The organism is Streptomyces sp. NPDC052682 (genome assembly GCF_040678435.1).
Lineage (GTDB): Bacteria > Actinomycetota > Actinomycetes > Streptomycetales > Streptomycetaceae > Streptomyces.
On sequence record NZ_JBFATS010000013.1, the window covers coordinates 1 to 57671 of the forward strand.

At 73.7% G+C, this 57671-nt stretch carries 45 protein-coding genes and 1 riboswitch (1 of these 46 running past the window's edge); of the genes, 15 read left to right on the forward strand and 30 right to left on the reverse strand.

All coding sequences use genetic code 11. From position 1 onward, the window contains the following. Nucleotides 1-151: 151 nt before the first annotated feature. The 4 genes from AB0K80_RS21240 to AB0K80_RS21255 all read right to left on the reverse strand — a co-directional run bounded on the left by AB0K80_RS21240 (nucleotide 152) and on the right by AB0K80_RS21255 (nucleotide 5012). Complete coding sequence (locus tag AB0K80_RS21240; RefSeq protein WP_365671870.1) at nucleotides 152-1597, reverse strand: glycine hydroxymethyltransferase; 1446 nt, start codon at nucleotides 1595-1597, stop codon at nucleotides 152-154. A gap of 214 nt (nucleotides 1598-1811) precedes the next feature. Continuing rightward, nucleotides 1812-2996, reverse strand: coding sequence for a glutathionylspermidine synthase family protein (locus tag AB0K80_RS21245; RefSeq protein ID WP_365671871.1), 1185 nt, complete (start codon nucleotides 2994-2996; stop codon nucleotides 1812-1814). Nucleotides 2997-3010: 14 nt separating this feature from the next. Further along, nucleotides 3011-3376, reverse strand: coding sequence for a hypothetical protein (locus tag AB0K80_RS21250; RefSeq protein ID WP_365671873.1), 366 nt, complete (start codon nucleotides 3374-3376; stop codon nucleotides 3011-3013). A 250-nt stretch (nucleotides 3377-3626) separates the two neighbouring features. Further along, entirely contained in the window at nucleotides 3627-5012 is a 1386-nt protein-coding gene (locus AB0K80_RS21255; RefSeq protein ID WP_365671874.1) for a PLP-dependent aminotransferase family protein, read from the reverse strand. Nucleotides 5013-5059: 47 nt separating this feature from the next. Between AB0K80_RS21255 and AB0K80_RS21260 the strand changes: the two genes are divergently transcribed. Together AB0K80_RS21260 and AB0K80_RS21265 are read left to right on the forward strand one after the other, a co-directional pair. After that, entirely contained in the window at nucleotides 5060-5572 is a 513-nt protein-coding gene (locus tag AB0K80_RS21260; RefSeq protein ID WP_365671876.1) for a carboxymuconolactone decarboxylase family protein, read from the forward strand. A 52-nt stretch (nucleotides 5573-5624) separates the two neighbouring features. Beyond that, a complete protein-coding gene (locus AB0K80_RS21265; RefSeq protein WP_365671878.1) occupies nucleotides 5625-6347 on the forward strand; it encodes an isocitrate lyase/phosphoenolpyruvate mutase family protein in 723 nt (240 codons plus the stop codon). A gap of 3 nt (nucleotides 6348-6350) precedes the next feature. Here the strand turns inward: AB0K80_RS21265 and AB0K80_RS21270 are convergent, their stop codons facing one another. From AB0K80_RS21270 to AB0K80_RS21295, 6 genes are all read right to left on the reverse strand, one after another. Next, complete coding sequence (locus AB0K80_RS21270) at nucleotides 6351-7304, reverse strand: ABC transporter substrate-binding protein (RefSeq protein ID WP_365671880.1); 954 nt, start codon at nucleotides 7302-7304, stop codon at nucleotides 6351-6353. Between the two features lies 1 nt (nucleotide 7305). Next, nucleotides 7306-9255, reverse strand: coding sequence for an ABC transporter permease subunit (locus AB0K80_RS21275; RefSeq protein WP_365671881.1), 1950 nt, complete (start codon nucleotides 9253-9255; stop codon nucleotides 7306-7308). Beyond that, nucleotides 9255-10418, reverse strand: a complete 1164-nt coding sequence (locus AB0K80_RS21280; protein WP_365671882.1) for a glycine betaine/L-proline ABC transporter ATP-binding protein — start codon at nucleotides 10416-10418, stop codon at nucleotides 9255-9257. Before AB0K80_RS21280 ends, AB0K80_RS21275 begins: the two co-directional genes overlap by 1 nt. Continuing rightward, nucleotides 10415-11947 carry a GMC oxidoreductase gene (locus AB0K80_RS21285; protein WP_365671884.1) on the reverse strand — a complete coding sequence of 511 codons (1533 nt, stop codon included), beginning with the start codon at nucleotides 11945-11947 and terminating at the stop codon, nucleotides 10415-10417. Before AB0K80_RS21285 ends, AB0K80_RS21280 begins: the two co-directional genes overlap by 4 nt. Before the next feature lie 114 nt (nucleotides 11948-12061). After that, entirely contained in the window at nucleotides 12062-13582 is a 1521-nt protein-coding gene (locus AB0K80_RS21290; RefSeq protein WP_365671886.1) for an aldehyde dehydrogenase family protein, read from the reverse strand. Between the two features lie 196 nt (nucleotides 13583-13778). Further along, a complete protein-coding gene (locus AB0K80_RS21295; protein ID WP_365671887.1) occupies nucleotides 13779-14711 on the reverse strand; it encodes a LysR family transcriptional regulator in 933 nt (310 codons plus the stop codon). Between the two features lie 92 nt (nucleotides 14712-14803). Between AB0K80_RS21295 and AB0K80_RS21300 the strand changes: the two genes are divergently transcribed. Further along, nucleotides 14804-16243 (forward strand): MFS transporter, encoded by a 1440-nt coding sequence (locus tag AB0K80_RS21300; RefSeq protein WP_365671889.1) that lies wholly within the window; start codon nucleotides 14804-14806, stop codon nucleotides 16241-16243. Here the strand turns inward: AB0K80_RS21300 and AB0K80_RS21305 are convergent. The 4 genes from AB0K80_RS21305 to AB0K80_RS21320 form a co-directional block, all read right to left on the reverse strand. After that, nucleotides 16236-17225 (reverse strand): malate dehydrogenase, encoded by a 990-nt coding sequence (locus AB0K80_RS21305; protein WP_365671891.1) that lies wholly within the window; start codon nucleotides 17223-17225, stop codon nucleotides 16236-16238. The genes AB0K80_RS21300 and AB0K80_RS21305 overlap by 8 nt on opposite strands. 431 nt (nucleotides 17226-17656) lie before the next feature. Further along, a complete protein-coding gene (locus tag AB0K80_RS21310) occupies nucleotides 17657-18883 on the reverse strand; it encodes a DUF2690 domain-containing protein (RefSeq protein ID WP_365671892.1) in 1227 nt (408 codons plus the stop codon). 411 nt (nucleotides 18884-19294) lie between these two features. Beyond that, a complete protein-coding gene (locus AB0K80_RS21315; protein ID WP_365672225.1) occupies nucleotides 19295-19735 on the reverse strand; it encodes a DUF3017 domain-containing protein in 441 nt (146 codons plus the stop codon). A gap of 88 nt (nucleotides 19736-19823) precedes the next feature. Next, nucleotides 19824-20678, reverse strand: coding sequence for a bifunctional methylenetetrahydrofolate dehydrogenase/methenyltetrahydrofolate cyclohydrolase (locus AB0K80_RS21320; protein ID WP_365671894.1), 855 nt, complete (start codon nucleotides 20676-20678; stop codon nucleotides 19824-19826). A gap of 288 nt (nucleotides 20679-20966) precedes the next feature. On the opposite strand from AB0K80_RS21320, the gene AB0K80_RS21325 reads away from it, so the two are divergent. The 3 genes from AB0K80_RS21325 to AB0K80_RS21335 all read left to right on the forward strand — a co-directional run bounded on the left by AB0K80_RS21325 (nucleotide 20967) and on the right by AB0K80_RS21335 (nucleotide 23992). Continuing rightward, a complete protein-coding gene (locus AB0K80_RS21325; protein ID WP_365671895.1) occupies nucleotides 20967-21557 on the forward strand; it encodes a hypothetical protein in 591 nt (196 codons plus the stop codon). A gap of 132 nt (nucleotides 21558-21689) precedes the next feature. After that, nucleotides 21690-22436: an FHA domain-containing protein gene (locus AB0K80_RS21330; protein WP_365671897.1), complete on the forward strand. Its 747-nt coding sequence runs from the start codon at nucleotides 21690-21692 to the stop codon at nucleotides 22434-22436. After that, nucleotides 22433-23992 (forward strand): protein kinase, encoded by a 1560-nt coding sequence (locus AB0K80_RS21335; protein WP_365671899.1) that lies wholly within the window; start codon nucleotides 22433-22435, stop codon nucleotides 23990-23992. Before AB0K80_RS21330 ends, AB0K80_RS21335 begins: the two co-directional genes overlap by 4 nt. Before the next feature lie 48 nt (nucleotides 23993-24040). Here the strand turns inward: AB0K80_RS21335 and purH are convergent, their stop codons facing one another. Then, nucleotides 24041-25603 carry a bifunctional phosphoribosylaminoimidazolecarboxamide formyltransferase/IMP cyclohydrolase gene (gene purH, locus AB0K80_RS21340; RefSeq protein ID WP_365671901.1) on the reverse strand — a complete coding sequence of 521 codons (1563 nt, stop codon included), beginning with the start codon at nucleotides 25601-25603 and terminating at the stop codon, nucleotides 24041-24043. Beyond that, nucleotides 25600-26238, reverse strand: coding sequence for a phosphoribosylglycinamide formyltransferase (gene purN, locus AB0K80_RS21345; protein WP_365671903.1), 639 nt, complete (start codon nucleotides 26236-26238; stop codon nucleotides 25600-25602). The genes purH and purN overlap by 4 nt, the downstream gene beginning before the upstream one ends. Nucleotides 26239-26553: 315 nt before the next feature. On the opposite strand from purN, the gene AB0K80_RS21350 reads away from it, so the two are divergent. Continuing rightward, complete coding sequence (locus AB0K80_RS21350; RefSeq protein ID WP_365671905.1) at nucleotides 26554-27327, forward strand: hypothetical protein; 774 nt, start codon at nucleotides 26554-26556, stop codon at nucleotides 27325-27327. A 25-nt stretch (nucleotides 27328-27352) separates the two neighbouring features. Here AB0K80_RS21350 and AB0K80_RS21355 read toward each other — a convergent pair whose 3' ends face one another. Further along, complete coding sequence (locus AB0K80_RS21355; RefSeq protein ID WP_365671907.1) at nucleotides 27353-29104, reverse strand: DUF6350 family protein; 1752 nt, start codon at nucleotides 29102-29104, stop codon at nucleotides 27353-27355. 96 nt (nucleotides 29105-29200) lie between these two features. On the opposite strand from AB0K80_RS21355, the gene AB0K80_RS21360 reads away from it, so the two are divergent. Then, complete coding sequence (locus tag AB0K80_RS21360; RefSeq protein ID WP_365671909.1) at nucleotides 29201-30271, forward strand: helix-turn-helix domain-containing protein; 1071 nt, start codon at nucleotides 29201-29203, stop codon at nucleotides 30269-30271. 58 nt (nucleotides 30272-30329) lie between these two features. Here AB0K80_RS21360 and sucD read toward each other — a convergent pair whose 3' ends face one another. From sucD to AB0K80_RS21400, 8 genes are all read right to left on the reverse strand, one after another. After that, the gene (gene sucD, locus AB0K80_RS21365) at nucleotides 30330-31214 is read right to left on the reverse strand and encodes a succinate--CoA ligase subunit alpha (RefSeq protein WP_344602678.1); all 885 of its coding nucleotides are present in this window, start codon (nucleotides 31212-31214) and stop codon (nucleotides 30330-30332) included. 21 nt (nucleotides 31215-31235) lie between these two features. Further along, a complete protein-coding gene (sucC, locus tag AB0K80_RS21370; protein ID WP_365671911.1) occupies nucleotides 31236-32417 on the reverse strand; it encodes an ADP-forming succinate--CoA ligase subunit beta in 1182 nt (393 codons plus the stop codon). A gap of 504 nt (nucleotides 32418-32921) precedes the next feature. Further along, nucleotides 32922-35297 carry a hypothetical protein gene (locus AB0K80_RS21375; RefSeq protein WP_365671913.1) on the reverse strand — a complete coding sequence of 792 codons (2376 nt, stop codon included), beginning with the start codon at nucleotides 35295-35297 and terminating at the stop codon, nucleotides 32922-32924. A gap of 298 nt (nucleotides 35298-35595) precedes the next feature. Continuing rightward, nucleotides 35596-36630 carry a hypothetical protein gene (locus tag AB0K80_RS21380; RefSeq protein ID WP_365671915.1) on the reverse strand — a complete coding sequence of 345 codons (1035 nt, stop codon included), beginning with the start codon at nucleotides 36628-36630 and terminating at the stop codon, nucleotides 35596-35598. A gap of 193 nt (nucleotides 36631-36823) precedes the next feature. Further along, entirely contained in the window at nucleotides 36824-38029 is a 1206-nt protein-coding gene (locus tag AB0K80_RS21385; protein WP_365671916.1) for a VWA domain-containing protein, read from the reverse strand. Then, on the reverse strand, nucleotides 38026-38178 hold the full coding sequence (locus AB0K80_RS21390) for a hypothetical protein (protein WP_365671918.1): 153 nt from the start codon (nucleotides 38176-38178) through the stop codon (nucleotides 38026-38028). Before AB0K80_RS21390 ends, AB0K80_RS21385 begins: the two co-directional genes overlap by 4 nt. Next, entirely contained in the window at nucleotides 38178-40757 is a 2580-nt protein-coding gene (locus AB0K80_RS21395) for a DUF5682 family protein (protein ID WP_365671920.1), read from the reverse strand. The genes AB0K80_RS21390 and AB0K80_RS21395 overlap by 1 nt, the downstream gene beginning before the upstream one ends. Nucleotides 40758-40824: 67 nt before the next feature. After that, nucleotides 40825-41982: an AAA family ATPase gene (locus AB0K80_RS21400; RefSeq protein ID WP_365671923.1), complete on the reverse strand. Its 1158-nt coding sequence runs from the start codon at nucleotides 41980-41982 to the stop codon at nucleotides 40825-40827. Nucleotides 41983-42115: 133 nt separating this feature from the next. Between AB0K80_RS21400 and AB0K80_RS21405 the strand changes: the two genes are divergently transcribed. Together AB0K80_RS21405 and AB0K80_RS21410 are read left to right on the forward strand one after the other, a co-directional pair. After that, nucleotides 42116-43471 (forward strand): SWIM zinc finger family protein, encoded by a 1356-nt coding sequence (locus tag AB0K80_RS21405; RefSeq protein WP_365671925.1) that lies wholly within the window; start codon nucleotides 42116-42118, stop codon nucleotides 43469-43471. A 221-nt stretch (nucleotides 43472-43692) separates the two neighbouring features. After that, a complete protein-coding gene (locus tag AB0K80_RS21410; protein WP_365671927.1) occupies nucleotides 43693-45342 on the forward strand; it encodes a DUF5691 domain-containing protein in 1650 nt (549 codons plus the stop codon). 257 nt (nucleotides 45343-45599) lie between these two features. Here AB0K80_RS21410 and AB0K80_RS21415 read toward each other — a convergent pair whose 3' ends face one another. After that, complete coding sequence (locus AB0K80_RS21415) at nucleotides 45600-46016, reverse strand: cobalamin B12-binding domain-containing protein (RefSeq protein ID WP_365671929.1); 417 nt, start codon at nucleotides 46014-46016, stop codon at nucleotides 45600-45602. Between the two features lie 635 nt (nucleotides 46017-46651). Here AB0K80_RS21415 and AB0K80_RS21420 point away from each other — a divergent pair. Both AB0K80_RS21420 and AB0K80_RS21425 read left to right on the forward strand, forming a co-directional pair. Continuing rightward, entirely contained in the window at nucleotides 46652-47512 is an 861-nt protein-coding gene (locus tag AB0K80_RS21420) for an alpha/beta fold hydrolase (RefSeq protein ID WP_365671931.1), read from the forward strand. A 270-nt stretch (nucleotides 47513-47782) separates the two neighbouring features. Continuing rightward, nucleotides 47783-49330, forward strand: coding sequence for a M23 family metallopeptidase (locus AB0K80_RS21425; protein ID WP_365671933.1), 1548 nt, complete (start codon nucleotides 47783-47785; stop codon nucleotides 49328-49330). 51 nt (nucleotides 49331-49381) lie between these two features. Here the strand turns inward: AB0K80_RS21425 and pcrA are convergent, their stop codons facing one another. Then, nucleotides 49382-51856: a DNA helicase PcrA gene (gene pcrA / locus AB0K80_RS21430; RefSeq protein ID WP_365671935.1), complete on the reverse strand. Its 2475-nt coding sequence runs from the start codon at nucleotides 51854-51856 to the stop codon at nucleotides 49382-49384. A gap of 235 nt (nucleotides 51857-52091) precedes the next feature. Beyond that, nucleotides 52092-52243: riboswitch (cyclic di-AMP (ydaO/yuaA leader) on the forward strand. 8 nt (nucleotides 52244-52251) lie between these two features. On the opposite strand from pcrA, the gene AB0K80_RS21435 reads away from it, so the two are divergent. Further along, a complete protein-coding gene (locus AB0K80_RS21435) occupies nucleotides 52252-53409 on the forward strand; it encodes an NlpC/P60 family protein (RefSeq protein ID WP_365671937.1) in 1158 nt (385 codons plus the stop codon). Between the two features lie 19 nt (nucleotides 53410-53428). Here the strand turns inward: AB0K80_RS21435 and AB0K80_RS21440 are convergent, their stop codons facing one another. After that, entirely contained in the window at nucleotides 53429-53782 is a 354-nt protein-coding gene (locus AB0K80_RS21440; RefSeq protein WP_365671938.1) for a hypothetical protein, read from the reverse strand. A gap of 453 nt (nucleotides 53783-54235) precedes the next feature. On the opposite strand from AB0K80_RS21440, the gene AB0K80_RS21445 reads away from it, so the two are divergent. Further along, entirely contained in the window at nucleotides 54236-55303 is a 1068-nt protein-coding gene (locus AB0K80_RS21445) for an NlpC/P60 family protein (RefSeq protein WP_365671940.1), read from the forward strand. Between the two features lie 19 nt (nucleotides 55304-55322). Here the strand turns inward: AB0K80_RS21445 and AB0K80_RS21450 are convergent, their stop codons facing one another. Together AB0K80_RS21450 and AB0K80_RS21455 are read right to left on the reverse strand one after the other, a co-directional pair. Next, nucleotides 55323-56063: a response regulator transcription factor gene (locus tag AB0K80_RS21450; RefSeq protein ID WP_365671943.1), complete on the reverse strand. Its 741-nt coding sequence runs from the start codon at nucleotides 56061-56063 to the stop codon at nucleotides 55323-55325. Further along, on the reverse strand, nucleotides 56060-57352 hold the full coding sequence (locus AB0K80_RS21455) for a PspC domain-containing protein (protein ID WP_365671944.1): 1293 nt from the start codon (nucleotides 57350-57352) through the stop codon (nucleotides 56060-56062). The genes AB0K80_RS21450 and AB0K80_RS21455 overlap by 4 nt, the downstream gene beginning before the upstream one ends. Before the next feature lie 179 nt (nucleotides 57353-57531). On the opposite strand from AB0K80_RS21455, the gene AB0K80_RS21460 reads away from it, so the two are divergent. Further along, nucleotides 57532-57671, forward strand: the start of a protein-coding gene (locus AB0K80_RS21460) for a PspC domain-containing protein (protein WP_365671946.1). 1348 nt of this gene lie beyond the right edge of the window; the window shows 140 of its 1488 coding nt (coding positions 1-140); it begins with the start codon at nucleotides 57532-57534; its stop codon lies beyond the right edge, outside the window.

Consider the following 57671-nt stretch of genomic DNA (forward strand, 5'->3'; position numbering starts at 1 on the left):
TTTTTTTTTTTTTTTGTGGGTTTTCTTGCTCTTCGGGGGTGGGCGGGGTCCTGTGTCTTGTGCGGGGGCGGGCGCCGGGGCCGGCGGCCCGGCCCGCCGCGGCAGGAGCTCATCGACGGGTAGCTCTGCTGCCGGGGCCGTCGCCGGGTCGTCAGCCGAGGTCGATCTCCGGGTACAGCGGGAAGCCCGCCACCAGGTCCGTCGCCCGCTGGGCGATCTCCTGCGCCACCTTCTCGTCCAAGACGTGGGCCGCCTTGGACGGCGCGCCCGACTTGGTGGTGCCGGGCTCGGTGGTGGTCAGGACGCGGTCGATGAGGGCCGCGATCTCGTCCATCTCGGCGGTGCCCAGGCCCCGGGTGGTCAGGGCGGGGGTGCCGATGCGGATGCCGGAGGTGTACCAGGCGCCGTTGGGGTCGGCCGGGATCGCGTTGCGGTTGGTGACGATGCCGGACTCGAGCAGGGCGGCCTCGGCCTGACGGCCGGTGAGGCCGTAGGAGGTGGCGACATCGATCAGGTTGAGGTGGTTGTCGGTGCCGCCGGTGACGAGGGTGGCGCCGCGGCGCATCAGGCCCTCGGCCAGGGCGCGGGAGTTGTCGACGATGCGCTGGGCGTAGTCCTGGAAGGAGGGCTGCCGGGCCTCGGCGAGGGCGACGGCCTTGGCGGCCATGACGTGCGGGAGCGGGCCGCCGAGGACCATCGGGCAGCCGCGGTCGACCTGGTCCTTGAGGGAGTCGTCGCACAGCACCATGCCGCCGCGCGGGCCGCGCAGCGACTTGTGGGTGGTCGTGGTGACGATCTGGGCGTGCGGGACCGGGTCGAAGTCGCCGGTGAGGACCTTGCCGGCGACCAGGCCGGCGAAGTGGGCCATGTCGACCATGAGCGTGGCGCCGACCTCGTCGGCGATCTCGCGCATGATGCGGAAGTTCACCAGACGGGGGTAGGCGGAGTAGCCCGCCACGATGATCAGCGGCTTGAACTCACGGGCCTGGGCGCGCAGGGCGTCGTAGTCGATCAGGCCGGTGGCCGGGTCGGTGCCGTAGGAGCGCTGATCGAACATCTTGCCGGAGATGTTCGGGCGGAAGCCGTGGGTGAGGTGGCCGCCCGCGTCCAGGGACATGCCGAGCATGCGCTGGTTGCCGAAGGCCTGGCGCAGCTCGGCCCAGTCGGCCTCGGTCAGGTCGTTGATCTGGCGGACGCCGGTCTTCTCCAGGAAGGGGGCCTCGACCCGGTCGGCGAGGACGGCCCAGAAGGCGACCAGGTTGGCGTCGATGCCGGAGTGCGGCTGGACGTAGGCGTGGCGGGCGCCGAACAGTTCGCGGGCGTGCTCGGCGGCGAGGGACTCGACGGTGTCGACGTTGCGGCAGCCGGCGTAGAAGCGGCGGCCGACGGTGCCCTCGGCGTACTTGTCGCTGAACCAGTTGCCCATCGCCAGGAGGGTGGCCGGGGAGGCGTAGTTCTCGGAGGCGATCAGCTTGAGCATCTCGCGCTGGTCGGAGACCTCCTGGCCGATGGCCTCGGCCACCCGGGGCTCGACGGCGCGGATCACGTCGAGGGCGGCGCGGTAGGCGGTGGTGGCGGGAGAGAGCTCTGCTGACATGGGGACCTCCGGACGTTGCGTTCAGCGTTCACGGTACGGCCCAGGCGCACGGCACAGTGCCGGCCCCGGCGTAGCGGGTCCGGGGGCCGCTTCCCGATGGTCGGTCCCATCCCAGCGCGCCAGTCACGGCCCGTGGATCAGCCTACCGGGTGGCACGCAGTGCCGTGGGCCGGTGTCCGGCATACGGGCCACGGGCTCCTCGTGGCCGGTCCCCTCACAGGATGACGTGCGGCAGGAAACGGGCGTACTCGTCCGTCACCAGGCCCGAGGACTCGCGGATGCCCAGGCCCGCCGACTCGTTCTCCACCACCCACGCGCCGAGGACCACGCGGTTGCCGTCGAAGTCGGGCAGGGGGGCCAGTTCCTGGTAGCAGCAGGGCTCGTCGCGGACGACGGGATCGGTGCCCGGCTCGTGGACGGTCACGCCCGCGCCCTCGCGGCCCAGCAGGGGCTTGGCGACCCAGCCCGTCGTCCGGGACAGCTCGCGGGGGCCGTCGAGGTAGGCGGGCAGCAGGTTCGGGTGGCCCGGGTAGAGCTCCCAGAGGATCGCCAGCAGGGCCTTGTTGCTCAGCAGCATCTTCCAGGCGGGCTCGATCCACAGGGTGGTGCCGGTGCCGCCGCCGTTGTCGAGGGTGTCGAGGACGTGGCCGGCGAAACGGTCGGTGGTCAGCCACTCCCAGGGGTAGAGCTTGAAGACGCTGCGGATGAAGCGCAGCCGGGTGTCGACGAAGCGGCCGGAGAGGCGGTCCCAGCCGATCTCCTCCATGGAGATCCACTCGGTGGGCAGGCCGGCCTGCTCGGCGGTCTCCTTGAGGTAGGCGACCGTCATCAGGTCCTCGCCGAGTTCGTCGGCCTCCGAGTACGCGAAGTACAGGGGGCTGCCGGGCGGGAGGAGGGCGGACTGCTTCTTCCAGGCGTCGATGAGGCGTTCGTGCAGGGAGTTCCACTGGTCGGCGCCGGGGAAGCGCTCCTCCATCCAGAACCACTGCGGGGAGGCCGCCTCGACGAGGGAGGTGGGGGTGTCGGCGTTGTACTCCAGCAGCTTGGCCGGGCCGGTGCCGTCGTAGCGCAGGTCGAAGCGGCCGTAGACGGAGGGGAGTTCGGCGCGGCGGTGCCAGGCCTCGGCGACCGCCCGGGCCACCCGGGCGTCGGTGATGCCGAGGTCGGCGAAGCGGTCGTGGGTGACGATGTGCTCGGCGGCGGCCAGGCACATGCGGTGCAGTTCCTCGACGGCCTCCTCCAGCGCCTCCACCTCGGGCAGGCTGAAGACGTAGTAGGCGCTCTCGTCCCAGTAGGGGCGCAGCGAGCCGTCGGGGTAGCGGGTGAGGGGGTAGACGAGGCCCTGTTCCTCGACGGTCCGCTGCCAGCCGGGGCGGGGGTCGATGGTGCGGCGTTCCATCCGGCTGCGCCCGCTCAGCCGCCGGAGGAGCCGGAGCCGTCGCAGCCGAAGCCGCCGCGGTCGACGGCCTCGCTGCGGCTGAAGGTGCCGTCGTCGGCGTAGCCGCCGTCGATGTCGGCGTCGTAGTACCAGGCCGCGTCCACGCCGCGGCCCGTGCCGGTCTTCTTGCGGCCCTTGCCGTAGGAGGAGCCGCCGGAGGAGCCGGACTTGCAGTTCCGGTCGGCGACGATCTTGTAGCCGTTGAGGTAGTCGTAGCTGTCCCGGTCCACGCAGCGGCGGTCCGGCTCGGAGCCGCAGGAGGTCAGGGCCGCCGCGAGGACTCCCATGCTGCCCAGCACCACCGTGCTCGAGCGCAGCCGCCGGGGCCGTGTTTCCGCCATGTCCGTGTCTCCCCCTTGTGTGGTGTGGCGAGCGGCCAGCCTAGAGATCGGTGAGAGTCTGCCCGCAGGTGCCCCCTGTCCGCATCCCCTCCCCTGCCGTCGGTTTGTGCTCTTTGGAAGGGTATGCGCCCTTGGTGCGGCGGTCTGTTGCGGCTCCGCGACGGTGTTCCAGGCGAGGGCCGCGCGGACGGCGGCGGCGACGGGGCCGGCGGGAGGGGTGGGCCGTCTTCCGGCGGTGGCCGCCTGGTGGTCACGGCAGTGCCTTGCACAGCGCCTCCAGTGTTCCCGCCCAGGCGTGGTCCGGTGGGGTGCCGTAGCCGACGACCAGGGCGTCCTCGGCGGGTGCCGTGGCACGGGGGTGGCGGTAGCGGGACAGGCCGTGGACGGCCAGGCCCTGCCAGGCGGCCGCCTGCACCACGGACTGTTCGCTGCCGGGCGGCAGGTGCAGCACGGCGTGCAGGCCGGCCGCGATGCCGCCGACCTGTACGTCCGGTGCCCGGGTCGCCAGGGCGGCGACGAGGGCGTCGCGGCGGCGCCGGTAGCGCAGCCGGGCGGCGCGGACGTGGCGGTCGTAGGCGCCGGAGGTGAGGAACTCGGCGAGGGTCAGCTGGTCGAGGACGCCCGGTGAGTAGCCGCCGCCGAGCCGGGTGACCTCCGGCACGAGCGACGGCGGCAGGACCATCCAGCCCAGGCGCAGGCCCGGGGCGAGGGACTTGCTGGCCGTGCCCAGGTACACCACGTGGTCCGGGTCGAGGTCCTGCAGGGCGCCCACGGGCTGGCGGTCGTAGCGGAACTCCCCGTCGTAGTCGTCCTCCAGGATCAGCCCGCCGGTGCGGCGCGCCCAGTCGACGGCGGCGGCGCGGCGCTCGGGGCGCAGGGCGCCGCCTCTCGGGAACTGGTGCGCCGGGTTGAGCAGGACGGCCGGTACGTCGCCCAGGTCGCCGGTGCGCGGCCCGAGTGCGTCGTTCGGCAGCGGCTCGGTGCGCAGGCCGGTGCGGTGCAGCAGGTCCCAGTGCACGTCCAGGCCGTACGGTTCGACGGCCAGGGTGCGGGCGCCGCGGGCGCGCAGTGTCTCGCCGAGCAGCTTCAGGCCGTGCGCGAAGCCGGAGCAGACGACGATGTGGCCGGGGTCGGCACGCACCCCCCGCACCCGGGCGAGGTAGCCCGCGAGCGCGGTGCGCAGTTCCGGGCGGCCGCGGGGATCGCCGTAGCCGAGGGCGTCGTTCGGGGCGGCGGCCAGGGCGCGGCGGGCGGCCCTGAGCCATGCGGCGCGCGGGAAGGAGGCGAGGTCGGGGGTGCCGGGGACGAGGCTGTAGGGGAGCCGGCCCGGCGTGCGGCGCGGACCGGCGGGCCGGGCGGGCGGCCGGGGCGCGGCACGGTCGGCGACCCGGGTGCCCGAGCCCTGGCGGGCCGTCAGCCAGCCCTCCGCGACCAGGTCGGCGTAGGCGTCGGCGACCGTGTTGCGGGCGATGCCGAGGTCGGCGGCGAGCGCGCGGGAGGACGGCAGCCGCGTGCCGGGGGCCAGCCGGCCGGAGCGGACCGCCTCGCGCAGGGCGTCGGTCAGGCCGCGGCGCAGGCCGGGACCGCTCGGTTCGAGGTGCAGGTCGACGCCGTGAGTGGCCCACGCTTCCGCCATGGAAATGGACCATACTCCTGGGCTGCTTGGCTCCTAGGGTCGAGGGCATGACCATCGACACGGAACAGACCGGACAGGCCACGGCATACGCCCCCGAACCGGCCCCGCGCCTTGAGTGGGCCAAGCTCGTCCCCGACGTCTACAAGGCGATGATCCGGCTCGACTCGGCGGCCCGGCAGGGCCTCGACCCGGTGCTGTACGAGCTGGTGAAGATCCGCGCCTCCCAGCTCAACCGCTGCGCCTTCTGCCTCGACATGCACACCAAGGACGCCCTCGCGGCGGGCGAGAGCGTGGAGCGGATCGTGCAGCTCAGCGCCTGGGAGGAGTCACGGCACTTCTACACCGGGAAGGAGCTCGCGGCGCTGGAGCTGACGGAGGCCGTGACCGTGCTGACGGACGGTTTCGTGCCGGACGAGGTGTACGAGCGGGCCGCCCGGCACTTCGACGACACCGAGCTGGCCCACCTGATCTCCGCGATCACGGTGATCAACGCCTGGAACCGGTTCGGGGTGACCTGCCGTATGACGCCCGGGCACTACCAGCCGGGACAGTACGCGTGAGGCGCGGACGGCGCAGGGACGGCCGCCGCATCCCACCCGGAGGTGACACCCTGTGAACAAGGCCGAAGCCTTCCGCAGTCTCCACCACGATCGCCCGCCCGGTGACCCGCTGGTCCTGCCGGGCCCCTGGGACGCGGCCAGTGCCAGAGTGTTCCAGGAGTCCGGGTTCCCGGCGCTGGCGACGCCCAGCGCGGGGGTCGCCGCCTCCCTCGGGTACGAGGACGGGCACACCCCGGCCGACGAGATGTTCGCGGCGGTCGCCCGGATCGTGCGGGCCGTGGAGGTGCCGGTGTCGGCGGACGTGGAGAGCGGGTACGGGCTGGCTCCCAAGGAACTGGTGGAGCGGCTGCTGGAGGCGGGCGCCGTGGGCTGCAACCTGGAGGACTCCGCCGGCGGGGTGCTCAAGGACCCGCGGGCGCACGCCGACTGGCTCGCCGAGGTGAAGGCCGAGGCCGGCGACCAGCTCTTCGTCAACGCGCGCGTCGACACGTTCGTGCGCGGGGTCGCCGACCCGGAGCGCGCCGTCGAGCGGGCCGCGCTGTACGTGGCGGCGGGCGCCGACTGCGTCTACCCGATCGGCGCCCCGCCGGACGTCCTGCCCGTGCTGCGCGCCGGGATCCAGGGGCCGCTCAACGCGTTGGCCCGGCTGGACGGCGAAGGCCCCTCGCCCGCCGGGCTGGGCGAGCGGGGGGCCACCCGGATCACGTTCGGACCGGGGCTGCAGCGCCGGGCGGCCGCGGCGCTGCGGGAGATCGCGGCAGGCCTGCCGAAGTAGGGCTCAGGACAGCCACTTCTTCCACGTGGAGGCGTGGCTGTCCACCCACTTCTTCGCCGCCTGCTCCGGTGTCAGCTTCTGGTCGGCGATCATCAGGGAGACCTCGTTCTGGTCCTCGGTCGTCCACCGGAACTTCTTCAGGAAGGCCGCCGCCTTGCCGCCCTTCTTCGCGAAGTCCGCGTTGAGGTACTTCTGCAGCGGGGTGTGCGGATAGGCGCAGGCGACCTTCTCCGGGTCCGCGTCGCACCCCTCCTTGTAGGGCGGCAGCTTGACCTCGGTCATGGGGACCTTCTTGAACAGCCACTGCGGCTCGTACCAGTAGGTCAGGAAGGGCTTCTTCTCCTTCGCGAACTGCCTGATCTGGGTGATCTGCGCGGCCTCCGACCCGGCGAAGACGACCTGGTAGTCCAGCTTGAGGTTCTTCACCAGCGCCTTGTCGTTGGTGACGTAGGACGGGGAGCCGTCCATCAGCTGGCCCTTGTCGCCGCTCTCGGCGGTGCGGAACAGGTGCGCGTACTTGTCGAGGTTCTTCCAGTTCGTGATGTCCGGGTACTTCTTGGCGAGGTACGTCGGCACGAACCAGCCGATGTGCCCGGTGACGCCCAGGCCGCCGCCGCGGGCGATGGTCTTCTTGTCCTGGACGTACCGCTTCTCCTGGTCGGGGTGGCCCCAGTCCTCCAGGATCGCGTCGACCCGTCCCTGGCTGAGCGCGTCCCAGGCGGGCACCTCGTCGACCTGGACGGTGTCGACGCGGTAGCCGAGCTCGTGCTCCAGCACGTACTCGGCGACGGCCACGTTGGCCTGGGCGCCCACCCAGGACTGCACGGACAGGGTCACGGTCTTCGCGCCCTGCGCGTTGGCGAACGGCGATGCCTGCTTGGTCATGTCGGCGGCACCGCAGCCGCTCAGCAGCAGAAGGGACAGGCCGCCCGCGACGGCGGTCGTACGGCGTCGCATGTCACGCTCCCTTCTTCGCACGGCGTTCGGTCGGCTGGGTCACCCGGTCGAGCATCAGGCCCAGGCAGACGATCGCCGCGCCGGCCACCAGACCGGTCGCCAGGTCGCCCTGGGCGAGGCCGAAGACGACGTCGTAGCCGAGCGCGCCCCCGCCGACCAGGCCGCCGATGATGACGACGGCGAGGACGAGGACCACGCCCTGGTTGACGGCGAGCAGCAGGGCGGGGCGGGCCAGCGGCAGCTGGACCTGGCGCAGCTGCTGCCAGGGGGTGGCGCCCAGCGAGCGGGAGGACTCCAGGGCGGCCGGGTCGACCTGGCGCAGGCCCTGCGCGGTGATGCGGACGACGGCCGGCAGGGCGTACACGATCGCGGCCGCGACGGCCGGGGCGCGGCCGACGCCGAACAGGGCGACGACCGGGATCAGGTACACGAACTGCGGCATCGTCTGGAACACGTCCAGCACGGGCCGCAGCAGACGCTCGAAGCGGTCGCTGCGGGCCGCGGCCACGCCGGTGGCGAAGCCGACGACCAGGGTGACGGCGACGGCGGCGAGCACCTGCGAGAGGGTGTCGAGGGACGGCTTCCACACGCCGAGCACGCCGATCGCGGCCATGGCGAGGACAGCGGTGAGCGCGGTGCGCCAGGTGCCGATCAGCCAGGCCAGGGCGGCGACGATCAGCAGCACCGACCACCAGGGCAGCCACTGCAGGCCGCCGCGGACCGGGTCCAGGACCCAGGTGGTGAAGCGGCCCGCCCAGTCGGCCGTACCGCCGACCACGGGGACGCCCGAGTACAGGTGGGCGGTCATCCAGTCGACGGCCCGGTTGACCGGCTCGGCGATGCCGACCGTCCAGGTGTCGGGCCAGTCGAGGCGGCCCGTCAGGCGCCCCGCGACCGCCACGGCGACGACGGCGGCCAGGGCCGCCAGCCAGCGCAGGCCGCTGCGGGGCTCGGGGTCCGCGCCGAGCCGTTCCCCCGCCGCGCCCGTCACCCGGTCCAGGACGACGGCGAGCAGCACGATCGGGATACCGGCGGCGAGCGCGGCGCCCACGTCGACCGAGGCGAGGGCCTGGTAGACGCGGTCACCGAGGCCGCCCGCGCCGATGACCGACGCGATGACCGCCATCGACAGCGCCATCATGATCGTCTGGTTGACGCCGAGCAGGAGCTCCTTGCGGGCCAGCGGGATCCGGGCGGTCAGCAGCCGCTGGCGGGCGGTGGCGCCCAGCGACTCGACCGCCTCCAGCACCTCCTTGTCGGCACCGCGCAGGCCGAGCGCGGTGAGCCGGGCCATCGGCGGGGCGGCGTAGATGACGGTGGCCAGGACGGCCGCCGGGACGCCGATGCCGAAGACCAGCACGACGGGGAGCAGGTAGGCGAAGGCAGGCAGCACCTGCATGGTGTCCAGGACCGGGCGCAGGGCGCGGTCCATGCGGTCGGACAGCCCGGCGGCCAGTCCCAGCAGGGCGCCGACGGCCACCGAGGCGACGACCGCGACCACCATCAGGGCGAGCGTCTGCATGGTCGGCACCCACATGCCGAGCGCGCCGCAGGCGAGGAACGCGACGGCCGTGCCGAGCGCGAGCCGCACTCCGGCCACCCGCCAGGCGACGAGGGCGCCGAGCGCCGTGACGCCGGCCCAGCCCGCGGCGAGCAGGGTGAGGTAGACGGCCCGTACGGAGATGACGACCGCGTTGCTGATGTGGCCGAAGAAGTACAGGAACAGCGGGTGGCTGTCCCGGTTGTCGATGATCCAGTCGCTGGCCGTGGCGAGGGGCTTGGAGACGTCCACGGTCAGGGCGCTCGGCCAGGCGCTGCCGGCCCAGCGGGCGTGGGCGAGCGGCACCAGGACCGCGGCGACGGCCGCGAGGACCAGCAGCTTGCGGACGGCCCGGTTCTTCAGGACGCCCGGCGGGCTCAGCCGCAGGGCGGAGGCGGTGACGGTTGCCATCAGACCAGCTCCCCGCTCGTGTCGGGGTCGCGCCGGGAGGCCGCCCCGCGCGGGGCGGGTGCCGGCGTCCGCGGGGCGGGCGCCGGTGCGGCACCGTTGCCCGGGGCCGGGTCCGCCGTGGTGCCGGCCACGACCTCCAGCAGCGCGTCGGAGTCCACCACGCCCAGGCAGCGGCCCTCGTCCACCACGCGGGCCGGGGCACCGGCCCGGGCCACCGCCTCGATCGCCTCGGAGACGGTCGCGTCGGGACGGACCGCCGGTCCGCTGCCCGCCTCGTCCGCCGTCGCGCGGCGCATGGCCGTACGGACGGACATGACCTGCTCGCGCGGCACGTCACGGACGAACTCGCGGACGTAGTCGTCGGCGGGCGAGCCGACGATCTCCTCGGGCGTGCCGAGCTGCACCACGCGGCCGTCGCGCATCAGGGCGATGCGGTCGCCCAGCTTCAGGGCCTCGTTGAGGTCGTGGGTGATGAAGACCATCGTGCGGCCCTCCTCGCGGTGCAGCCGGACGACCTCCTCCTGCATGTCGCGCCGGATCAGCGGGTCGAGCGCGCTGAACGGCTCGTCGAACAGCAGCACCTCGGGGTCGACGGCGAGCGCGCGGGCCAGGCCGACGCGCTGGCGCTGGCCGCCGGAGAGCTGGCCGGGGCGGCGCTGCTCCATGCCCTCCAGGCCGACCTTGGCGATGATCTCGGCGGCCTTCTCGCGCCGCTCGGCCTTGGACACGCCCTGGATCTCCAGGCCGTAGGCGACGTTGTCGAGGACCGTGCGGTGCGGGAGCAGGCCGAAGTGCTGGAAGACCATCGCGGCGCGGTGCCGGCGCAGTTCGCGCAGGCGGGAGCGGTCCATGGCGCGGACGTCCTCGCCGTCGATGCAGATGCTGCCCGCGGTCGGCTCGATGAGCCGGGTCAGACAGCGCACCAGGGTGGACTTGCCGGAGCCGGACAGGCCCATGACGACGAAGACCTCGCCCTTGCGCACGTCGAAGGTCACGTCCCGCACGGCGGCCGTGCAGCCGGTCCGGGCGCGCAGCTCGGCGGGGTCGAGGGCGGCCAGCTCGGGGTCGCCGGGGATGCGGTCGGCCTTCGGGCCGAAGACCTTCCACAGTCCCTCGACGGAGAAGACGGAGGTGGTCGCGGGAGCCTGGATCGTCGTGGTCATCGCGCACCACCACCGATCAGGTCGGCGGCCTTCTCCCCGACCATGAGCACTCCGATCATCGGGTTCACGGCGGTCATGGTCGGGAACACGGAGGCGTCGGCGATGCGGATGCCCTCCAGGCCGCGGATGCGCAACTCGGGGTCGACCACGGCCAGTTCGTCGTCGGCCGCGCCCATCTTGCAGGTGCCCGCCGGGTGGTACACGGTGTGCGCGACCTTGCGGGCGTACTCGCTGAGCTGCTCGTCGTCGGTGATGTCGGGGCCGGGGCAGACCTCGCGCTTGAGCCAGCCGGCCAGCGGCTCGGTCCGGGCGATCTCCCGGGCGATCTTGATGCCGTCGACGAGGGTGCGGCCGTCGTAGTCGTCCTCGTCGGTGAAGTAGCGGAAGTCCAGCGCGGGCTTGACCTCCGGGTCGGCACTGGTCAGGTACAGCCGGCCGCGGCTCTTGGGCTTGGGGATGTTCGGGGTCATCGAGACGCCGAACTCCGGACGCTCATAGCCCAGTCGCTCCGGGTTGTCCGTGAAGGGGATCTGGTAGAAGTGGAACATCAGGTCGGGGCCCGCGTGTTCGGGGTCGCGGCGCACGAACAGGCCCGCGTCGGAGTCCATCGCGGAGTTCTCGGGGATCGGTCCGTTCGTCTCCCAGACGATCACCGACTCGGGGTGGTCGAGCAGGTTCTCGCCGACGCCCGGCAGGTCGTGGACGACCGGGATGCCGAGCGCCTGAAGGTCCTTGCGGGGGCCGATGCCCGAGTGCAGCAGCAGACGCGGCGAGTCGATGGCGCCGGCGCACAGCACCACCTCGTTGCGGGCCTTGACGAGGATCTCCTCGCCGTCCTTGGTGCGGACGTGGACGCCCTCGGCGCGATGCCCGTTCAGCTCCAGCTTGTACGCCCAGGTCTCCAGGTAGATGCGGAGGTTGGCGCGCTCGTCCATCACCGGGTGCAGGTACGCCACCGACGCCGAGGAGCGCTTGTTGGTCTCGGGGTGGTAGGCGAGGTCGAAGAAGCCGACGCCCTCGGTGAACGGCTTCTTGTTGAAGCCCTCGATCCGGGGGACGCCGAGCGCCTTCTGGGCGGCGTCGACGAAGTCGCGGGCGATGGCGTTGCGGTCCTTCTCGTCGACCGGGACGATGTTGTTCAGCAGCCGGGCGTAGTACGCCTCCATCTGCACCGCGCCCCAGCCCTTGGCGCCGGCCTCCTCCCACTCGTCCCAGTCGGACGGCAGCGGCTTGAAGGCGATGAGGGTGTTGTGGGAGGAGCAGCCGCCCAGGACGCGGGCGCGGCTGTGCCGGATGTGGGAGTTGCCGCGGGGCTGCTCGACGGTGGGGTAGTCGTAGTCGAGCTCGCCGCCGAGCAGGCCCATCCAGCGGCGCAGGGTCAGCACGTCGTCGCGGCCGACGTCGCTGGGGCCGCCCTCGATGACGGCGACGGTGACGTCCGGGTTCTCGGTGAGGCGTGAGGCGATCACGGACCCTGCCGTGCCGCCGCCTATGACGACGTAGTCGTACGCGTGGGTGGTCTCGGGCATGGGGTACTTCTCCAGGGGGGATCGAGCGGGGAAGCGTGGGGGCGTGCCGGGCGGGTGCGGGCCGGCCGGCGAGCCGGGGGGCAGCCGGCGCACCGGGGCACCGGCTTGACGGGGTCAGCCGGCGAACCAGCGCACCGGCTTGGGGGCGAGGTTCTGGTAGATGTGCTTGGTCTCGCGGTACTCGGCGAGTCCGGCGGGGCCGAGTTCACGGCCCACTCCGCTCTTGCCGAAGCCGCCCCACTCCGCCTGCGGGAGGTAGGGGTGGAAGTCGTTGATCCAGACGGTGCCGTGGCGCAGCCGGCCCGCGACCCGGCGGGCACGGCCGGCGTCGGTGGTCCACACGGCGCCCGCCAGGCCGTACTCGGTGTCGTTGGCGAGGGCGACGGCCTCGTCCTCGGTGCGGAAGGTCTCGACGGTGAGGACCGGTCCGAAGACCTCCTCCCGCACGACCCGCATCTCGCGGTGGCAGTGGTCGAGGACGGTCGGCTCGTAGAAGTAGCCGCTCGCCGGCCGCTGCGCGGACGGCTCGGGGCGCTTGCCGCCGCAGCGCAGGACGGCGCCCTCCTCGAGTGCGGAGGCGACGTACGCCTCGACCTTGGCGCGGTGCTGCTCGGAGACGAGCGGGCCGCACTCGACGCCGTCCTCGGTGCCGCGGCCCAGGCGGATCCGCTGGGCCCTGCGGACCAGTTCGGCGACGAAGCGGTCGCGGACGGATTCCTCGATGATCAGGCGCGCGCCGGCCGAGCAGACCTGGCCGCTGTGGATGAAGGCGGCGTTGAGGGCCTGGTCGACGGCGGTGTCGAAGGCCTCGTCGGTGGCGCAGGCGTCGGCGAAGACGACGTTGGGGTTCTTGCCGCCGAGTTCGAGGGCGACCTTCTTCACGCTGGGGGCGGCGGCCTGGGCGACCTTGGTGCCGCTGGCCAGGCCGCCGGTGAAGGAGATCAGGTCGACGTCGGGGTGCTCGGCGAGCCGGGCGCCGACGGTGTGACCGGGGCCGGTGACGAGGTTGGCGACGCCCTCGGGGAGCCCGGCCTCCACCAGCAGCTCGACGAGGGCGACGGTGGTCAGCGGGGTGATCTCGCTCGGCTTGATCACGAAGGTGTTGCCGGCCGCGAGCGCGGGGGCGATCTTCCAGCTGGCCTGGAGCAGCGGGTAGTTCCAGGGAGTGATCATCGCGCACACGCCGACGGGTTCGTGCACGACGACGCTGTGGATGTCGGGCGAGCCCGCGTCCACGACCCGGCCGGGGGCCTCGCCCGCGACCAGGTCGGCGAAGTAGCGGAAGGCGTCGGCGACGCAGTCGACGTCGATCCGGCCCTCCTCGACGGTCTTGCCCGCGTCCCGGCTCTCCAGCAGGCCGATCCGCTCCCGGTCCCGCGCGAGCAGGTCGGCGACGCGGCGCAGCAGCGCGGCACGCTCGGCGACGGGCGTGTGCGGCCACGGGCCCTCGTCGAAGGCGCGCCGGGCGGCCGCGACCGCCAGGTCGGTGTCCTTCTCGTCACCTTCGGCGACCACGGCGAACGGCAGGGCGTCCGCGGGGTCGAGAATCTCCCGCGTGGCGCCGGAGACGGCCGCTCGCCACTTTCCCCCCGCGTGGATGGTTTCACGCGCCTGAAGTTCGGTACTTTCCGCCATGATCGGTAACTGCCTTCCGTTCCTGTTCAGCGCCCCTGTGTCACATCTGTGTCACTTAAGGAGACCGAGTTCGCCTGCCCGGGCGTCGGCGTTGCATGCGCAATCCATGGCCGAAAGTGCGCTGGGTCACGGGAGATGCGGGCGAATAGTGCAAATCACCCTCTGAACGGAAGGCGGGAGCGTCGCGGGGCCCGTCTCAGCGCCCCGGCGGGCCGGCGAGGATGCCGCGCACCGCGTCGCGCAGCCAGGCGTGCGCGGGGTCGGCGTCGTGGCGCGGGTGCCAGGCCAGCCCGACGCTCAGCGGCGGCAGCGGCAGGGGCACCTCGAAGGTGACCAGGCCCAGCGCCGCCGCCAGCGGCCCGCTCCTGGCGTTGATCAGGCCGGTCAGGTCGGTGTCCCGCAGGACGAAGAGGGAGGCGGGGAAGGTCCCCACCGATCCCACCACCCGCCGCTCAAGACCGAGTGCGGCGAGGGCCTCGTCGACGGGCCCGTGCAGCCTGCCCCGCCGCGACACGACCAGGTGATCGGCCTCGCACGCGAACCGCTCGGGCGTCAGCTCCCCCTCCAGCAGCGGGTGTCCGGCCCGTACGACGCCCACCATCCGGTCCTCGTGCAGCGTCTCCACGTGCACCTCGGGCGCCACGGTGTCGATCACCCCGACCTCCAGGTCGGCGGTGCCCTGTCGCAGGAAGGGCGCGTCCACGTGGCTCTCGGCGAGGAAGCGCAGCCGGATGCCGGGGGCCTCGCGGGCGGCGCGGGTGAACAGGGCCGGGCCGCAGGCGGCCGCGAGCGTGTCATGGCACAGCACCGTGAGGGTACGGCTCACCGTGCTGAGGTCCGCGTCCCGGGCCGGTGCGAACAGCGCCCGGGCCCGCTCCACCACCGCGCTCACCTCGGCCCGTACGGCCAGGGCGTGCGGTGTCGGCACCATCCGCCGCCCGGCCCGCACCAGCACCGGATCGCCGAGCGCCTTGCGGATCCGGCCGAGGGTGCGGCTCATCGCGGGTTCGGACAGATGCAGCCGCCGGGCGGCACCGCCCACGCTCTGCTCCTCCAGCAGCACGTCGAGGGCGACCAGCAGATTCAGGTCCAGCCCGCCGGAGCGGCCGTCCAGTTGCGTCACGTGCATCGATCCCTTGCGAAGGTTGCACTGGAGTACAGGTCGGTACCGAGCCTACGGTGACAGGGCATTCCCCACCCACCGAGCTCCCGGGAGGAGCCTTGCCCTCGCACGCCCTGAAACGGTCCACCCTGCTCGCCCTGTGCGCCTGCGTCCTGGTCGCGCAGAGCATGGTGGCCGCCGTCAACCTGCTGATCCCCCAGCTGACGTCGTCGTCCCTGCGGCCCTCGCCCAGCGAGATCCTGTGGACCGTCGACGCGTACGTCATCGTCTTCGCCGGCCTGCTCATCCCGGCCGGGGCGCTCGGCGACCGGTACGGCCGCAAGGGCGCCCTGCTCGCCGGGCTCGCCCTGTTCGCGGCGGGCGCCGCCACCAGCGCCCTCGCCCCCGCCCCGGCACTGCTCATCGCCGGGCGCGGGATCTGCGGCGCCGGGGCCGCGCTGATCACGCCCGCGACCCTGTCGGTCCTGCTGCAGCTGGCCGGGCCGCGGCAGCGCGCCCAGGCCATGGCAGCCTGGACCCTGGCGATGGGCCTCGGCGGGCTGGCCGGCAACCTGGGCGGCGGGCTGGCCGGCCAGTTCCTGTCCTGGCGCGCCCTGTTCGCCGCCATGGTGCCGCTGGCCGCGCTGCTCGCCCTCGCCGTGGCCGTCACCACCCCGCGCACCGACCGCTCCCCGCACAGCGCCCTGGACCCGGCCGGCACCCTGCTGCTGACCGGGGGTCTGGTCGCCGTGCTGTTCGGCATCATCGAGGGCCCGGTGTACGGCTGGGCCGCGCCGCGCATCCTCACCGCGTTCGCGGCGGGCGCCCTGCTCGTCACCGCCTTCGTCCTGCGGTCCCTGCGGACGCCCCGCCCGCTGTTCGACCCGCGGGTCTTCGCCGCCCCCCGGCTGCGCGCGACCGTCCTCGGCCTGGCGACCGGCTTCTTCGGCCTGTTCGCGCTGTTCTACGTCAACTCGCAGTACCTGCAGGGCGTCAAGGGCTACGGCCCGGCCCGCACCGGCGTCGCCATCGTGCCGCTCATCGTGGGCATGGCGCTGGTGCCGAAGCTCGCGGCGCGCTGGACGGCGTACCCCCGCACGGTCATCGGCGGCGGGCTGGCCCTCATCGGCCTCGGTCTGCTCGGGGTGTCCACGGCCGGCGCGGGCACGCCCTACGCGGGGTACGCCTGCTGGCTGCTGGTCATCTCGGCCGGGACCGGGCTGTGCATGCCGGCGCTGACGCTGGGCGTGGTGACCTCGCTCCCGCCGCACCAGGCGGGCCTCGGCTCGGGCCTGGGCACCTCGGCCCGGGAGACCGGCGCGGCGCTCGGTGTGGCGGTGGCCGGCACGGTGCTGGCCTCCCACGGCGACTTCGCGCACGGCATGGGCCCGGCCCTGCGCACGGTCGCCCTGCTGGTGCTGGCCGCCACGGCGGCGGTGGTCGCCGGGTACGGCGGACCCGGGAGGACGGCCGCGACGCGGGCCGGGCAGGCCGCAGGCCCCGCACCAGCACAAACCGGTACGGGGCCTGCGGTCCGGACGAAGCCGGGGATCAGATGAGGCCGAGGCCGCGGACCGCCTCGCGCTCCTCCTCCAGCTCCTTGACGGAGGCGTCGATCCGGGCGCGGGAGAACTCGTTGATCTCCAGGCCCTGGACGATCTCGTACTTACCGTCCTTGCAGGTGACCGGGAAGGAGGAGATCAGGCCCTCCGGCACGCCGTAGGAACCGTCGGACGGGATGCCCATGGACACCCAGTCGCCCTCCGGGGTGCCGTTGACCCAGGAGTAGATGTGGTCGATCGCGGCGTTGGCGGCGGAGGCGGCCGAGGAGGCGCCCCGGGCCTCGATGATCGCGGCACCGCGCTTGGCGACGGTCGGGATGAAGTCCTCGGCGAGCCACTTCTCGTCGTTGACGACCTCGGCGGCGTTCTTGCCGGCCACGGTGGCGTGGAAGATGTCCGGGTACTGGGTGGCGGAGTGGTTGCCCCAGATCGTCAGCTTCCTGATCTCGGAGACCGGGACACCGGTCTTCTTCGCAAGCTGGGTCAGGGCGCGGTTGTGGTCCAGGCGGGTCATGGCCGTGAACCGGTCCGCCGGTACGTCGGGCGCCGCGGCCTGGGCGATGAGCGCGTTGGTGTTGGCCGGGTTGCCGACGACGAGGACCTTGATGTCGTCCGCGGCGTGGTCGTTGATGGCCTTGCCCTGCGGCTTGAAGATGCCGCCGTTGGCCTCGAGGAGGTCACCGCGCTCCATGCCCTTGGTGCGGGGACGGGCGCCGACCAGCAGCGCGACGTTGGCGCCGTCGAAGGCGACGTTCGGGTCGTCGGTGATGTCGATGCCCTGCAGGAGCGGGAACGCGCAGTCGTCGAGCTCCATGGCCGTGCCCTCGGCCGCCTTCAGCGCCGGGGTGATCTCCAGCAGGCGCAGCTTGACCGGCACGTCCGCGCCGAGCAGCTGGCCGGAGGCGATGCGGAAGAGCAGGGCGTAACCGATCTGGCCGGCCGCGCCGGTGACGGTGACGTTCACGGGAGTGCGGGTCATGGCGTTCTCCGTATGACAGCTGGCGGTGGGGCGTGCCGCCCCGGGCGTTTTGATCGATCTCTTGGCGTCAAGAGAGATCCAGCGGTCAGGCTATCGCGCATCCGGCATCCCGGACCGCCGGGCTCGTGTGGCCCAGCCCACAGACCACCCGCCGTCCGTACGAGCGGCGGCCGCCCGTCCGGGAGAGGAGGACGAAGGCGGCCGCCGTGGGGGGAAACCGATCATGCCGGACTCCCGTGGGGGTACGGTTCGCGTGCCCGGGATCCCACGGGTCATGCCTGTCCGCCGCGAATTCTTTCGACGAGGTGCGGCGCGGGGGGTGCTTTCGGCCAGGACAGCGCGGGGCGCTTCGGCCAGGACAGCACCGGCCCCGGACACCGGAACCCGCCCCGGGCGCCTGCGGTGCCCGGGGCGTCACGCGCCCTGCCGCCTCACTTGGTGCAGCCCTGCCGTCCCGAGGCCAGGGTCACGCAGGCTTTCGCCTGGGTCGCGTTCCGCACGGCCACCATCGGGGTGTACGCGATGGTGTCGCCGGCGGCGGTGACGCTGCCGCTCTGGCGCGCCTTGCCGGCGGTCACCTGGACCTCGTCGCCCTGCGCGGCCTGGGTGACGCGCCCCCAGGCGGCCTTGCAGGTCTCGCTGTAACGGACCTCCACGACGGCCGTGCCGACGGTCGCGGTCTTGGCCGTGGTGACCAGGTCACCACTGCACCCCATGCTCTCGGCGTCCTTGCCGGTGCAGGCCTCACCGCTGCACTTCACGCCGGGCGGCAGGTCGGGGTCGGTGCTGACGGACCTCGAGGGCGACGGGGCCGCGCCCTTGCCGTCCCCGTCGGTGTGGGTGAGGTAGAACGCGCCGGCGATCACCACCAGCACCCCCACCACACCGGCGAGGAACATCGTCATCCGCCCCTTGCCGCCCGGGCCCGCCGAGCCGCTCCGGGCGGTGCCGCGCGGCGGCTCGCCGTACGCCCCCGCCGCACCCGGCGCCCGCCCGGCCCCGTCGGCCGCCCCCGGCGCGGCGCCGGCACCTGCTCCCGGGCGCGGCTGTGCCGGGCGGGTGGCGCCCGCCCGGGACGGCCCGGGGTGCCCGGCCACGCCCCACGCGTTGCTTCCCGCCCCAAAGGAGCCGCCCCGCCCGGCGTCCGGCCGGGCGTCCTGGACCTCGCGTACGCCGCCCACCGCGTCCTGGACGTCCGAGGGCGCCGGCTGCACCGGCACGCTCGGCACCACGCCCGCGGGTCCCGCGACACCCGGCGTGACCGTGGCGCTGCGTCCCTTGCGGCCCGAGCCGCCGCGGGCCTCGGCCTGGGGCACGCCGAACTCGCTGAGCGCGGCACGCGCCTGCGATATCCGGATGGCCTCCATCGTCATGTCGTGCCGCATCTCCGAGCGGCTCCAGGCTCTCTCGGCGAGCTCCCACATGGTGGTGAGATGGACCGGATTGGTGCCGGTGACCTCGGCCAGCGCCACGACCGCGCCCTTGGGCGCGAGCAGCCGGCCGTTGAGATAACGCTCCCAGGACGTCTTGCTGTAGCCGGTGCGGTCGGCGACCGACGCGACGCTCAGCCCGCTGCGGTCCACGAGCCGCCGCAACTGGCTGGTGAACTCCCTGATCTGCGGATCGAGTTCATCGGGCAAGGCCTTCCAACGAGGCATTGCTACCCCCCTCTTCCCCCCGGTTCGTGCTGGTGTGTCCCCCGCGCATGGCGCCCCTCGCCGAGCTCCCGTACTGCTACCCACAGGGATGCGCGCAGCGAGGAACTCAGTTTCCCGGGCCGGGGGCGCACGGGAGCGTGAGGGCCGCGGGCGCGCACCTTCGCGCGCCTGCCGTCTCCTGCCCCCGGGACGTCCCGGACCGTCCCGATTGCCCACGCTAGCGGCATCGTTGAACCACTTCGTGTGAAATCGGCGAACCTGTCCATAGCGGAACCGTCACTTCCGTGCCACAGCGCACGGACAGCCGTTGAACAGCGAGTTCCCCTGCTGGAGGCTGGATCGCGACGGCGGCCCGTCCTCCCACGGGGGTGAGGACGGGCCGCCGTACGCGCGCACGGGCCGCGGAGGGGGCTAGTTGCTGACCGTGAAGTGCAGGGTGTCCTTCAGGAACGGGATCTCCAGCAACGGGTTCGGCTGCGCCATCAACGCCAGCAGGACGATCACCGTGCCCAGTCCGCCGTAGGTGACGATGTCCGTGAAGCGGGAACGCACCGCGAGCAGACCGACGTCGGGCACCAGCCAGCGCAGGGCGGCGCCGCCCAGCAGCGCGGCCCCGATCAGCAGGGTGCCGACCCGGAACAGGTCGAACGCGGTCAGCAGCAGGCCCAGGCCGACCACGCCGAGCACGGCGAGGGCGGGCCACTGCCGGGCGGGCGCCGGGGCGTCGCGCGGGGCGGCCCGGCCGCCGCCCTCGGGGCGCGCGGTGTCCTTGGTGAACAGCGGGAAGCGGCGGGTGACGCGCCGCGGCACCCCGTCGACGTCCGGCGCGCTGACCGGGTCCCGGACGGTGATCTCCTCGCCGCCGCCCTCGGACGTGTCCGTGGCCGTGCCCTCGGACGTGTCCGTGGCCGTGCCCTCGGACGTGCCCCCGGTGTGCTCCTCAGCCGACACTGCGCTCCGCCGCCTCGACCACGTTGACGAGCAGCTGGGCGCGGGTCATCGGGCCGACCCCGCCGGGGTTCGGGGAGAGGAAGCCGGCGACCTCGGCCACGTCGGGGTGGACGTCACCGACGATCCTGCCCTCGGCGTTGCGGGAGACACCGACGTCAAGGACGGCCGCGCCCGGCTTGACGTCCTCGGGACGGATCAGGTGGGCCGACCCGGCCGCGGCGATGATGATGTCCGCGCGCTTGAGGTGGGCCGACAGGTTGCGGGTGCCGGTGTGGCACTGGGTCACCGTGGCGTTCTCGCTGCGCCGGGTCAACAGCAGCGGCATCGGGCGCCCGATGGTCACGCCGCGGCCGACCACCACGACCTCGGCGCCCTTGAGCTCGACGCCGTAGCGGCGCAGCAGGGTGAGGATGCCGTTGGGCGTGCAGGGCAGCGGGGCCGGCTCGTTGAGGACGAGCCGGCCGAGGTTCATCGGGTGCAGGCCGTCGGCGTCCTTGTCCGGGTCCATCAGCTCCAGGATGCGGTTCTCGTCGATGCCCTTGGGCAGCGGCAGCTGGACGATGTAGCCGGTGCAGGCCGGGTCCTCGTTCAGCTCGCGGACGACCGCCTCGATCTCCTCCTGGGTGGCCGTGCCCGGCAGCTCCCGCTGGATGGAGGCGATGCCCACCTGGGCGCAGTCGCGGTGCTTGCCGGCGACGTACTTCTGGCTGCCGGGGTCGTCCCCGACCAGGATGGTGCCGAGGCCGGGCGTGACGCCCTTCTCCTTCAGCGCCGCCACGCGGGCGGTGAGCTCGGACTTGATCTCGGCTGCGGTGGCCTTGCCATCGAGAATCTGGGCGGTCATGGTCCCATCCTCCCGGATGACCGGCCGCCGGTTCCAATCCGGGGCCCCCTCCGACCGCCGCCGGGCCCCCGCCCAGCCTGTCCCGCCGTGTCCGCTCATGATCGGTGATGTTGCACTTGCACAACACATCCCGATCACGGCTGGACAAGGAAGACACCTGTCCAGAACGATTGAGCAGCACAGTGCCGCGGGCGGAACCGGGGGGACGAACCGCATCTGTCGACCTTCCTCCGAGCCGTGCCCCGCGTCGTCCCCGCACCTGACGTGACATCGGAGGAAGACCCGACCATGAGTTTCGGCGACCCGAACAACCCCTACGGGCAGCCGCCCCAGCAGCAGCCCGGCACCCCCGGTTACGGCTACCCGCAGCAGGGCCAGCCCGGTGCCCCGCAGCAGGGCTACGGCTACCCCTCCGCCCCGCCGGTGCAGCAGCCGTACGGCGGCCAGTACGGCGGCGGCCCGACGACCATGCCCAGCACGGTGAACGCGGCCCGTGTGATGCTGTGGGTCATCGTCGGTCTGCAGGTGCTCGGCGCGCTGCTGTACGGCATCGGCGCCGCCGCCGTGAGCGCGGCGAAGGACAGCACCGACGACCCCGAACTGGCCAGGGTCCTCGGCGACATGCCGGTCGGCCTGATGTGGGCGATCGCGGTCTTCGCGATCGCCTGGCTGGTCTACGCGGCCATGCTGGCGGTGAAGTTCAAGACCGGCGGCAACGGCGTGCGGGTCGCGGCCCTGGTGTTCGGCATCATCACCGCGATCCTCGGCATCTACCCGTTCCTGATCATCGGCGTGGTGCACCTGGTGCTGGGCATCCTGATCGCCGTCTTCGTCGGCAACGCCAACGGGCGCGCCTGGTTCAACCGTCCGCGGTACTGAACCCGGCGCCGCGAGCGAACAGTTCGCGCCCATCTCCGCGCAGGGCCGTGTCTCACCCGTTCGAGGGGGACACGGCCCTGGCGCGTCGCCCTAGTCTGACGGGGGTAGCTGTCAGGCACGGGGAGACGCACCTTGTACAGCATCATCGTGGTACCTCCGCCGACCACGGAGGACGAGCGGCACCGGCCCCAGATCCGCCTCGCGCCCGGCGAACGCCTCACGTTCGGCCGGTCCGCCCCGGACAACACCCTGCACATCGCGCACGACGGGGTCTCCCGCCGGGCCGGTGAGATCAGCGCTCAGGGCGCCTTCTGGATACTGAGCAACCTCAGCCGGGACCAGACGTACGTCGTGGAGAACCCGGAGGGCGCGGGCGAGCACATCAAGGTGGCGCCGGGGCGGCTGGACGCGCCGGTCCCCTTCGAGTTCGCGCGGATCGTGCTGCCCGCGGCGGGCGACCTGCTGCCGCTGGAGGTGTGGGCGCCGCGCCACGACTACCTGAGCACCGAGGGCGGCCTGTCCGGCGCCACCACCGCGCCCGCCTTCTGCCTCGACCGCACCAAGCGCTACTTCGCGGTCCTGGCCGCCCTGTGCGAACCCCGCCTGCGCGGCGCGCCGCACGCCCCGCTGCCCACCGTCGATCAGGTCGTCGAACGGCTGCGCCCCACCTGGCCGGCCGCCTCGCGCACGTCGGTGCAGTGGAACATCGACTACCTGGCCGTGAAGCTGCGTCTGAAGCCGGGCCCGGAGACCGCCGAGCCGGGCCCGCGCCTGAACGGCAAGAAGGAGTCCCTGGTCTCGCTGGCGCTCCGCTTCGACCTGGTACGGGAGGACGACCTGGCCGTCCTGGCGGCGCCGTCGGGCCGGGCAAGGCGGTGAGCGAGCCGTACGCCGTGCCGGTGCCGAAGGGCTACCGGGTGGGCCGCTGGGAGGTGCGCGAGCCGATCGCGACCGGCGCCTTCGGCAGTGTGTACGCGGCCCGGCGCACCGCCGGCGGCCCCGAGCTGCCGGAGACGGTCGCGCTGAAGTTCCTGCCCACCGGCACGGGCACGCCCCGGCAGCTCGCCCACCTGCGCGAACTGGTCGAGCGGGAGGTGGAGTTGTACCGGCGGCTGCGGCAGCCGCGGCTGATCCGGATGTACGAGACGCTGACCGTGGACGACCCGGACCGGCCCGAGCTGGACGGCGCCACCGTGCTGGTCCTGGAGCGGGCGGAGGGATCCCTGGCCGCGCTGCTCACCGCCACGCCCCGGCCCGGCGCCGGTCCCGCGCTGCTCGCGCAGATCGGCGAGGGGCTGGCCCAGCTGCACCGGGCGGGCTGGGTGCACGGGGACCTGAAACCGGCCAACGTGCTGCTGCTGGCGGACGGTTCGGTGCGGCTCGCCGACTTCAACCTGGCCGCCGAACTGGAGGGCACCCACGCGTACGGCCCGGCCTTCTCCACGCCCGACTACACCCCGCCCGAACTGCTCTGGTCGGACATCGGCGTCCGGGGCCGCCGGATCCGCCCCTCCGCCGACGTGTGGGCCTTCGGCGTCCTGGCCCACCTCGTCCTGACCGGCTCCTTCCCGCTGCCCGGCGCGACGTCGGCGGCCCGCCGCGACGCGGCCGCCGCCTACGCCCGGGGCGGCGAGGAGCTGCGCCTGTCGCCGGATCTGCCGGAGGCCTGGCGGGACATCGTGCGGTCCTGCCTGACCCGCACCCACGAGGACCGCGTCGACAGCGAGACCCTGCTGCGGCGCCTGGCGGCGGTGGCCGGCACCGGTCACCGCGGCCTCCGGCTGCCCCGGCCGCGCCTGCCGGGCCGCCGCTCCCGCCGTACGGCGGTCCTGGCCGCCACGACCGCCACGGTCGCCGTCGCCGCCCTCGGCTACGGCCTCGCCGGCTGGGCCGGGCCCGGCACCCCGGGTCCCGGCAGCGGCAGGGTCACGGCCGCCACCTACGGCGCCGCCGAGCTGCGCACCGACAGGGGCGTGCCGGTCCGCTACCGCCGGCTGATCGTCGACGCCGCCCACGACTGCGTCCAGCAGGAGGTCACCCCGGCGCTGATCGCGGCGATGCTGAAGGCGGAGAGCGACTTCGACCCGGAGCTGTCCGACCCGGACGCGGGCCCGGAGGGCGAGTACGGCATCGCCCGCTGGACCCCGTCGCTGCTGCGCTGGTGGATCCGCCCGGACGGCCTGCCCGCCGAGCAGACGCCCCGGCCGCCGCTGACCCCCGAGGAGTCCATCCCGGCCGTGGGCCGCTACCTGTGCTTCATCGAACCGCGGCTGAGGCAGGACCTGCCCGGAGACCGCCGGGTGCTGGTCGCCGCCGCCTACCGCACGTCGACCCGGAAGGTGAACGCCGCGGGCGGAGTGCCGCCGGGAACACGGCGGTACGCCGCCCGCGTCGCCCACTACCTGAAGGAGTACACCCCGGCCGGGAAGAAGTGACCCCGGAGAGGTCCGGGGCCACGGGAACCCGGCCGGGTTCCGCCGGCTCTAGTGGAAGAAGTGCCGCGTGCCGGTGAAGTACATCGTGACGCCGGCCTTCCGCGCGGCCTCGACGACCAGTTCGTCACGGACCGAACCGCCCGGCTGGACCACGGCCTTCACACCGGCCTCGGCCAGGATCTCCAGGCCGTCGGGGAAGGGGAAGAAGGCGTCGGAGGCGGCGTAGGAGCCCCGCGCGCGCTCGGCGCCGGCCCGCTCCACGGCGAGCTTGGCGGAGTCGACGCGGTTGACCTGGCCCATGCCGACGCCGACCGAGGCGCCGTCCTTGGCGAGCAGGATGGCGTTGGACTTCACGGCGCGGCAGGCCTTCCAGGCGAAGGCCAGCTCCGCCAGTCCGGCCTCGTCCAGCGCCTCGCCGGTCGCCAGGGTCCAGTGCGCGGGGTCGTCGCCGTCGGCCTGCAGCCGGTCGGTGACCTGGAGCAGCGCGCCGCCGTCGATGGGCTTGACCTCGACGGGGTTCGACGGGGCGTCGGGGCAGCGCAGGACGCGGATGTTCTTCTTCCTGGCGAGGGCTTCGAGCGCGCCCTCCTCGTAGCCGGGCGCGACGATGACCTCGGTGAAGATCTCGGCGACCTGCTCGGCCATCTCCTTGCTGACCGGGCGGTTGACGGCGATCACGCCGCCGAACGCCGACAGCGGGTCGCAGGCGTGCGCCTTGCGGTGGGCCTCGGCGACGTCGGCGCCGATGGCGATGCCGCAGGGGTTGGCGTGCTTGATGATCGCGACGCAGGGCTCGGCGTGGTCGTACGCGGCACGGCGGGCGGCGTCCGTGTCCGTGTAGTTGTTGTACGACATCTCCTTGCCGTGCAGCTGCTCGGCCTCCGCCAGGCCGCCCGTGCCGGAGACGTAGAGGGCGGCGGGCTGGTGCGGGTTCTCGCCGTAGCGCAGGGTGTGCGCGCGCTCCCAGGTGGCGCCGAGGAAGTCGGGGAACTGCGAGTCGTCGGCCGGGGCGTAGGACGAGGCGAACCAGGAGGCCACCGCCACGTCGTACGCGGCCGTGTGCTGGAACGCCTCCGCGGCCAGGCGGCGGCGGGTGGCCAGGTCGAACCCGCCGGTCCGGGCGGCGTGCAGGACGTCGCCGTAGCGGGCGGGGCTGGTGACGACGGCGACGGAGGGGTGGTTCTTGGCGGCGGCGCGGACCATGGACGGGCCGCCGATGTCGATCTGCTCGACGCACTCGTCGGGCGAGGCGCCCGAGGCGACGGTCTCGCGGAACGGGTAGAGGTTCACAACGACCAGGTCGAACGGCTCGACGCCGAGCTCGGCGAGCTGCCGCCGGTGGTCCTCCAGACGCAGGTCGGCGAGGATGCCGGCGTGCACGCGCGGGTGCAGCGTCTTGACGCGGCCGTCGAGGCACTCGGGGAAGCCGGTGAGGTCCTCGACCTTGGTGACGGGGACGCCGGCGGCGGCGATACGGGCGGCCGTGGAACCGGTGGAGACGAGATCGACCCCGGCCTCGTGCAGGCCGCGCGCGAGCTCCTCGAGCCCGGTCTTGTCATAGACGCTGACGAGCGCCCGGCGAAGGGGCCGCTTGTTGCTCTCGGCGGTCACTGGATAACTACCTTTCGTCCCTCAATGCGATAGCCGTTGCGGGCGAGCCGCCCCACGACCTCGACGAGCAGCCTTCGCTCGACTTCCTTGATGCGCTCGTGCAGCGCGCTCTCGTCGTCCTCGTCCCGGACCTCGACCACGCCCTGGGCGATGATCGGGCCGGTGTCGACGCCGTCGTCGACGAAGTGGACGGTGCAGCCGGTGACCTTGGCGCCGTACGCGAGGGCGTCCCGCACGCCGTGGGCTCCGGGGAAACTGGGCAGCAGAGCCGGGTGGGTGTTGACGAACCGCCCGCCGAAGCGGGCCAGGAACTCCTTGCCCACGATCTTCATGAACCCGGCGGACACGACGAGGTCCGGCTCGTGGGCCGCGACGGCCTCGGCGAGGGCCGCGTCCCACTCCTGGCGCGTCGCGTAGTCCTTGACCTTCCGCACGAAGGTGGGCAGCCCGGCCCGCTCGGCCCGGGCGAGGCCCTCGATGCCCTCGCGGTCGGCGCCGACGGCCACGACCTCGGCGCCGTACGCCTCGGGGCCGGTGGCGGCGATCTCGTCGAGGAGCGCCTGGAGGTTGGTGCCGGATCCGGAGACCAGCACGACAAGGCGCCGGACGCGCCGGTCCTCGGGCTTGGCGGCCACGGTGGGGGGCCTTTCTCGGGGGAAGCGTCGGTTCCAGGGCGGCCGCGCGTCGAGGCACTGCTTTGTTCATTCGTACGAATGCTTCGCGCCCCCGGATACGGGGAAGCCTACGAAGCGGCCGACCGTCAGCAACGATACCGGCACACCGGGCGGCCCCCACGGGACGGGGGCATGGCCGGAAGGTAGCGTCTGGGAGGAGCCGGTCCGGGAACGACGTCAGCGCGCCGTGCGTTCATGGGACGACGGCCCCGGCCGCAGCACCGTTCGGGGACGCTCCAGATCAGCCGTACTCACCTAGGGGAAGACGCTCACTTGATGCCGGACCGCAGCCTGCGACTTCTCACGCTCCCCCAGCAGTCGCTGTCCAGAGGGGAGCACGGTGCCGTGTTGCTGCGGGAGCGCCCCGCGTCCCCGCCCGAGGCGCCCTCGGACAGCGGCAGGGGCGACGGTGACGGGCGGCGCGAGGGCGCACCGGAGGACAACCCCTTCGCCCCGCCGCCGGAGGGCACCCCGGACCGCCCCTGGCAGCCGCGCCACCCCTCGGGCGACCAGGACACGCACCAGGACGGCGGCCGGTCCCCCTGGGGCAGTCAGTGGAGCGACCGGCAGCCCGGCCGCTCCCCCGGCGGCTTCGGCGAGCGCCCCGAAGGGCCCGAGGGCCCGGGCGGCACCCCGCCCCCCCAACTGCGCTGGGACCCCACGGACCCGGCCCAGCGCCGCGCCCGCTACGCGCTGCTGAGCGGCATCTGGGCCTTCGTCTTCGCCCTCTTCAGCTGGCCGTACATGGCCCTGCTGCTGGGCGCGCTCGCCCTCTACTGGGGCATCAGCTCGCTGCGCGCCAAGCCCCGGCGGCCCGACCCCGACGCCCCGGCTCCGGAGCAGACCGGGCGTCCGCAGACCACGGCGGCGGTGAGCGGCCTGGTCACGGCCTCGCTGGCACTCGCCCTGGTCGGCGCGTCCTTCGCCGCGCAGATGGTCTACCGCGACTACTACACCTGCACCAGCGACGCCCTCACCAACGCGGCGAAGCAGTCCTGCAGCCGGTACCTGCCCGACGAGCTGCGCGGGGTGCTGGGGACCGGGGGCTGACGCCCTCACGTCCCTACCAGGGGTGCTACGGAGCCTGTGCACGGCTCTGGCCGGGCGCCGGGCTCGGGGGTGTGCCGGGGTCGTTGGTCGTGCCGGGGTCGTTGGTCGTGCCGGTGTCGTTGGTTTGCCCGGCGTCCTTGGTACTCGCCGTGTCCTTGGTACTCGCCGTGTCCTTGGTACTCGCCGTGTCCTTGGTACTTTCGGTGTCCCTGGTCGTGGCGGTGTCCTTGGTCCCCCCGGTGTCAACGGCCCAGTCGGTGTCCTTGGTCCACCCGGTGTCCATGGCCCAGTCCATGGCCCAGTCGGTGTCCATGGCCCACTCGGTGTCCATGGTCGGTCCGGTGTCCGTGGTCCGCTCGGTGTCCTTGTTCCGGGAGAGCCAGCTGCGGACCCGCCCTGCGGTGCCGGCCGGGGCGGCCTCGTCCTCGTCGCGGGGTGCGCCGATCCGCGCCCACGGCGCGCGCGGACCGGCGCCGTGCCGGACCCGTACCGCCAGGGCCGTGGGCACCGCCACCGCCCCGAGCCACGCCAGCGTCGCGGACCCCACCTGCCACCAGACCGGTCCGAACCGGGCCAGCGCGGCCACGCCGAGCGGCCCGCCCGCCAGCGCCGCCAGCCCGGCGAGCGCGGCCGCGCACAGCCCGGCGGCCAGGACGGTGGCGCCGGCGGTCCGCCGCCAGGACCACTCGCCTCCCCCGCCTGCGGCCTGCGCCGCCGCCCGCCCCGCCACCCGGCCCACCAGGACACCGGCCGCCAGCGGCACCGCACCCGCCGCCCAGGTCAGCGGCGTGCCCGCCCCCGGCTGCGGCACCGCCGCCAGCAGCGGGAACGGCGGCAGCAGCGGCTCGGGGGCCGAGCCGAGCGGGGTCACGAGATGGCCGGCGCCCAGAGCGAAGCCGGGGCCGAGAGCGTACGCCGTCGCCCACACCGCCGCGTTCGGCAGCAGCGCGGCGCACAGCAGCAGCACCGCGCACCGTCCCGACCAGCCCTGCGACAGCTGGGGGAACGCGTCCCAGAGCGCACCGCCGTGCCAGGCCAGGGACGCCGCCAGCAGCAGTGTCCCGCCGCCGAGCAGCACGGCCAGCCCGTGCGCCGCCGCCCGCGTGGCCACGCCCGGGCGGGCGTCCGGACCGAGCAGCAGGTGGCGCAGGCCCCTCCGCGGCACGATCGCGCCCAGGGCCCGCACGAGGGGCGCGCCGGGACGGCCGTACGCCGTCCACACGCCCGCTCCGGCCGCGCCCGTCGCGACCAGCGGCAGGCACGCGGCCGTCCACGGCCACGACGGCCGCAGCGGGCCGTCGGCGGCGTACAGCGCGGCGGGCGCGGCGACGGCGAGGTAGCCGAGGACGACGCCCGCCCAGGCCGTGCGGGCGGAGACGAGCGGGGGCCCGCCGCCGTCCGGCAGCCGCGGGTACCCGTCGGCCGCGTCCCGGGCCGCCCGGTGCAGCAGCCACACCGGCAGGGCCGGCAGCAGCAACGGCGGGACGCCCAACGGCGCCGGGACGCCGGAGAGGGTGTCGGTGCGGATCAGTTCGGTGCCGTGTGCCAGCAGCCACAGCGCCGCCGCGACATGCAGCGCGCCGCCCGGCCCGCTGTCGGGGTACGGCGAGCTGATCCACAGCACCATCACGAGCACGGTGAGGGACGCGAGCCCCAGCCCGGCCGCGAGCGCGCCGCCCAGCAGGCTCGCGGCCAGTGCGGGCGATCGGTCGCGCAACCGGGCCGGCGGCGACGGACGCGACGATCGGCGAACGGTCATCTGGATCACGCCCGCCATGCTCCCAATGACACACGCTTTCCGGCTGTAACAGGCGAAGCTCCGCTGTGTCGCACAATATACGTTTATGTACTTTTCCGTACGGAGGGGTGCCCGGTGACGCAGAGCCCCGCTCCCCCGCTGCCGCCGCCCCGGGAACGCCGACGCCTGCGTGAGAACGGGAAGCTGACGCTGGATCAGACAGCCCGCCGGGTGGGCGTCTCCCGCGACCGGGTGCGCAAGTGGGAGACCGGCCGCTCCACCCCGCGCGGCCGGCAACGGGAGGCCTACGCGACACTCCTGGCGTCGCTCGCCGAGCCGCAGCCGGAGCGTCAGGAGGTGCCAGAGCCGGCGGAGGTGACGGTACCCCAGCGCACACCGCGGGCGCCGTCGCTGACCCCCGCTCAGGCCTTCGACGCGCTGTACGCCTTCTGCGCCCCCGCCCTCGTCCGGCAGGCCTACCTGCTGACCGGCCGCCGGGACCTGGCGCGGGAGTCGGTCGAGCGGGCCTTCCAGCTCGCCTGGGAGCGCTGGCCCGAGGTGGCCCGGGACCGGGACCCGGCGGGCTGGGTGCGGGCGGCGGCGTACGAGTGGGCGCTGTCGCCCTGGCACCGGTTCCGCCCCCGCTACCGGCACCCCGAACCGCCGCCCGCGGACGCCGCCGGCCGCACCCTGATCAACGTCCTGACGGCCCTCCCGCCGTCGTACCGCCGCACGCTCGTGCTGTACGACGGGGTCGGCCTGGACCTGCCGGAGACCGCGGCGGAGACGGAGGCGAGCACCCCGGCGACCGCGCGCCGGCTGACGCACGCGCGGGAGGCGGTCGCCGCGCGGCTGCCCGAGCTCGCCGACCCGGCGGTGCTGCACCGACGGCTCGCCGAAGTCGCCTCCGTGCAGCGGTTGCGGGCCGCGCGGCCACCCGAGGTGCGGACGGGCGGCGAGCGGCGCGCCCGGTTCTGGACCCGGGCGGCGATCGCCTTCACGGTGGCGCTGATCGGCACCACGGCGCTCACGCTGCGCACGGCGCCGACCCGCTACGAGCCCCCCGTGCCGCCGGGGGCGACGGTGCGGGGCGTGCCGCCGCGGGCGGCGCCGGGGCCGCTGTCGCAAAAGGAGCTGAAGCTGCGGGCCAAGCTGCGCGAGGAGTGGCCGGCCGGGCCGCAGCGGCTGCTGCCGCAGCCGTGGTGAACGACGGTGGGCCCGCCCCCCTTCCGGGGGGCGGGCCCACCGTGCGCTGCCGGGCCGGTCAGCCGGCCAGGATCTCCCGGGCCAGCTTGGCCGTCTCGGTCGGCGTCTTGCCGACCTTGACGCCGGCGGCCTCGAGGGCCTCCTTCTTGGCCTGGGCGGTGCCGGAGGAGCCGGAGACGATGGCGCCGGCGTGGCCCATGGTCTTGCCCTCGGGCGCGGTGAAGCCCGCGACGTAGCCGACGACCGGCTTGGTCACGTTCTCCTTGATGAAGGCCGCGGCCCGCTCCTCGGCGTCGCCGCCGATCTCGCCGATCATGACGATCAGGTCGGTGTCGGGGTCGTCCTGGAACGCCTTCAGCGCGTCGATGTGGGTGGTGCCGATGATCGGGTCACCGCCGATGCCGACACAGGTGGAGAAGCCGATGTCGCGCAGCTCGTACATCATCTGGTACGTCAGCGTGCCGGACTTCGACACCAGGCCGATGCGGCCCGGCTTGGTGATGTCGGCCGGGATGATGCCGGCGTTCGACTGGCCCGGGGTGATCAGGCCGGGGCAGTTCGGGCCGATGATGCGGGTCTTGTTGCCCTTCTTGCCGGCGTACGCCCAGAAGGACGCCGTGTCGTGCACCGCGATGCCCTCGGTGATGACGACCGCGAGGGGGATCTCGGCGTCGATGGCCTCGACGACCGCGTCCTTGGTGAACTTCTCCGGGACGAAGATGACCGTCACGTCGGCGCCGGTCTTCTCGATGGCCTCCTTGACGGTGCCGAAGACCGGTACCTCGGTGCCGTCGAAGTCGACGCTGGTGCCCGCCTTGCGCGGGTTGACGCCGCCGACGATGTTCGTGCCGGACGCCAGCATGCGGCGGGTGTGCTTCTGACCCTCCGAGCCGGTCATGCCCTGGACGATGACCTTGGATTCCTTGGTGAGGAAGATAGCCATGGTGTTGTGTGACCTCGTCCCTTACTTCGCGGCAGCAGCCAGCTCGGCGGCCTTGTCGGCCGCGCCGTCCATGGTGTCCACGCGCTGCACCAGCGGGTGGTTGCGGTCGTCGAGGATCTTCCGGCCCAGCTCGGCGTTGTTGCCGTCGAGACGGACGACCAGCGGCTTGGTGACCTCCTCGCCCTTGGACTCCAGGAGCTCCAGGGCCTGCACGATGCCGTTGGCGACGGCGTCGCAGGCGGTGATGCCGCCGAAGACGTTGACGAAGACGGACTTGACGTCCGGGTCGCCGAGGATGATCTCCAGGCCGTTCGCCATGACCTCGGCGGAGGCGCCGCCGCCGATGTCGAGGAAGTTGGCGGGCTTGACGCCCTTGTGGTTCTCACCGGCGTAGGCGACGACGTCCAGGGTGGACATGACCAGGCCGGCGCCGTTGCCGATGATGCCGACCTCGCCGTCCAGCTTCACGTAGTTCAGGCCCTTGGCCTTGGCGGCCGCCTCGAGCGGGTTGGCGGCGGCCTTGTCGTGGAGCTCCTCGAACTCGGGGTGACGGAACTCCGCGTTGTCGTCCAGGGAGACCTTGCCGTCGAGGGCGATGACCTCGCCGGAGGCGACCTTGGCGAGCGGGTTCACCTCGACCAGCAGGGCGTCCTCCTTGACGAAGACCTCCCACAGCTTGACGAGGACGTTCACGACCTTGTCCGCGACCTCGGCCGGGAACTTGGCGGCCTCGACGATCTCGCGGGCCTTGGCCTCGTCGACACCGTCGATCGCGTCGATCGCGATCTTGGCGACGGCCTCGGGGCGGGTGGCCGCCACCTCCTCGATCTCCATGCCGCCCTCGACGGAGGCGATGGAGAGGAAGGTGCGGTTGGCCCGGTCGAGGAGGAAGGAGACGTAGTACTCCTCGAGGATCTCCGGCGCCGTCTCGGCGATCATCACCTTGTGGACCGTGTGGCCCTTGATGTCCATGCCGAGGATGTCCGTCGCGCGGGCGACGGCCTCGTCCGGGGTGGCGGCCAGCTTCACGCCACCGGCCTTGCCGCGACCACCGACCTTCACCTGCGCCTTGACGACAGACTTGCCGCCCAGGCGCTCGGTGATCTCGCGCGCCGCCTCAGGCGTGTCGATGACTTCACCGGCCAGCACCGGTACACCGTGCTTGGCGAAGAGGTCCCTCGCCTGGTACTCGAACAGGTCCACGCGCTTCCGTCCCTATCAGTGATCTAGCGGTTCGTTGGATGCGTGGGCGTGCCGCGAAGGGCAACGTGACGACCGCATGTGTCACAAGGGAGGCGCACACGGTGTCCGAGCGCGCGGCATGTCCGTCTCGCAGGTTATCGCCGGTTGCGGAGGGTCTCTAAATCAGGGGTCACACGTGAGCGGTGATACCTGTCACATGATGCCGCGTTCTCTGACACGGCGTGCCGGAGGTGAGGGGCCTCACCGGGCTGGGGTTCACCCGGTGAGGCCCGTCGTACACCCCCGAAGGGCCGCGAACGGCCTGTTGTCCCGGTTTCTCTGGTTTCTCCGGGGGCGGGCCGGGTGCTCCCCACCCCGATGGGGACCACCCGGCCCCCTCCGCAGGGGCCTCGGCCGGACCGGCCGACGGCTTTCGGCCGTCCGGGCCTCGTAACTCCCGCGGCGCTCGGATGCTGTCCGCCGTGCGGCGGTCGTACGCCCGTACGGCGCACGAGGGGCAGCGGGTCAGATGCTGTACGGCATGGAGCCCGGGGCGGCGGACTCGGCGACGCCCTGGGCGCCGGCGGCCGCGTGCCCGGCGAGCGGGCCCGCGGTGCCCCGGACCGTCCCGGTCAGGTCCTGCGCGAAGGACGCGGCCTGCCCGGCGACGCCGTGGACGAACGGGTCCGCGTCACCGGCCACCCCGCCCGCGAAGGGCGCGGCCTGACCCGCGACGCCGTACGCGAACGCCGTGGCGCTGCCGCCGACCCCGTCGGCGACCGGCTCGACCAGGTCCACCACGGGCCGGGCGGCCTCGCCGACCCCGTGGGCGAACCGGGGAACCTCGCCGGCGACCCCGTGGGCGAACGCGCCGGCCTGTCCCGTCACGCCGTACGCCAGCGGCGGTACGTCGCCGGCGACACCGCCCGCGAAGCCCTGGACGTCCCCGGCGACGCCGTACGCCACCGCGCCCGCGTCCGCGACGGCCTGCCCGGCGACGGGCAGCACACCGTGCACGGCGGTGTTCGCGACCGGCGGCAGGACCGCGTCCGCGGTGTCGTGGACGGCGTGGGCGGCGAGGCCGGTGGCGTACGGGGCGACGTCATCGGCCACACCGCCGACGGCCGGGCGGACCCCGGCGACCGCGCCGGTGGCCAGGGGCGTCACGCCGGAGATTGCGCCGGTGGCGACGGGCGCCACGCCATGGACCGTGCCCTCGGTGACCGACCGCACGCCGGAGGCCGCGTCCTCGGCGACGGGCAGGGCGCCGCTCGCCGCTTGGGTGGCGAGGTGGTGGGCGTCGGCGGTGACGCCGCCGACGGCGGGGCGGATGTCAGCGACCGCGCCAGCGGCCACGGGTGTCACACCGGCGACCGCGCCCTCGGTGACCGACCGCGCGCCGGAGGCCGTGTCCTGGGCGACGGGCAGGGCGCCGCTCGCCGCTTGGACGGCGAGGTGGTGGGCGTCGGCGGTGACGCCGCCGACGGTCGAACGGACCTCGGCGACCGCGCCGGTGGCCACGGGCGTCACACCGGAGATTGCGCCGGTGGCGACGGGCGCCACGCCATGGACCGTGCCCTCGGTGACCGACCGCACGCCGAAGGCCGCGTCCTCGGCGACGGGCACGGCGCCGCTCGCCGCTTGGACGGCGAGGTGGTGGGCGTCGGCGGTGACGCCGTATGCCGGCCGGGTCGCCGCGTCGGCGGTGTTCCCGGCGGTCCGGGCGGTCCCGGCCACGGCGGCTCCGGCCACCGGCCGGACGCCGTCCACCGTGCCGGTGGCGACGGGCGCGACCCCGCCGGCGGTGTCCCGGACGGCCGAGGCGGTCCCGGTGACGGTGTGCTGGGCGACCGGGGCGACGCCCGTCACGACACCGTGCGCGACCGGGGTGAGGCCGTCGACGGCCTGGGCCGCGAGCGGCGGAACGACGGCGTCCGCCGTCTCCCGGACGACCGGGGTGACGGTGCCGGGAACGGCGCCGACCGTGCCCACCACCTGCTGCCGGACGCCCCCGACCGTGCCGGTGACGTGGTTCGGTACGGCGGAGACCGACGCCTCTGCGGCGGCCGTCGCCTGCGCCGCCTCGCGCTGGGCGGTGTCACCGAGCACGGTGGCGCGGGCCCGGGCACCGCCGACCGTGTTCTGGGCGGCGGCCTGCGCGCTAGCCGCGGTGCGGTCCGCGCCCGCGACCGTCCGCTGGACGGTGGTGCGGACGGCGCCGTCGGCGCCCTGGGCCTTGGCGCGGGCGGTGGTCTGCGCGGCCGCGAGCTTGGTCTGGGCGGCGGCCAGGGCCTGCTCCAGCTCGGGGGCGAAGGCGGAGAGCGGGCCGAAGAGGTAGTCGATGGTGCCCTGGGGCGAGTCCGGGGTGGTGTCGGACAGTGCGGCGGCCGCCTGGCCGGTGGCGGCCTTGGTCTCGGCCTGGGCGGCGCGGGCGGCCTGCGCGCCCTGGATGGCCTGGGCGCCCCTGATCCTCGCCGCGTGCGGAACGGCGACCTTGCCCTCGACGTACCGGCGGGCCTGCTCGGTGGTGCCGGCCTGGGACGCGGCCTTGCCGGCGGCGGTGCCGGTGGCGCCGGCGGTGGCCTGGGCGGAACCGGTGGTGCGGGTGAGCGTGGTCGTGGTCGTGCCGGCGGTGTGCCGGAGCGTGGCGGTGGTGCCGTCGGTGACGCCGTCGGTGACGTCGGAGACGGTGTCGTGCACGCCGGAGACCACGCCGTCGACCGTGTCGGTGACGGTGCCGAGGACGCCGCCGTCCGTGTCGGCCGTCGCGTCCACCGTCGTGTCCGTCGCGGAGAGGGAGGAGGCGGGCAGCTCGTCGGCGCTCGCCACGGTGGAACCGAGCGCCCAGGCGCCGGTGACGCCCGCGGCTATGACGATGGAGCGTCGGATGTTCTTGTTCATCACGTGCGTCAGATCCTTGGATCTCGGGTTCCGAAGCGCTGGGGAGTTCCGGGGCTTCGGAAGGCTGGGGGACATTTCCCTGGGGACATTTCCGGGCCGGTGCCGGTGGTGATCCGCCGTCTGGCGTCGCGGTCCGTCACGTCCGGGGAGTGAGGACGGGCGGGGCGCAGGACGCGCAGGGGGAGCCGGACACGGTCCCGGCTGGGCGCGTCCGGGCCACGCGGAGGCGTCCGGACGGCCGGGCAGACCTGCTCCGCCCCCGCGCGGCAGGTCTACGGCGGGGGAAGGGGCTGCCCGGCTAGGCGGGGGATACGGGAATGTCCCGGCAGCGGTCCCGGGTCCCGGCGGCCTCGCGGGCCGCGGTGGCGCCGGGCACCAGCCGCGGCGGCGTCAGGTGGTTCACGGTGAGCGCGTGCGGGTCGCCGTGCCGCGACGTGCCGTTGTCGGCCGCCGACCGGTGTCCCAGCGCGCCGTCGGGGGCCCCGGCGGGCGTCGGAGCGGGGTGCGCCGGGGCGGTGCGGCCGGCCTCGGCACGGCGTTCCTCGCCGTGCCGCCCGGTGTCCGTCCAGGCACGGGCGAACTCAGGGCCGTAGACGACGGACGTCTCGGCACCGGTCCGGGGACCGGAGGCGGCGGTGTCCGCCGGTGGGGTGGTCACCGCGCCCGGGTGGGGTGCCTGGACGGGGACCTGGATGACGGGGGCCTGGGTGACGGGGGCCGGTACGGGGTGCGCCGGGGGTGCGGGGAGGCTCGGAGGTGCGGGCGGAGCCGGGAGCGCGGGCGAGGTCGGGAGCACCGGTGGGGTCGGGAGGCCCGGCGCCGCGGAGTCGGCCGGCAGGCCGGGCAGGCAGGGCAGCGGCGGCAGGGACGGATCGCCGCCGACGGGCAGGGTCGGGGTCGGCGCGGAGGGGAGCGCGGGCGGCTTCGGCAGGACGTCGGCCGGTGCGGCCGCCGACTCGTCCAGGACATGCGCAGCGTGCCGCACGGAGGAGGCGTGGGACGAGGGACGGCCGTGCCCTGCGCGGTCGTCCACGAGCCGGGCGTCCGAGGCTTCTGCGGCCGGGCGGAGCCCGTCCGCCGAGGCCCGCACGGATGCCGGTGTCTGCACGGACGCCGCGCTCGTGTCCGCAGACGAAGCCGAGGCCGAATCCTGGACAGCTGACCCCACGGTCCGGGCCGGCGGCACACCGTCCGCCGCCTGCGCCTGCTCGCCGCACAGCAGCCCCACCGCGCACACCGCGCCGAGCAACAGCGCCAGATGGAGCGCACGCCGCCCGGCCGCTGTGCGCAACAGGCGCAGAGCGGCACCGGGCAGAGCGGCTGACCAGGTCAAGACGGGGAGGTTCCTCCCGTGCGGCGGGACGTCGAAGCGCGTGGCGACCGTCGAACGAGCGTCGATCCTCGCACGGAACTCCAGAGGTCACGCAAGCCCGGTGTTACCGATGGGTAGTCATGTCCGTTTTGCCAGCCCGAGCCGGACGCCGCCGGATCGACACGTCGTCACCGTCCCGCCGATGCCCGCTTCGTCACGCCGTGTCGGGTATCGGCAGCGGCCGCTTCTCGATCGCCGCCGCCATCACCTCCGGGAACAGGTCGGGCGTGCAGGCGAAGGCGGGCGCCCCCAGGGCCGCGAGCGCGGCCGCGTGCTCCCGGTCGTACGCGGGCGCCCCTTCGTCCGACAGCGCCAGCAGCGTCACGAACTGCACGCCCGATGCCTTCATGGCCGCGACCCGCTTGAGCATCTCGTCGCGTATCCCCCCTTCGTACAGGTCGCTGATCAGGACGACGACCGTCTCCGCGGGGCGGGTGATCTGCGACTGGCAGTACGCCAGTGCCCGGTTGATGTCCGTGCCGCCGCCCAGCTGCGTGCCGAACAGCACGTCGACCGGGTCGTCCAGCTGGTCGGTGAGGTCGACCACCGCCGTGTCGAACACGACGAGCCGGGTGCTGATCGACCGCATCGACGCCAGCACGGCCCCGAACACGGAGGCGTAGACGACGGACGCCGCCATCGACCCGGACTGGTCGATGCAGAGAACGACCTCCTTCTTCACCGACTGCGACGCGCGTCCGTAGCCGATGAGCCGCTCCGGCACGATCGTCCGGTACTCGGGCAGGTAGTGCTTGAGGTTGGCCGCGATGGTGCGGTTCCAGTCGATGTCGTGGTGGCGGGGCCGGGTGATGCGGGCGCTGCGGTCGAGGGCGCCGGTGAGGGTGGCCCGGGTGCGGGTGGCGAGCCGCTTCTCCAGGTCCTCCACGACCTTGCGCACCACGGCCCGTGCGGTCTCCTTGGTGGTCTCCGGCATCGCCTTGTTCAGCGACAGCAGCGTGCCGACGAGGTGGACGTCGGCCTCCACCGCCTCCAGCATCTCCGGCTCGAGCAGCAGGGTGGCGAGGCCGAGCCGGTCGATGGCGTCGCGCTGCATGACCTGTACGACGGACGACGGGAAGTACGTCCGGATGTCCCCGAGCCAGCGCGCCACGGACGGCGCCGAGGCCCCGAGCCCCGCCGAACGGTCCCGTCCCGCCTGTGGTTTGTCCCCCTTGCCGTAGAGCGCGGCGAGGGCCCCGTCCATCGCCGCGTCCCGCCCGGACAGGGCGCAGCCGGTGCCGTCGGCCGCGTCGCCGCCGAGCACGAGCCGCCAGCGCCGCAGCCGCTCCCGGGCCGGGTCCAGCAGCTCCTGGGCCGGGTCCCGCGGTTCCTGGGCCGGGTCCCGCGCTTCCTGCGTCATCCGCGCGCCCCCGTCCGCAGCCGCTCCCAGAGCGGAATCACCGGCACCGTCGTCGCCCGCCCGGTGTCCGCGCGCCGTCCGGGCCCGTCGCCCCCGGCGCTCTCGGTCTCGCAACCGCCGCTCGGCTCGCGCAGCGAGTCGGTCGTCATCACGCCACCCCCACAAGGTCGTTGCCGGTGTCGTCCGTTTCCACTTCCGCTCCGTCCAGGCCCAGCAGCAGCCGCACCACCGGCAGCACCGCGTCCGCCCGCCCGGCGTCCAGGTCGGGAGCGAAACCGGGCAGTCCGGCACCCGCGGCCGCCGCGCTCGCCCGCGTGCCCGGTCCGCGCCGGACCAGCTCGCCCAGGGTGCGCCGCACCCCGGGCTCGTACGCCGAGAAGGTGCGGCGCAGCAGCGGCAGCACGTCCGTGAACGCCTCCGCCGGTACGCCCGTCAGCCACGTGTCGACCAGCCCGAGCAGCCGCTCGTCGTGCACCAGGAGCAGCCCGCCACCGGAGCCGCCGCCGACGAAGCCCTCGATCCAGGCGGCCGCGTCGGCCGGCGGTGTCCCCGGCGACAGCACGAGCCCCATGAGCCGCGCCGCCTCGTCCTGCGCCAGCTCGCCGTCGTCCAGCAGGAGCCGCACGGCCCGCCCCCGGACGACACCAGGCACGGCGTCCCGCGCCGACAGCACCCGCAGCACCGAGCACCAGCGGGCCCGCAGGTCGCCGCGGGCCGGGCCGGGGGTGCGGGCGGCGTGGGCGGGTGCGGCGGGCGGGTCCTGCTCGGTGTCCGCCGGCGGCGGGGTCGCCGCGTGCCGGTCCTCGCGTTCTGGCGGCGAGTTGCGTGGCGCGGAGCCGCCCAGCAGCCCCACCGCCCCGTGGACGGCGTCCACATGGCGCCGCATCTCCTCGGCGGCGTCCGTGTCGAGGGCGGCGCACGCCGGGGGCAGACCGACGAAGACGCGCTCGGCCAGGCCCTGGGCGACCTCCGCCAGGGCACGCGTGTCCGTGCCGCGCACATCGCCGTACCGCAGGGAACGCACGAGGGCAGGCAGTGCCTGGGCGAGGTGACCGACGTCCGTGTCGAGGGCGGCGCGGTCGTCCAGCACCCGCATCACCACCGGCAGGGCGTCCGGCAGTTCGGCCAGCAGGCAGCGCTCGGCGAGCGCGGTGACCTCGGCGAGGCCCTGCGCGGCGACGGCGTCGGCCTCGGCCTTCGCGGTCGCGGCGCCGAGCACCGTCGTCCCCCACACCCCCGCCTCGGCGACCCGCACGGACAGCTCCGGCTCCCAGCGCAACCGCCAGGTCTCCCGGAACGTCCCGGTGCTGCCGCGCGAGGCGACCGGTTCTCCCCACGCGACGCCCAGCAGCCGCAGCCGGTGCAGCAGCCGGCTGCGCCCCGCGTCGGTCTCCTTGCGCAGGTCCAGCTCCAGCTCCCGTTCCAGCGCCTCCGGCTTGAGCCGCAGCCGGCGCTGGAGCCGGGCGAGGTCCCGCTGCAACGGCACGGCGGGCGCCGCCGACGGCACCTCCCCCAGCACGTCGCCCACGACCAGCCGGTCGTGCACCAGCGCCAGCGGCACGTCCGAGCCCTCGCACATCACCGCCCGCACGGCGTCGGTCATCTCGCCGAGGCCGGGCAGCGGGCGGCCGCGCAGCGCGGCGAGGGTCTCCGCCAGCCGCACCGCCTCGATGACATGCGCGGAGGACACGATCCGGTCCTCGGCGCGCAGCAGGCCCGCCACCTTGGTCATCCACCGCTCGACCGGCCGGTCCGGGGCGCTGAACAGATGCCCGTACCAGCCCGGCGAGTCGATGCCCGCGCCGTATCCGCTGACCCGGGACAGCCGCCGGTGGGTCCACGGCACCCAGGTCATGTCCGCCTTCACCTTGGGCAGGCCCTTCAGCAGGGCCTTGTCGGCGGCGACGGTGCTTCTGTGCCGCAGCGCGGGCACGTGCCACGCCCCGCACACCACGGCCACCCGTCCCTCGAACTCCCGCTGCGCGGCCCGCACCTGGAGCCGCATGTAGGCCTCGCGGACCAGATCCCGCCCGTGTCCGCCGCTGCCGTACGCCTCGCGCAGGGCCCCCATCGCCTCTTCCAGCGCGCTGAACGGGGCGAGCGCGTCCCCCTCCCCCACGCCCCGGTGCTCCACGACGTCCTCCCACCAGCGCTCGGGATCGTCGTAACCGGCGGCGTCGGCGAGGACGGCCAGGGGATCGATGCGGACGTCGGCTTCTGCGGGCGGGTCCTGGTCGGGCCCGGCAGATGGGCCCTGCTCGGGCCCGGCAGATGGGCCCTGCTCGGGCCCCTCCGCAGGGGCCGGGCTGTGGGCCGGCCCCGTGCCGGGAACCGCGTCTTCCCCTGCCTCCGTTCCGCTGTCCTGCCTCTCCCACGCCAGCGTGTGCGTGGCCGGCAGGTCGATGAAGCGGGCCGGGACGTCGTGGTCCAGGGCCCAGCGGAGGGCGACCCACTCCGGGGAGAACTCGGCGAGCGGCCAGAACGCCGAGCGGCCCGGTTCGTCCACCGCGTGGGCGAGGAGGGCGACCGGCGGCCGCATCTCCTGGTCGGCGGCGAGCGGGATCAGGGCATCGGCCTCGGGCGGGCCCTCGATCAGCACGACGCGGGGCCCGGCCTGCTCCAGCGCGGCCCGCACCGCCCGGGCCGACCCCGGGCCGTGGTGCCGTACGCCGAGCAGCAGCGGCCCCCGGCCGAACGCGTGCCCCTCGGTGCTGTCGACGTCCGTCACGTGCTCCCCCTCGTCACCCGGCCCGGGCCGGATCCCTGGCGCTTCCCGCCCCACATCGAGGTGTTGTTCACGCGCTCACCTCCCGGCAGGCCCGGTAGAAGTCCGTCCAGCCGTCCCGCTCGCGCACGACCGTCTCCAGGTACTCCTGCCAGATGACCCGGTCGGCCGCCGGGTCGCGGACGACCGCGCCGAGGATGCCGGCGGCGACGTCGCCCGCCCGCAGCACGCCGTCACCGAAGTGGGCGGCCAGGGCGAGTCCGTTGGTGACGACGGAGATGGCCTCCGCGGTGGACAGGGTGCCGCTCGGCGACTTCAGCTTGGTCCGGCCGTCGGTCGTGAGACCGTCGCGCAGTTCGCGGAAGACGGTGACGACGCGGCGGATCTCGGCGATGCCGTCGGGCACGGCCGGCAGGTCGAGGGAGCGACCGATCTGGTCGACGCGGCGCGCGACGATGTCGACCTCGGCCTCGGGGGTCTCCGGCAGCGGCAGCACGACCGTGTTGAAGCGGCGGCGCAGGGCGCTGGACAGGTCGTTGACGCCGCGGTCGCGGTCGTTGGCCGTGGCGATCAGGTTGAAGCCGCGGACCGCCTGCACCTCCTCGCCGAGCTCCGGTATCGGCAGCGTCTTCTCCGACAGGATCGTCATGAGGGTGTCCTGCACGTCGGCCGGGATGCGGGTCAGCTCCTCGACCCGGGCGGTCATGCCCTCGGCCATGGCCCGCATGACCGGGCTGGGCACCAGGGCGGCGCGGCTGGGGCCGTGGGCGAGCAGCTGCGCGTAGTTCCAGCCGTAGCGGATGGCCTCCTCCGGGGTGCCGGCGGTGCCCTGCACCAGCAGTGTGGAGTCGCCGCTGACCGCCGCCGCCAGGTGCTCGGAGACCCATGTCTTGGCCGTGCCGGGCACGCCGAGCAGCAGCAGGGCCCGGTCCGTGGCGAGCGTGGTCACGGCGACCTCGATGATGCGGCGCGGGCCCACGTATTTCGGTGTGATCACCGTGCCGTCCGGCAGGGTGCCGCCGAGCAGGTAGGTCGCGACGGCCCACGGCGACAGCTTCCAGCGGGCCGGACGCGGACGGTCGTCCTGCGCGGCGAGCGCGGCGAGTTCGTCCGCGAAGGCGTCCTCGGCGTGCGGCCGCAGCGGCTCGGTCCTCTGCACGGACGTGTTCGCGGGCGCGGACCCGTTCTGGCTCGGGTCGGCAGACGACGGTTCTACGGACACAGGCATGGCTGAGTCCCCCTCCAGCTCGGCCGGTTCGGATCTGGCATCCACCGTGCACCACGCCACTGACAATGCGTTTTGACCTGCGCAGACGCCATCGCTGGGCCGATTGTCAGTGGCGGGATCTACCTTCGATGGCATGACTCAGCAGGGGGTGCGCTGGACCACGGACCAGGTGCTTGCGCTGGCGCCTGACGCCGCGTCACGCAAAGCGGGCAGCAAACTCGGCACGGCCGGACCGTGGTCCGAGGCGGGGAGTTCCGGCGAGGGGACGGTGTGGGGCCTGTGCAAGGGCAGTGGCAGCAAGCCGTATCAGACGGTCGTCGACATCGCGGACGCCTCCGGGCCCGCGTACAAGTGCAGTTGTCCGAGCCGCAAGTTCCCGTGCAAGCACGCCCTGGGCCTGCTGTTGCTGTGGGCGAGCGGGGACGGGGTGGTGCCGCGGGGGCAGGCACCGGAGTGGGCCGAGCAGTGGATCGCGGGCAGACGGCAGCGCGCGGAACGGAAACGGGCGGCGGACGGCCCCGGCTCCCCGTCCGCCTCCGCTGATCCCGAAGCGGCGCGACGCCGGGCGGAGCGCCGGGCCGAGCGGATCACCGCGGGCGCCACGGAGCTGGAGCAGCGGCTGGCCGACCTGCTCCGTGGCGGCCTGGCCTCGGCGGAGCAGTCGGGCTACGGCCTGTGGGAGGAGACGGCGGCCCGCATGGTCGACGCCCAGGCGCCCGGGCTCGCCGCCCGCGTGAGGGAGTTGGGAGCGATACCGGGCACCGGTCCGGGCTGGCCGGCGCGCCTGCTGGAGGAGTGCGCGCTGCTCCACCTCCTCGACCAGGGCTGGCTCCACCGCGAGCGGCTGCCGGACGCCCTGGCCGCGACGGTCCGCTCCCGGATCGGCCTGCCGTCCTCGGCAGACGGCCCTGCGCTACGGGACCGCTGGCTGGTCCTCGCCCAGTACGACACGGCGGACTCGCGTCTGACCACCCGCCGCATCTGGCTCTACGGCGCCGACTCGCACCGCACGGCCCTGCTGCTGTCGTACGGCGCGGCCGGGCGCGCCCCGGAGCTCGCGCTGCCGGTCGGGCTGGCCCTGGATGCGGAGGTGTCCGTCCATCCGGGCGGCGGGCAGCAGCGCGCGGCTCTCGGCGCACAGTTCGCCCCGCCCGCACCGACGGCGGTACGGCCACCGGGGGTGAGCACCTCCCAGGCGGCCGCCCGCTACGGCGAGGCGCTGCGCGACGATCCCTGGCTGGATGCCGTCCCGGTGACGCTGGACCGGGTCATACCCACCCCGGACGGCGACTCCTGGCAGCTGGCGGACGCCGACGAGGACACGGCGCTGCCGCTCACCCCGGCGGCCCGTGCCCGGCCGGCCCTGTGGCGCCTGGTCGCCCTGTCGGGCGGCGCTCCCGTCACGGTCTTCGGCGAGTGCGGCCACCAGGGCTTCACCCCGCTGACGGCCTGGCCGCAGGGCCCGGGGGACGCGGTGGCGCTGTGCTGAGCCGACCGCTCCACGGCCGCACACACGCCGACGCGTCACCTGCCGGGCGCGCCCACCCGCCCGGACGCCGACCCTGACGCCCGGACCGCACACGTCCCGATTGCCCCGTATCTGCTACTTCAACCCACCCTGCTCACCTGATGCGCGCATTCTTCCGGCCACAGGGGACACCCGACGCGCGTGTCCTTCCACCAGTGGGGCGCGCGACGGAAAGGACGCTGATGAACAGGACTTCCGCTCCTGCGGACCCGCCCGTCGCGGGCGCCTGGGAGGGGCTGGTCACCGCCGCGCTGCTCGGCACCGACCGGCGTACGCCGCCGGGCTGCCCGCCGGGCCCGAAGGCCCCCGTCGCCCTGCTGGACAGGGCCGCCGCAGAGACCGTACGGCGCCGGGCCGGACTGCGGCCCGCCCGGGCGGCCGAGCCTCCGCGGTCGGCGCCGCAGGACGCGCGCCCGCCGCTGCCGCCCGCGGCCGCCCGCCGGCTGGCGATGCTGCTGACCGACCGCCCCGGCACCGCCGGAGGCCGCCGGGGCACCGCACCGGACCTCATGGAGCTGCTGCCCCAGTGGCTCGCCGCGGCCGACGCACGCGGCTACGCGCCGCCCCCGCAGCTGCTGCCCGCGCTGCTGGACACGGCCCGGGGCCGTACGGACCTGCGTCCGGCCGCGCTGAGGTTCGCGGGCCCGCGGGCCCTGTGGCTGGCCCGGTTCAACCCGGAGTGGCGGTTCGCCCTGCGCTCCGCCCCGGGCGGGGACGGGGCGCTGCCGCACCCGCCGGACCCGGACGGCCTGCGCCGGCTGTGGCAGGAGGGTTTGTTCGCCGAGCGGGTCGCCCTGCTGGCCGCCCTGCGCTCCCGCGACCCGGGTGCCGCGCGGGACCTGCTGGCCACGACCTGGGCGACGGAGCGTGCCGAGGACCGGCTGATGTTCCTCGACTCGCTGCGCACGGGCCTGGGACCGGACGACGAGCCGTTCCTGGAGCAGGCCCTGGCCGACCGCAGCCGCAACGTGCGGGCGACCGCGGCCGAGTTGCTGTCGGCCCTGCCCGGTTCGGCGCTGGCCGCTCGCATGGCGGCCCGGGCTGGCGCGTGCGTGGCCGTCGACCACACCCGGGACGTGCCGACGATCGTCGTCGAGGCACCGCACGAGTGCGACGCGGCCATGGAGCGGGACGGCGTCGTGGCCAAGGCCCCGGCGGGACGGGGTGAACGGTCCTGGTGGTTCGGTCAGTTGGTGGAGGCCGCACCGCTGGGCACCTGGTCGCGGCGGCTCGGCGGGCGTACGCCGCGGGAGATCGTGGCGCTGCCGGTGGCGGACGACTGGCAGGGCGAACTGCACGCGGCGTGGTGCCGTGCGGCAGTGCGGCAGCGGGACGCCGAGTGGGCCCGGGCGCTGCTCGGCGAGCCCGCGGCACCCGAGGCCGGCGGGCCGGGGGCGGTGTCCCTGGCCGAACGCGCCAAGCTGCTCGGCACGCTGGGCGCCGGCGAGCGGGCCGAGTGGGTGGCCGGGTTCATCGCCGCCCACGGCCTGTCGGAAGCCTTCCAGTTGCTCGGCGTGTGCGCGGTCCCGTGGGCCGGGCCGCTCGGCCGGGCGGTGGTCGACGCGCTCAACATCGCGCGGGACGCGGGGAGTTATCCATGGAGTTTCAGCGGAGTCATGGGCCTGGCCGAGCGGTGCCTGGACCCCTCGGAGGCGAACCGCCTCGACGGCCTGCTGGCCGTACCGGACGAACAGGAGGGCGCGTCGCCGGGGGCCGGAGGGTACTGGGCGGAGGCGTTCCAGCGCCTGGTCACCACACTGCGGCTGCGCGCGGCGATGCTGGAGGAACTGGGAGCGCGGGAGCGGGACCCGCGGGAGGCAGTGACGCCATGACGCCGGTGGCGGGCCCTGGGACGCCGGCACGGCCGGACGGGTGTGACGCAGCGACGTCCGCCCACCCCCGCTCTCCCGCCCCGGCCCAGGACGCGACCAGCGGCAGCCCGCCCGTCACCGCCGCAGACGGCAGCCCCCGGCCGATCAGGGCAAGCGTGCCCGGTTCCCGGAGCACCTCCAGGCCTCCGAGCACACCGAGGCGGGCCAGGACGACGCGGCCCCCCGCACCACAGCCGCCCGGCCCGGCCGCCGGAGGCCTACGCCTGGGCCGGCTGGCGCACGTTCGCCCGGACCCAGTCGACGATCGAGGCCGTCGTCGCACCGGGCGTGAAGATCTCCGCGACGCCCTTCTCCTTCAGTGGCGGAATGTCGGCCTCGGGGATGATTCCGCCGCCGAAGACCACGATGTCCTCCGCGTCGCGCTCCTTGAGCAGGTCGATCACGGCCGCGAACAGCGTGTTGTGCGCGCCGGAGAGGATGGACAGCCCGATCGCGTCGGCGTCCTCCTGGATCGCGGTGTCGACGATCTGCTCGGGAGTCTGGTGGAGCCCGGTGTAGATGACCTCCATCCCGGCGTCGCGCAGCGCCCGCGCGATCACCTTGGCCCCGCGATCGTGGCCGTCGAGCCCCGGCTTGGCCACCACCACGCGGATCGGACCGGCTGCCACACCCATCACTGCCTCCATGAAGCGACTACATCCATCCGTACCGACAAGTACCGCACACCATGCCCATGCCGTACACGTCGCGCACTTCGCACAGCTCGTACGTACCGCATGTACCGCACATTCCGTCGCTCACCGCCCCGGGCGGCCCCGCACGGCACGGACCTCCCGCGCCGGGCGGCTCCGGGAAGTGAACGAACGTTATCGCCAGCATCCCGCAACCGGCAGTTTCACGGTGCGGACCGAGGGGCAAATCACACGGTGGGACACGTTCGCCGCGCACCGTTCCGCTCTCTCGCGGCCCACGCGCCGCATCTTCCTGCGGCACAGGGTCCGCGGCGGAACCACGCGCCAGGGGAGCCGCAACGAGGTCGCCGTGCCGCCGCGCCACCCACCGCGCACCGCGGCGGCACGGCACGTCGGCGGGGTCACGCAGAGCACGCAGGGCAGGCAAGGCACGACAGCGGGGAGCCTCGTCGCCACACCGGCAGGGGGCGCCCTCGCATCACCGGCGCCCCACGCGCCACACGCCGCGCTCCCCTCACGCGCCTGACGCCGGCCCGGCCGATCTTCCTCGGCGCGGTTCTCCACGAGGGCACCCGGGGGACAGAGCTGTCCTCCCAGGTGCCGACAGGAGGTCGGCCATGAAGGTCACCGGGGCAGCCCTGCCCTTTCTTCCGCTCTGCCGGCGGCTCCTGCCGAGCCGGGTGGCGGGACTCTCCCTGGCGCTCCTGAAGGCCACCGCCCTGGAGGTGGCGATCCTCGCCGGGCATCTCCTCCTCTACCCCTCCGGCATCGTCCAGGAGCGCCGCCCCGCCCCGCTGCCCACGCCGGACGGCGCGGCCGAGCTGCCGACCGAGGCCAAGCCCCCGGTCGTCCTGCTGCACGGCTTCATCGACAACCGCTCGGTCTTCGTCCTGCTGCGCCGCAGCCTCGCCCAGCACGGCAGGCACCGCATCGAGTCCCTCAACTACTCGCCGCTCACCTGCGACATACGGGTCGCGGCCGAACTGCTCGGCCGGCACATAGAGGAGATCTGCGACCGTACGGGCAGCCGGCGGGTCGACGTCGTCGGGCACAGCCTGGGCGGGCTGATCGCGCGTTACTACGTGCAGCGCCTCGGCGGCGACGCCCGCGTGCGCACCCTGGTGACACTCGGCACCCCGCACTCCGGCACGCGCGTGGTGCCGCTGGCGAACGCCCATCCGATCGTGCGTCAGATGCGCCCCGGCTCCGAGGTGCTCGAGGAGCTGTCCCGGCCGGCGCCGGGCTGCCGTACGCACTTCGTCAGCTTCTGGAGTGACCTCGACCACATCATGGACCCCCTGGAGACGGCCTGCATCGACCACCCGGACCTGGAGGCGGAGAACATCCGGGTGACCGGGATCGGCCACCTCGCCCTGCCCGTGCACCCCGCCGTCGCGGCGGGCATACGGCAGGCCCTGGACACGGCGCGCCCGGGCGAACCGTCCACCGGGCACGCCGACGGCCTGACCGTGGCGTGACACGCGCCCCTGGCGCGCCCCCGGCGACACAGCACCACCACAGCAGCAACAGCCCGCCGCCACAGCTCACTTACCGCCCCAGCAGCCCCATTCGCCTCGAACGCTTCTCGAACACAGGGCCAAGCCCGCGCCCGCAGTCCCCCGAAACACGGCCGATTGCCCGTTTCCTGCGTGCGCAAAACCTGTCGAAGATTGTCGTGCCCGCGTACCGCCGGGTACAGTCGCCGCACTGCTCTGGCAGCCCCTGTTGTCAAGGCGAAAGAGAAGTTGGTGAACGACCGTCACCCGTCGGGGACCGTGCCCCCCCCGGCCCAGGCTTCCGACGCCGCCTCGGCGCCCTACGCGTCGTACAGCACGCAGGAAGCCACGTACGGTGACTTCACCACCTACGACGGCTACGGCGCCACCGGTTTCCAGACCGGCGGTCCCGCCCCGGCGTCCTTCGACGCGGACCCCCTCTTCGGCAGCCTCCCGGACGGCGGCACGGGCACGTACGACACGGCCCACTGGGCCACCGGCACCCACACCACCGCCCCGTACGCGGCTCACCACCCCGGCTACGACACCGGCGCCTACGACACGGCCTCCTGGACGGGCGAGCACACGCCCCTGCCGGTCGTTCCCGCGCAGGCCGCTTCCCCCGACGCCACCGGCCAGTGGGACGCGGGTGCCTGGCTCCAGCCCGACCAGTCGGGCAACCCGGCCGACCAGACCCAGCAGTGGGAATGGGGCACCCAGGCCTTCGACACCGGCGCCTACGACGCCACCCAGTGGAACTCCGACGGCGGCACGACCGCCTCGCACGACGGGTACGAGCCCCACGCCGAAACCTTCGAGCAGCAGGCGACCGCCACCTTCGAGGCAGTCCCGGACCCGCAGGCCGCGACGGTCTTCGAGCACGGCCAGGATCCGCAGGCGACCGCCACCTTCGAGCAGGTCTCCTACGACGACCACGCGCCGGGCGGCGACGAGGCCGCCGCCATCAGCGACCTGCCCACCGTCATCGCGCCCCTCCTCGACGGCCAGGAGGAGACCGCCCCGGCCCCCGCGTCCCGCGCGGCCGCGCGCGGCGGGGCCCGCTCCCGGCGCCGCACCCCGCCCAAGCGCTCCGCGCTGCTGACGATCGCGGTGCCCTCGGCGTGCGTGATGGGGGTCGCCGGCATCGCCGCCGCCTCGGTCGGCGGCCTCACCGGGGACGACACGGACACCACCACGACCGCGGCCGCGGCGGACGCGCAGCCGGTGAAACCGTCCACCGCCAACAGCAAGCTGGACACGCAGCTGCAGGTCCTCGCCGCCGGCGCCGACGACTTCGCCGACCGGGCCAGCCGCACCCAGGAGCGCATCGACCTCAAGGCGCAGCAGGAGGCCGAGAAGAAGCGGGCGGCCGAGGAGGCGGCCCGCAAGGAGCGGCTGCGCCCCAAGTTCGCCCTGCCGGTCGCACAGCACGGCCTCAGCGCCTACTTCGGCCAGTCCGGGGTCAACTGGATGTCCCTGCACACCGGCATCGACTTCCCCGTCTCCTACGGCACGACCGTGATGGCCGCGACGGACGGCGTCGTGCGCACGCAGTACAACAGCGCCTACGGCAACATGATGATCCTGACTGCGAAGGACGGTACGGAGACGTGGTACTGCCACCTCTCCAGCTACATCGTCCCCTCCGGTACGGCAGTCAAGGCCGGACAGCCGATCGCGCATTCCGGCAACTCCGGCAACTCCACCGGCCCGCACCTGCACTTCGAGGTGCGTGCTGCGGGCGGCTCGGCGATCGACCCGCTCCCGTGGCTGCGCAGCCACGGCCTGGACCCGACGTAACGTCCCGGCAAGCCCCCGCCCCGCTCCCGGCGGAGGCTCGTGCCGCCGGAGCTACAGCTTCTCCACCGGCGCGTACCGCAGCAGCAGCCGCTTCGGCTTGGCGTCGCCGAAGTCGATCGTCGCCTCCGCGTTGGCGCCCGTGCCCTTCACCGCGACGACGGTGCCGAGCCCGAACTGGTCGTGCGTGACGCGGTCCCCGACCGCGAGCGAGACCACCGGCTTCTCGGACGCCCGGCGCGTGGCGAACCCGGACGCACCCGAGGCCGACGAACGCGAGCGGGACGACGACAGCGAGGCCGCCACGGCCGAAGCAGGGCCGGACGGCGCCGGAATGCTGGCGCCGGTGCGCTTCCAGTCGACGTACGCCGGCGGGATCTCCTCCAGGAACCGCGAGGGCGGGTTGTACGACGGCTGCCCCCAGGCGCTGCGCATGGTCGACCGCGTCAGATACAGCCGCTCCCGCGCGCGCGTGATGCCGACGTACGCCAGGCGCCGCTCCTCCTCCAGTTCCTTGGTCTGGCCGAGGGCGCGCATGTGGGGGAAGACGCCGTCCTCCATCCCGGTCAGGAAGACGACCGGGAACTCCAGGCCCTTGGCGGTGTGCAGCGTCATCAGCGTGATGACGCCGTCGCCCTCCTCGTCGGGGATCTCGTCGGAGTCGGCGACCAGGGCGACCTGCTCCAGGAACTCCGCGAGGGTGCCCGGGTTGTCCTCGCCGCGGGCCTGCTCGAACTCCAGGGCCACGGCGGCGAGTTCCTGGAGGTTCTCGATCCGGGTCTCGTCCTGCGGGTCGGTGGAGGCCTGCAACTCGGCGAGGTAGCCGGTGCGTTCCAGCACCGCCTCCAGGATGGTCGCCGGGCCGGCGCCGGACTCGACGATCGTGCGGAGCTCCTCCATCAGCGTGTTGAACCGCTTGACGGCGTTCGCGGAGCGGGCGGCCATGCCGTACGCCTCGTCCACGCGCTTGAGCGCCTGCGGGAAGCTGATCTTCTCGCGCTGGGCGAGGGCGTCGATCATGGCCTCGGCGCGGTCGCCGATGCCCCGCTTGGGGACGTTGAGGATACGGCGCAGCGGCACCGAGTCCTCCGGGTTGGCCAGCACCCGCAGGTAGGCCAGGACGTCCCGGACCTCCTTGCGCTCGTAGAAGCGGACCCCGCCGACGACCTTGTAGGGCAGGCCGACGCGGATGAAGACCTCTTCGAAGACACGGGACTGGGCGTTGGTGCGGTAGAAGACGGCGACGTCGCCGGCCTTCGCCTCGCCCGCGTCCGTGAGGCGGTCTATCTCGTCGGCGACGAACTGGGCCTCGTCGTGCTCGGTGTCCGCGACGTACCCGGTGATCAGCGCGCCGGCGCCGGCGTTGGTCCACAGGTTCTTGGGGCGGCGGGACTCGTTGCGCTCGATGACCGCGTTGGCGGCGGACAGGATCGTCTGCGTGGAGCGGTAGTTCTGCTCCAGCAGGATCGTCGTCGCGTCCGGGTAGTCCTCCTCGAACTGGAGGATGTTGCGGATCGTCGCGCCCCGGAAGGCGTAGATCGACTGGTCGGCGTCGCCGACCACGCACAGCTCGGCGGGCGGGACCTCGGCCTCGGGGGGCACGTCGACGGGGTGCTCAAAGGTGCCGACCAGCTCGCGGACCAGGGCGTACTGCGCGTGGTTGGTGTCCTGGTACTCGTCCACGAGCACGTGGCGGAAGCGACGGCGGTAGTGCTCGGCGACGTCCGGGAAGGCGCGCAGCAGGTTGACCGTCGTCATGATCAGGTCGTCGAAGTCGAGCGCGTTCGCCTCGCGCAGCCGCGACTGGTACAGGGCGTAGGCCTGGGCGAGGGTCTTCTCGAAGCCGTCGGAGGCCTGGGCGGCGAAGTCCTCCTCGTCGATCAGCTCGTTCTTCAGGTTGCTGATCTTGGCGCTGAAGGACTTCGGCGGGTAGCGCTTGGGGTCGAGGTCCAGGTCGCGGCAGACCAGGGCCATCAGCCGCTTGGAGTCGGCGGCGTCGTAGATCGAGAACGACGACGTGAAGCCGAGCTTCTTGGACTCGCGGCGCAGGATGCGCACGCACGCACTGTGGAAGGTCATCACCCACATGGCGTGCGCGCGCGGGCCGACGAGCTGCTCGACGCGCTCCTTCATCTCGCCCGCGGCCTTGTTGGTGAAGGTGATCGCGAGGATCTGGCCGGGGTGGACGCCCCGCTCGGCGAGCAGGTAGGCGATGCGGTGGGTGAGCACGCGGGTCTTGCCGGAGCCGGCGCCGGCCACGATGAGCAGGGGGGAGCCGGAGTGCACGACGGCGGCGCGCTGGTTGTCGTTCAGCCCCTCGAGGAGCGCCGCGGAGTCCACCACCGGGCGCGGGGCGCCGTCCCGGTAGTGGGTGTCCCGGTCCGGCGGCACGTCGAACGTCCCGCCGAACAGATCGTCCGGGACCGGCTCCGGTCCGTGATCGTCCTCGGGCGGCGGCGGGGGTCCGTCCTCGTGACCCCGCGGGGCCTGGAGGTCCGCCAGGAAGCTGTCGTCAAAGAGGCTGCTCATCGCTCTCCGAGTCTAGGGCGCCGCACCGACAACCCGCCGCCGCCCTGAGAACATCGCCGGTCACAGCCCACTTCCGCGCGACCACGAACAGTGAAACCCGACCCAGGTCACGAAAATGTATCGGGCATATCACCCACCAACCTTCACACGGACCACACGAGTTGGCTACCGTGCGGTCGGGCCGCACGACCCCCACCGGCGAACGTCGCCGGGCCGCGCGGCCTCCGCCGAGTCCGGCCTGCCGCCGTCGCAGCCGGAGCCGGGGACCCACCGAGACCCCGGGGTGAATCGGCCCGCCTCCCCTTCGGGGACCGGCCGTAGGGCAAACCTTCCGAAGCACGCGCCCGAACCCGACAGCTAACCCGGTAGGCGGAACACGGAAGGAGTCGCCACCCTTGGCGTCGCACCGCAAGTCGCGTCCTGCCGGTACGCGCGTAGCAGGCATACGGCCCCCCGCCCTCGCCACGGCGGCCCTCACGTCCGTGGCCCTGCTGTCCCAGACCGCCAACGCCGCCCCCTCCGAGGACGGCAAGCCGAGCCTGGAGGAGGTCGAGAAGAAGGTCGACGACCTGTACCGCCAGGCCGAGTCGGCGACCGAGAAGTACAACGCGGCCAAGGAGAAGACCGCCAAGCAGCGCAAGCGCGTCGACACGCTCCTCGACGACGTGGCCGAGCGCACCCAGAAACTCAACGAGGCGCGGGAGGAGCTGGGTTCCTTCGCCGCCGCCCAGTACCGCACCGGCGCTTCCGTCCCGGACACCGCGACGTTCCTGCTCGCGGACACCCCGCAGGACTACTTCGACCAGACCCAGCTGATGAGCCGGCTCACCGGCCGTCAGAAGGAGGCGGTCGACGACTACGTCACGCAGCAGTCCGAGACGATGCGCAAGCGCCAGGAGGCCACCGAGAGCCTCGAGACGCTCACCGACACGCAGAGCGACCTCAGGACGGCGAAGGCCACCGTCCAGAAGAAGCTCGCCGACGCGCGGGAGCTGCTGTCGAAGCTGACCGCCGAGGAGAAGGCGCGGCTCGCGGCGATCGAGCGCAAGAAGCAGGAGGAGGCCGCCCGCGAGGCCGCCGAGCTGGCCCGGCAGCAGGCCGAGCAGCAGGCCCAGGAGACGGCCCAGCCGCAGGAGACCCCCAGCCCCTCCCCCTCCACGGGCCCGACGGCGCCCTCGGCCGGCTCCTCGTACACCACCAAGGCCGAGAAGGCGCTCGCCTTCGCCCGCGCGCAGATCGGCAAGCCGTACGTCTGGGGCGCCACCGGCCCCGGCTCCTACGACTGCTCCGGCCTCACCCAGGCTGCCTGGAAGGCCGCGGGCGTGGACCTGCCGCGCACCACCTACGACCAGGTGAACGCCGGCACCACGGTCCCGCTCTCCCAGGCGCAGCCCGGTGACCTGGTCTTCTTCTACGACGACGTCACCCACGTGGGGATCTACATCGGCAACGGCATGATGATCCACGCCCCGAAGCCCGGCACCTACGTCCGCGAGGAGTCGATCTTCTACGACGGCGAGTCGGCCATCCACAGCGTGGTGCGGCCGGCCTGACCACGCCGGTGCCAGAGGGTCAGGTCCACAGCACCGCGATGAAGACGTTCGCCACGGTCAGCAGGCCCACCAGGCCGAACAGGCGCTTGTCGGTCCGCTCCTCGTCCCGCTTCACGTAGACGAGCCCCAGGATCACGATCAGCAGCGCCAGCTTCACGCCGATCTTGATGTTGTCGACGGACTGGTCGTCGGCCTGGTTGAGGCCGACCAGGATCGCCCCGGTGACCAGCATCGTCAGCGCGCCGTGCAGCATCGCGGGGCTGAAGCGGGCGCTGCCCTGGCCCATCGCCTTCATCTGGGTGAGGAAGCCGCCGAGGAGCGCCGCGATGCCGATGATGTGCAGACCGACGAAGAGGTGGATGAGTACGTCCATGAGCCCGGAGCCTATGAGGGCCCCCTGGCCCGCCCGACACCGGCCCGGCGCTCCCGGTGCTCCGCGCGCGTGCGTCTCTGCGCGCATAGCACCTGCCCGGCGCCGCCCGGGCGAGATCCGGCACATCGGTCATCGCTCTCGGTGAAGTCGACAGCGTCTGGACGGGATCACGGTCACAGAAGGTCACCTTCCGGTCCCGTGGCGCCAGTTCCGTGCAACCGCCCTCCGGCCCGGCACGGCCAGCTTTAGCGTCCTGCCCCAGGTGACCGGCTCCCCACCGCCGCCCGGGCCAGGGGCGGCAGTCGGCCACCACCGCCGAGAAGGTCCGGCGGCGGCCCGCTTCCCCCTGTGCGGGCCGTCGCCGGACGCGCGGGCCGCTCACGACGGTCCTCCGACCGCTCCCCGACGGCCGTGCGCCGGACCGGCGGGCGTCGGAAAGGACGTGAAGCGCAGGTGGCAGCACACCGCAAGCCCAGCAGACGCACGCTGGGCGGTGGTCCGACCCGCACGGCCGCGACGCTCGCCCTGGCGGGCGCGGCGACCGCCACCGGATTCGAGGGGACCGGCCAGGCCGATCCTCAGCTGTCCCCGGAGCAGGTCGCGTCCCGGGTGGACACGCTGTACCAGGAGGCGGAGGCGGCCACCGAGAAGTACAACGGCGCGAAGGAGAAGGCGGAGGCGGCCCGGCAGCGGCTCAACAGGCTCCAGGACGCCATGGCCCGCAAGCAGGAGCGGCTGAACGCCGCCCGTGAAGCCCTCGGTTCGGTCGCGACGGCCCAGTACCGCGGCGGCGGGCTCGACCCCGCGCTGCAGCTCGCCCTGTCCGACGACCCCGGCCGGTATCTGGAGGGCGCCGAGTTCGCCGAACGGGCCGGGCACCGGCAGACGGCCACCGTCAACCGCGTACGCCGGCAGCTCGGCGAGATCGAGCGGCTGCGGGGCGCGGCGCGGATCGAGGTCGCGTCGCTCACGTCCCGCCAGGCGGAGCTGCACCGGCACAAACGCACGGTCACCGGGAAGCTGGCCGCCGCCCGCCGGCTGCTGTCCCGGCTGACCGACGGGGAACGCGCCCGGCTCGCCGGACAGCAGCCCACCGCCCGCGCCGCACGCTCGTCCGCTGCCGGCCGGGCGAGTCTCCCGGCCCCCGGATCCGCCACCGCGCAGGCGCCCAACTCCCGTGCTGCGGCGGCCGTCTCCTACGCCTTCCAGAAGCTCGGCAGCCCCTACGTGTGGGGCGCGACGGGCCCCGACGCCTTCGACTGCTCGGGCCTGGTCCAGGCGGCGTACCGCTCCGCCGGGGTCTCCCTGCCCCGCACCACCTACGCCCAGATCGGAGCGGGCCGCCGCGTCGCCCGCTCCGAGCTCCTCCCGGGCGACCTGGTCTTCTTCTACTCCGGCATCAGCCACGTCGGGATCTACGTGGGCGGCGGCCGGATGATCCACGCCCCGAACCCCTCGGCGCCGGTACGGCTCGCCCCGCTCGACGAGATGCCCTTCGCGGGGGCGACGCGGGTGGTGTGAGCGAGCCTTCGCCGCCCCGTCAGACCAGGCGCCGGGCCGTCGCCCACCGGGTGAGCTCGTGCCGGTTCGACAGCTGGAGCTTGCGCAGCACCGCCGAGACATGGGACTCGACCGTCTTGACGGAGATGAACAGCTGCTTGGCGATCTCCTTGTACGCGTAGCCGCGGGCGATCAGCCGCAGCACCTCGCGCTCGCGCTGGGTGAGACGGTCCAGGTCCTCGTCGACCGGAGGGGCGTCGGTGGAGGCGAAGGCGTCCAGGACGAACCCGGCCAGGCGGGGCGAGAAGACGGCGTCGCCGTCCTGCACACGGAAGATGGAGTCGACGAGGTCCGTGCCGGTGATCGTCTTGGTGACGTAACCCCGGGCACCGCCGCGGATCACGCCGATCACGTCCTCCGCCGCGTCCGAGACGGACAGGGCGAGGAACCGCACAGGGCGCTCGGTGTCGGCCATCAACGGGGCGCAGCGACGCAGCACTTCGACGCCGCCGCCGCCCGGCAGGTGCACGTCGAGGAGGACGACCTCGGGCCGGGTCGCGGTGATGACCGTGACCGCCTGGTCGACATCGGCGGCCTCCCCGACGACCTCGACGCCGGTCTCCTCGGTCCGGCCGATCTCGGCCTGGACGCCGGTGCGGAACATGCGGTGGTCGTCGACGAGGACCACACGCACATGCCTGCCCGGGCCACCGGCCGGTGCCGCGGGCTCGGCCGCGTCCGCCGGTCCCGCCGTACCGTTCGCCTCGGTCGGGTCGCTCATGACGTCTTCTCCGCCCTCTCCATCTCCAGCTCGACCTCCGTGCCGCCGTCCGGCACCGCGCGCAGCCGCGCCGTGCCGCCGTTGCGCTCCATGCGGCCGATGATCGACTCTCTCACGCCCATCCGGTCGGCGGGTATCGCGTCGAGGTCGAAGCCAGGGCCTCGGTCCCGGACGGACACGAACACCGTCCTGCCCTCGACTTCGGCGTAGACCTGTACGGCGCCGCCCTCGCCACCGTACTTGGCGGCGTTCACCATCGCTTCGCGCGCGGCCTGCATCTGTGCGCCGATCCTCTCGTCGAGCGGGCAGTCGCCGACGACGACCACCTCGATCGGGACGCCGTGCTTGTCCTCGACCTCGGCGGCGTTGCGCCGCACGGCCTCGGCCAGGGTGGCCGGCTCCTCTTTCTCGTCCTTGCCGTTGCCCTCGGGTTTGTACAGCCAGGTGCGCAGGTCGCGTTCCTGGGCACGGGCGAGGCGGCGCACCTCGGCCGCGTTGTCCGCGTTGCGCTGGATCAGGGTCAGGGTGTGCAGCACCGAGTCGTGGACATGGGCGGCGACCTCGGCGCGTTCCTGGGCGCGGATGCGCATCAGGCGCTCCTCGGAGAGGTCCTGCGTCATGCGGACGAGGTAGGGGCCGGCCAGGAGCGTTATACCGACGAGCACGGCGAGGGCGGCCTGGAGGACGGAGCCCAGGTGGGCGGCGGAGCCCTGCAGGACGAAGATGCCGGAGACCCCGGCCGTCACCAGCAGCACACCGGCCACCGACCGCAGGATCGTCACCGTACGGCGGCGCCGGCCCACCTCGGCCCAGCGGGCCCGGCGGGCGTTGTCGGCCTGCCGCCAGACCAGGGCGACGCCCGCGCCGACCAGGACGATCGGCCACAGGTAGGCCCGGGCTCCGGCGCCCAGGTCGACGCTGCCCACGAAGACCATGGCTACGACGACCATGAGGAGCAGGGCGACGATCTGGCCCTTGTCCGGTCTGCGGGCGACGAGTCTGCGCCGGCCGTCCGGCGAGGTCTCGGTGCCGACCAGGGAGGGTGGTTTCTGCGCCTCGACGCCGCCGACGCCCAGCGGCACGAAGAACCAGAACGCGGCGTACAGCAGCGCGCCGAGGCCGTCGGCCATGAACAGCCCGACGAAGACCAGCCGTACCCACGCGACGGGCAGCCCGAGGTGACCGGCGAGCCCCCGTGCCACTCCGCCCAGCCAGCGTCCGTCACTGCTGCGGTAGAGCTTGCGCGGCGGCCGCGGTTCGGCGAGGGGCGCTGCTGCGGCTTCCGACATGCCATCGATGGTCACACGGCCGCGGGGCCGGGGCATCAGGGTCGGCCCCCGAGACACCCCTGATCTTCGCCCGGCGGGTGCGTCGAACACTCCCCTGGCACGGTGTCAGGGCCGATATCAGGGTCGGGCCAGGGTTGTTCCGGCTGCCGTCGCGGCGGCCCGCCCGTCACCATGGACCCATGACCGATCACCAGCACGCCGCGACGGGTCCGGGACCCGGCTCCGGTCCACGCCCCTCCCCGGGCGCGGGACCGCAGGATGCCGCATCCGCCGCGGCCGGCCCGGGCGCGGAACACTCCGCGAGCGGGCGGGAGCAACG

Coding starts and splice junctions, on each gene's coding strand:
- pcrA (WP_365671935.1), bottom strand. CDS start 51,856: ATGAGCAGCCTCTTTGACGACAGCTTCCTGGCGGACCTCCAGGCCCCG.
- AB0K80_RS21245 (WP_365671871.1), bottom strand. CDS start 2,996: ATGGAACGCCGCACCATCGACCCCCGCCCCGGCTGGCAGCGGACCGTC.
- AB0K80_RS21255 (WP_365671874.1), bottom strand. CDS start 5,012: ATGGCGGAAGCGTGGGCCACTCACGGCGTCGACCTGCACCTCGAACCG.
- AB0K80_RS21270 (WP_365671880.1), bottom strand. CDS start 7,304: ATGCGACGCCGTACGACCGCCGTCGCGGGCGGCCTGTCCCTTCTGCTG.
- AB0K80_RS21310 (WP_365671892.1), bottom strand. CDS start 18,883: ATGCCTCGTTGGAAGGCCTTGCCCGATGAACTCGATCCGCAGATCAGG.
- AB0K80_RS21290 (WP_365671886.1), bottom strand. CDS start 13,582: ATGGCGGAAAGTACCGAACTTCAGGCGCGTGAAACCATCCACGCGGGG.
- AB0K80_RS21385 (WP_365671916.1), bottom strand. CDS start 38,029: ATGACGCAGGAAGCGCGGGACCCGGCCCAGGAACCGCGGGACCCGGCC.
- AB0K80_RS21405 (WP_365671925.1), top strand. CDS start 42,116: ATGACTCAGCAGGGGGTGCGCTGGACCACGGACCAGGTGCTTGCGCTG.
- AB0K80_RS21295 (WP_365671887.1), bottom strand. CDS start 14,711: ATGCACGTGACGCAACTGGACGGCCGCTCCGGCGGGCTGGACCTGAAT.
- AB0K80_RS21450 (WP_365671943.1), bottom strand. CDS start 56,063: ATGAGCGACCCGACCGAGGCGAACGGTACGGCGGGACCGGCGGACGCG.
- AB0K80_RS21285 (WP_365671884.1), bottom strand. CDS start 11,947: ATGCCCGAGACCACCCACGCGTACGACTACGTCGTCATAGGCGGCGGC.
- AB0K80_RS21260 (WP_365671876.1), top strand. CDS start 5,060: ATGACCATCGACACGGAACAGACCGGACAGGCCACGGCATACGCCCCC.
- AB0K80_RS21250 (WP_365671873.1), bottom strand. CDS start 3,376: ATGGCGGAAACACGGCCCCGGCGGCTGCGCTCGAGCACGGTGGTGCTG.
- AB0K80_RS21350 (WP_365671905.1), top strand. CDS start 26,554: ATGCCGGACCGCAGCCTGCGACTTCTCACGCTCCCCCAGCAGTCGCTG.
- AB0K80_RS21240 (WP_365671870.1), bottom strand. CDS start 1,597: ATGTCAGCAGAGCTCTCTCCCGCCACCACCGCCTACCGCGCCGCCCTC.
- AB0K80_RS21440 (WP_365671938.1), bottom strand. CDS start 53,782: ATGGACGTACTCATCCACCTCTTCGTCGGTCTGCACATCATCGGCATC.
- AB0K80_RS21275 (WP_365671881.1), bottom strand. CDS start 9,255: ATGGCAACCGTCACCGCCTCCGCCCTGCGGCTGAGCCCGCCGGGCGTC.
- AB0K80_RS21305 (WP_365671891.1), bottom strand. CDS start 17,225: ATGACCCGCACTCCCGTGAACGTCACCGTCACCGGCGCGGCCGGCCAG.
- AB0K80_RS21375 (WP_365671913.1), bottom strand. CDS start 35,297: ATGAACAAGAACATCCGACGCTCCATCGTCATAGCCGCGGGCGTCACC.
- sucD (WP_344602678.1), bottom strand. CDS start 31,214: ATGGCTATCTTCCTCACCAAGGAATCCAAGGTCATCGTCCAGGGCATG.
- AB0K80_RS21455 (WP_365671944.1), bottom strand. CDS start 57,352: ATGTCGGAAGCCGCAGCAGCGCCCCTCGCCGAACCGCGGCCGCCGCGC.
- AB0K80_RS21400 (WP_365671923.1), bottom strand. CDS start 41,982: ATGCCTGTGTCCGTAGAACCGTCGTCTGCCGACCCGAGCCAGAACGGG.
- AB0K80_RS21355 (WP_365671907.1), bottom strand. CDS start 29,104: ATGGCGGGCGTGATCCAGATGACCGTTCGCCGATCGTCGCGTCCGTCG.
- AB0K80_RS21420 (WP_365671931.1), top strand. CDS start 46,652: ATGAAGGTCACCGGGGCAGCCCTGCCCTTTCTTCCGCTCTGCCGGCGG.
- AB0K80_RS21410 (WP_365671927.1), top strand. CDS start 43,693: ATGAACAGGACTTCCGCTCCTGCGGACCCGCCCGTCGCGGGCGCCTGG.
- AB0K80_RS21280 (WP_365671882.1), bottom strand. CDS start 10,418: ATGACCACGACGATCCAGGCTCCCGCGACCACCTCCGTCTTCTCCGTC.
- AB0K80_RS21390 (WP_365671918.1), bottom strand. CDS start 38,178: ATGACGACCGACTCGCTGCGCGAGCCGAGCGGCGGTTGCGAGACCGAG.
- AB0K80_RS21325 (WP_365671895.1), top strand. CDS start 20,967: ATGAGTTTCGGCGACCCGAACAACCCCTACGGGCAGCCGCCCCAGCAG.
- AB0K80_RS21415 (WP_365671929.1), bottom strand. CDS start 46,016: ATGGGTGTGGCAGCCGGTCCGATCCGCGTGGTGGTGGCCAAGCCGGGG.
- AB0K80_RS21320 (WP_365671894.1), bottom strand. CDS start 20,678: ATGACCGCCCAGATTCTCGATGGCAAGGCCACCGCAGCCGAGATCAAG.